Source organism: Micromonospora sp. NPDC049139 (genome assembly GCF_055586845.1).
The window spans coordinates 505,965-562,719 of the sequence record NZ_JBVJHK010000002.1 but is presented as its reverse complement, the minus strand read 5'-3'; the positions used below and the strand labels follow the sequence as shown (position 1 = coordinate 562,719).

The window sequence follows — 56,755 nt, the reverse complement described above, 5'->3', positions numbered from 1 at the left end:
CTGGACGCGCCCCCCGCGCCGCCGGCCACGACGCCGGCTGCGGACCCGCCGCCGGCGGCGCCCGCGACGGACGCGGACGCCTGGCGGACGGCGGCCGACGAGGGCTGGTCCCGGGCCAGCCGGGCCGCGGAGCCGGCCGCCGCCGGCACCACCCGCTCCGGGCTGCCCAAGCGGGTGCCGCAGGCGCAGCTCGTGCCCGGCGGGATCGAGCCCCAGGGCGGCCGCGACCGCAGCCGGCGCACCCCCGACGAAGTACGGGGCCTGTTGTCGGCCTACCACCGCGGCGTGCAGCGCGGCCGGGCGGCCGGAACGGACCAGAACAGCACCTCGACCAAGGAGACGAGTCGATGAACAGGCCAGCGGCCATGCAGGACATGAGTTGGTTGCTCACCAACTTCGCCGACAGCGTGGCGGGCATCGCCCACGTGGTGGCGGTGTCCGCCGACGGGCTGCTGCTCGCCTCCTCGCGGGACCTGCCCGCGGACCGGGCGGACCAGCTCGCGGCGATCACCTCGGGCGTGGTCAGCCTGACCGAGGGCGCCGCCCGGATGTTCAGCGCCGGCGGTGTGCTGCAGACGGTCATCGAGATGGACAGCGGCTACCTCTTCCTGATGTCGATCAGCGACGGTTCGTCGATGGCGGTGCTGGCGGCCCGCAGCTGCGACGTCGGGCAGGTGGGTTACGAGATGGCGCTCCTGGTCGAGCGGGTCGGCGCGGCGCTGGTGCCGCTGCCCCGGGACGCCGTGCGGTCGTAGCCGGGTCGCGACGCGGGCTCCGCGTCGGCGAGGGATGAGGAGACCGGTGCCAGAAGGGCCCGGCCGGGAAGGGGAGGTGATCGCGGATGGACCAACGGCGCGCGGACCCGCGCGGCGCGCTGGTACGGCCGTACGCCGTCACCCGCGGTCGGACCGAGGCGCAGATGGACATCGCCCTGGAGGCGGTCCTGTCGGCCACCCCCACCCAGGTCGCGGAGTCCCGCTTCGCGGGGCACGACAAGCACCGCATCGCCACCGTCTGCGAGGGGCGGGCGCAGTCGCTGGCCGAGATCGCCGCGTACACCCGGATGCCGCTGGGCGTCACCCGGGTGCTGGTCGCCGACATGGTGGCCGAGAGCCTGCTGACGCTACACACTGCCGCTCCCGCCGAGGGGTTCGAGGAGCGGATGGAAATCCTTGGAAGGGTGCTAAGTGGACTTCGCAGGCTATGACCCCGCCGGGGCCCGCCAGAGCCGGGGAATCATCTCCGCGAAGATCGTGGTCGCGGGCGGCTTCGGCGTGGGCAAGACGACCCTGGTCGGCGCGATCTCGGAGATCACCCCACTGAGAACCGAGGCGGTGATGACCGCGGCCGGGGTCGGCATCGACGACCCGTCCAAGGTGCCGGGAAAGCAGACCACCACGGTCGCCATGGACTTCGGCCGGATCACCATGGCCGAGGACCTGATCCTGTACCTCTTCGGCACGCCCGGCCAGACCCGGTTCTGGTTCATGTGGGACGAGATCATCAAGGGCGCGGTGGGCGCGGCCGTCCTCGTGGACACCCGCCGGATCACCGACGCCTTCGCGCCGCTGGACTACTTCGAGAACCGCCGGCTGCCGTACGTGGTGGCGTTGAACCGGTTCGACGGCGCGCCGCAGTACGAGCTGGAGGAGGTCCGGGAGGCGCTGGCCATCTCGCCGGACGTGCCGCTGGTGTTGACCGACGCCCGGCACCGGGAGTCGGTCAAGCAGGTGCTGGTGACCGTCGTGGAGCACGCCATGATCCGCCTCCAGTCCGAGCACGGCCGCGGCTTCCCGGCTCCGGTCGGCTGAGAACGGCCACGGCTGGGCGGTGCCCGTGGCCGCCCCGGTGCGGGCGGCAGGGGCCACCCTGCCGGGTCAGTCGACCCGGAGCCGGTAGCCGCGCTTGACGACGGTCTGCACCACCCGGGGCGCCCGCAGCCCGGCGCGCAGCCGGGCGACCGCCATCTCCACCGCGTGCTCGTCGGCGCCGCGCGGCAGCGTCCGCAGCAGCGCGGTCCGGGACAGCACCCGGCCGGGGGAGTGGGCCAGCGCCCGGAGCACGGCCATCGGCGCCGGGGCCAGCGGACGCAGCTCGCCGTCGACCAGGGCGGCGTGTCCGCGCAGGGTGAGCAGGTGGCCGGCCGCCTTCAGGGTGACCGTGCGGCGCGGCAACTCGTCCACGATGGTCCGGACCAGGGCGCCCAGCCGCGCCCGGGACGGCGCGCTGACCGGCACCCCGCGCCGCAGCAGCGGCTCCGCGGTGACCGCCCCCACGCAACTGGCCAGCACGTCGCGCCGGAACGCGTCCAGCACCGCGTCGCCGCGGTCCCCGGCGGCGCGCAGCAGCGCCTCCGCCGCCGGGGCCGAGGTGAAGGTGACGGCGTCGACCAGCCGGCCGGCGACCAGGTCGATCAGGCGGTGCAGCGGGGCCGGGTCGGTCGGTGCCGCCCACCGGTAGACCGGCACCTCGATCACGGTGGCCCCGGCCGCCTCCAGCGCCATCGTGCACTCCGGCTGCCGCTCGCCGTGCAGCTGCATGGCGATCACCTGCCCGGCGACGCCGCGCCGGCACAGGTGGTCGACCACCTCGTCGCAACTCTCCGATTCCGGTGACCACTGGTCGTGCAGGCCGGCGGCGCGGATCGCCCCGCGCGCCTTGGGGCCCCGGGCCACCACGTAGGCGCCGGCGAGGACGCCGCGCAGCGGCTCGGCCAGCCCCCAGCCCTCGGCGGCCTCCAGCCAGCCGCGCATCCCGATGCCGGTGTTGGCCATCAGGATGTCGGGTGGCCGGTCCAGGCAGGCCCGGGTGGCCTCGCGCAGGTCGGTGTCGTCGGCCAGCGGCACGATCCGCAGGGCCGGGGCGATCACCACCCGGGCGCCCCGCCGCTGGAGCAGCGCGGCGAGTTCGTCCCGCCGGCGGTCGGCGGTCACCCCGATGGTGAAGCCGGCCAGTTCGTCGCGCATTCACCCCTCCTGTCGCAGCCGCACCTCGACCAGCCCGTTCCGGCAGCGCACCTCGTGCCGGGGCACGGCGACCCCGGGCAGGTCCAGACAGACCCCGGTGCGCAGGTCGTACGCCTGCTTGTGCAGCGGCGAGGCGACCGTCGGCACCCCGCCCCGGCTGCCGACGATGCCCCTCGACAGCACGTACGCCCGGCCGACCGGGTCGAGGTTGTCGAGGGCGAACAGCCCGTCGGCGGTGCGGAAGAGGGCCACCTGCACGCCGTCGACCAGCGCCGCGACGCCCCGCTCGGGCTCCAGCCGGTCGAGCGGGCAGACGGGCGTCCAGGCGCGCGTCGCGGCGGCCGGGACCGTGGCGGTCGTCGGCATCGCGGCGGTCGTCGTGGTCATCGCCGTACCTCCGGCAGTCCGGTCGTGGTGGTGGTCATGGCCGCACCTCCGGCATCCCGAGCGCGACCGGCGGCCGGCCCTCGGCCCCGGGCACGCGGTTCGCCGGGACCGGCTGGCCGCGTTCGAGCGCGAAGGTGATCGACGGGTCGGGCACCCCGGGGGCGTTGACGAAGGAGGCGAACCGGCGCAGCCGGGCCGGGTCCTCCAGCACGTCCCGCCACTCGTCGGAGTACGACTCGACGTGCCGGGCCATCGCGGCGTCGAGTTCGGCGCACAGGCCGAGCGAGTCGTCCACGACGACGGCGCGCAGGTGGTCGAGGCCGCCGTCCATCGCCTCGATCCAGACGGCGGTGCGTTGCAGCCGGTCGGCGGTACGGATGTAGTACATCAGGAATCTGTCGATCAGCAGGATCAGCGCTTCCGTGGACAGATCAGTGGCGAAGAGGTCGGCGTGCCGGGGCCGGAAGCCGCCGTTGCCGCCGACGTAGAGATTCCAGCCGGTGTCGGTGGCGATGATGCCGAAGTCCTTGCTGCGGGCCTCGGCGCACTCGCGGGCGCAGCCCGACACCGCCGACTTGATCTTGTGCGGGGCGCGCAGCCCCCGGTAGCGCAGCTCCAGGGCGATGGCCAGCCCGACCGAGTCCTGCACCCCGTACCGGCACCAGGTCTCGCCGACGCAGGACTTCACCGTGCGCAGCGCCTTGCCGTACGCGTGGCCGGACTCGAAGCCGGCGTCGACCAGGCGGCGCCAGATCTGCGGAAGCTGCTCGACCCGAGCCCCGAACAGGTCGATCCGCTGTCCTCCGGTGATCTTCGTGTAGAGCCGGAAGTCGCGGGCCACCTCGCCGATCACGATCAGCTTCTCCGGGGTGATCTCCCCGCCGGGGATCCGGGGCACCACCGAGTAGCTGCCGTCCCGTTGCAGGTTGGCCAGGAAGTGGTCGTTGGTGTCCTGCAACGACGCCCGCTCCCCGTCGAGCACGTGCCCGGTGCCGAGGGAGGCGAGGATGGAGGCCACCACCGGCTTGCAGATGTCGCAGCCGCGCCCCCGACCGTGCTCGGCGATGAGCTGGGAGTACGTCCGGATGCCACGCACCCGGACGATGTCGAACAGCTCCTGCCGGCTGGCGTCGAAGTGCTCGCAGAGCGCGGTGGACTGCCGCACCCCGGCCGCGTCGAGGAGCTGTTTGAGCATCGGCACGCAGGAGCCGCAACTGGTGCCCGCCCGGGTGCACGCCTTCAGCGCCGGCACGTCCGCGCAGCCGCCGGCGATCGCGTCGTCGACGTCGGCGCGGGTCACCGCGTTGCAGGAGCAGACCTGGGCGGCGGCCGGCAGCGCCCCGGCCCCCGCGCCCGCCGCGCCGGAGGGGGCGAGCAGCGCCAGTGGGGGCGCGGGCAGCGGCCCGCCGACGCTGGCCCGCAGCGTCGGGTAGGCGCTCGCATCACCGACCAGCACCCCGCCGAGCAGGGTCTTCGCATCGTCGGAGAGGACCAGTTTGGCGTACACCCGGGTGGCCGGGTCGGTGAACGTGACGTCGAGGCAGCCCTCGGTGACGCCGTGCGCGTCGCCGAACGAGGCCACGTCCACGCCGAGCAGCTTCAGCTTCGTGGCGGTGTCCGCGCCCGGGAAGGTGGCCGCCCCGCCGACCAGCCGGTCGGCGACCACCTCGGCCATCGCGTAGCCGGGGGCGACCAGGCCGTGGCAGGTGCCGTCGACCGCCGCGCACTCGCCGACCGCCCAGACCCGCTCGTCGGCCGTCCGGCACGCGCCGTCGACCAGCACCCCGCCGCGCGGGCCGAGCGCCAGCCCGGCGGCCCGGGCCAGCTCGCCGCGGGGCCGGATGCCGGCCGCCACCACCACCAGTTCGGCGTCGACCACCGTGCCGTCGGCCAGCTCCAGCCCGGCGGCGGTGCCGTCCGGGCCGGGCCGGATCGCGGTGGTGGCGACGCCCAGGTGGGTGGTCACGCCCAGCTCGTCGACGTACCGGCGGAGCATCGCGCCACCGGCCGGGTCCACCTGCACCGGCATCAGCCGCGGCGCGAACTCCACCACGCTGGTGGCCAGCCCCAGCAGCCGCAGCGCGTTCGCCGCCTCCAGCCCGAGCAGCCCGCCGCCGATCACCGCCCCGGTGCGCCGGCCGCGCGCGTGTTCCCGGATGGCCGCCAGGTCGTCCAGCGTGCGGTAGACGAAGACCCCGGGCAGGGTCGCCCCGGCCACCGGCGGTACGAAGGCGGACGAGCCGGTGGCCAGCACCAGGGCGTCGTACGGGTGCTCGCCGGCCGCCGTGCGCACCACCCGCCGCGCCCGGTCGACCGCCGTCGCCGGCTCGCCCAGGCGCAGTTCCACCCCGTCGTCGGGGGTGTGCAGGTTCAGCTCCTCGGCGCCCACACCGTCGAAGAACGCCGAGAGCCGCACCCGGTCGTACGCCGGACGGCTCTCCTCGGCGAGCACGGTGATCCGCCACCGCCGCTCGGGGTCGCGGGCACGCAGCGCGTCGACGAAGCGCTGCCCGACCATGCCGTTGCCGACGACGACCAGCCTGCCGGCATGCGGCACGGTCGCACCGGGCCTGCTGATTCGCCCGCTTCGATCGCTCATGACGGCACTCCGCTTCGCTGCGTGCCGTCATGAGGCACCGTCGCACCGGGCCTGCTGATTCGCTCGCTCATTGCGCCACCTCCACCGAATCCACCTCGGACAGCCAGTCGACGATGCCGGCGACCGCGTCCCGGCAGCCGCCGCATCCGGTGCCGGCCCGGGTCGCGGCGACCACGGCGTCGACCGTCCGGGCCCCGGAACGCCAGCAGTCCACCAGCGCCCCCTTGCTGACGTTGTTGCACTGGCAGACGGTCGCCGCGTCCGGCATCAGGGCCGGGGACGCGGCGGGCGCCGCCGGGGCCGCGCCGAAGGCCCGGCCGAGCAGCAGCGAGCGCCGGTCGGCCGGCACCGGCTGACCGCGGTCGAAGAGCTGGACGACAGTGCCGACCGCCGGGTTGTCGCCGAGCAGGATCGCGGCGGTCAGCCGCTCGTCGCGGATGCGCAGCCGGGCGTACGTGCCCCGGGCCGGGTCGGCGAAGGTCAGCTCCTCGCCGGCCCCGCCGTCGGCCGGGTCGCCCATGGCGGCGAGGTCGATGCCGGCCGCCTTCAGTCGGGTCACCACCGGGCGGGGGCGGTAGCGGACCAGCGGGTCCTCGCCCGTGAGCACCTGCGCCACCACCCTGGCCTGCGCCCAGGCCGGGGCGACCAGCCCGGTGAGGACGCCGTCGTGCTGGGCGCAGTCGCCGATCGCCGAGATCCGCCGGTCGCTCGTGCGCAGCCGGTCGTCGACCAGCACGCCGCGATCCACGGCCAGCCCGGCCGCGGCGGCGAGGGCGATGTCGGGGCGTACCCCGCAGGAGAGGACCAGCAGGTCGGCGGTGAGCGACCGGCCGTCGGCCAGGTCGAGGCGGACCCCGTCGTCGTCCGCGGCCACCCGGGTGGCCGACACGGCCAGGTAGGTGGTCACCCCGAGGCCCGCGAGCGTGCCGGCCAGCACGGCGGCGCCGGCCGGGTCGAGCTGCCGTTCCATCAGGTACGGCACCGGGTGCACCACCCCGACGTCGAGGCCCCGGGCGGCGAGCCCGCGGGCAGCCTCCAGCCCGAGCAGCCCGCCGCCGAGCACCAGGGCGCTGCGCGCGCCCTCGGCGACGGCGAGGATCCGCCGGCAGTCGTCCAGCGTGCGGAACGGGACCACCCGCGCCGGCAGGTCGGGCCCGTCCAGGCCGGACAGCGAGGGCACCACGGCCCGGCTGCCCGTGGCGAGCACCAGATGGTCGTACGCGATGCGGTCGCCGTCGTCGGTGCGGACCGCGCCGGCGGCCGGGTCGATCGCGGTGACGGTCACCCCGGTACGCAGGTCGACGCCCTGCCCGGCGGCCTCGGCCAGTTCCACGTCCGCCTCGCCGATCTTGCCGGCCAGCAGCGTGGAGAGCATGATCCGGTTGTACGCCCGGTGCGGCTCGGCCCCGAGCACGGTGACCTTCCGCTCCCCGCCCCGGGCGTGCAGCTCGGCGGCCAGCCGGGCGCCGGCCATCCCGTTGCCGACGATCACGACCCGCTCGGTCATGGTTCGTCCACCCTTTCCAGCCGGACGGCGCAGATCTTGAACTCCGGCATCCCGGAGACCGGGTCGACGGCGTCGTTGGTGACCGAGTTGGCCCGCGCGGCGCCGCCCCAGTGGAACGGCGCGAAGACCGTGTCCGGCCGGATGGCGGTGCTGAGCCGGGCCGGCGCGCGCAGCTCGCCCCGGCGGGAGATCACGCGCACCGGCGCGCCGTCGCCGATGCCCAGCCGGGCGGCCAGGTCCGGGTGCAGCTCGACGAAGGCGTCCGGGGCGGCCCGGCGCAGCGCGTCGACCCGGCGGGTCTGGGTGCCGGACTGGTACTGCGCGAGTACCCGGCCGGTGGTGAAGTGCAGCGGGTACTCGGCGCAGACCTCCTCGGCCGCCGGCCGGTGCTCCACCGGGTGGAACCGGGCCCGCCCGTCGGGGGTGGCGAAGCGGTCGGCGAAGAGCCGGGGCGTGTCCGGGCCGTCCTCGGCCGGGCAGGGCCAGAACACGCCGTCCCGCTCGTCGATCCGCTCCCAGCTCACCCCGGCGTAGTCGGCGATCCCGCCGGCCGAGGCCCGCCGCAGCTCCTCGAACACGGCCCGCGGGTCGCTGCCGTCCACCGCGCCGACACGACCCGGGCTGGGTGCAAGGAAGGGCCCTTCCTATGCAGAATCCGATAAGAAGGTGCCCTTCCTTGCGCCTGGAGGCGGGCGGTGAGGGCGGCGAGGATCGCCAGGTCGGTGCGGACGCCGGCGGGCGGTGGGCGCAGGGCGCGGCGGCGCAGCACCCGGCCCTCCAGGTTGGTCATCGTGCCGTCCTCCTCGGCCCACTGGGCGGTGGGGAGCACCACGTCGGCCAGCGCGGCGGTCTCGGAGAGCAGGAGGTCGGCGACCACGAGCAGGTCGAGGTCGCGCAGTCGGCCTTCGACGCGGGCGGCCCGGGGCGCGGAGACCACCGGGTTGGAGCCGAAGACCAGCAGCGCTTTCGGCCCGGCCGGCGTGCCCAACGAGTCGAGCAGTTGGTACGCCGGCACACCCGGCCCGGGCAGCTCGTCGGCCGGCACGCCCCAGACCCCGGCGACGTGTTCGCGGGCGGCCGGGTCGTCGATCCTCCGGTAGCCGGGGAGCTGGTCGGCCTTCTGCCCGTGTTCCCGCCCGCCCTGCCCGTTGCCCTGCCCGGTGAGGCAGCCGTAGCCGGAGCCGGGGCGACCGGGCAGCCCCAGGGCGAGCGCCAGGTTGACGAAGCCGGTGACCGTGTCGACGCCCTTGGCGTGCTGTTCGGCGCCCCGCGCGGTCAGGATGATCACGCGCTCGGCGGTGCCGAGGGCCCGGGCGGTCGCCTCAAGGTCGGCCACCGGCACCCCGGAGAGCGCTTCGGCGCGGGCCGGCCACCAGCCCGCCACGCTGCGGCGGACCGCCTCGAAGCCGGTGGTGCGGGCGGACACGTAGTCCCGGTCGACCCAGCCCTCGGTGAGCGCGATGTGCAGCAGCGCGTTCGCCACCGCCAGGTCGGTGCCGGGCAGGGGTTGCAGGTGCAGGTCGGACTGCCGGGCGGTGGCGGTGACCCGGGGGTCGACCACGATCAGCCGGCCGCCGCGCTCGCGCTGCTCGGTCAGCCAGCGCACCAGCGGGGGCATGGTCTCCGCCGGGTTCGCGCCGACCAGCAGCAGGGTGTCGGCCCGGCCCAGGTCGGCCAGCGGGAACGGCAGGCCCCGGTCGACGCCGAAGGCGCGCATCCCGGCCGCCGCCGCGGAGGACATGCAGAACCGGCCGTTGTAGTCGATGTGCCGGGTGCGCAGCGCCACCCGGGCGAACCTGCCGAGCGCGTACGCCTTCTCGTTGGTGAGCCCGCCGCCGCCGAAGACGGCCACCGCGTCCCGGCCGTGTCCGTCCTGGACGGCGCGGATGCCGGCGACGATCCGGTCGAGGGCGGCGTCCCAGCTCGCGGGGCGCAGCCGGCCGGTGTCGGGGTCGCGCAGCAGCGGGGTGGTCAGCCGTTCGGGGTGGTCGAGCAGCTCGGCGGCCGTCCAGCCCTTCTGGCAGAGGCCGCCCCGGTTGGTGGGGAACTGCCGGGGGAGCACCGTCACCCGGCCGGCCTCCTCGCGCAGCGTCATGCCGCACTGGAGGGCGCAGTACGGGCAGTGCGTCGCCACCTCCCGGGGCGTCCGCCCCGGCCGAGTTGTCGCCCGTGCACCGTCCGTCATGTCGGCAAAGCGTGCCGGCGGGCGGTTTCCGGTCCGGGTCCCGTTCGTTTCGGTCCTGTCAAGAGCCCCTCACACCGCAACCGGAGCGGCGGGCCGAATCGTGGCGTTTACAATATGAGACAACTGTCCCGGGATTTGGGAGTTGCGACATGGGTGTGAGTGCGGTCTTCGACGCGGTGGCCGGCAGCTACGACGAGGCCCGCCGGCGGCTGGTGCCCTGCTTCGACGCGTTCTACGGCACGGCCGTGGAGGTGGCCGCGCCGCCGCTGCGGGCCGCGCTGGCGTCGGGGCGTACCCCCGAGGTGCTGGACCTGGGCGCGGGCACCGGGCTGCTGTCGCTGCTGCTCGCGGCGGCGGTGCCGGGGGTGCGGCTGACCCTGGTCGACGCCGCGCCGGCCATGCTCGCGGTCGCCGCCGAACACCTGCGGGCCCGGTCGGTGCCACACCGCACGGTGACGGCCGACCTGGCCGACCCGCTGCCCGCCGGTCGCTACGACGCGGTGGTCAGCGCGCTGGCCATCCACCACCTCGACGACGCCGGCAAGCGCACGCTCTACCGGCGCGCGGCGGCGGCGCTGGCGCCCGGCGGCGTGTTCGTCAACGCCGAGCAGGTGGCCGGTCCGACCCCGGAACTCGACCGGCGCTACCACGAGGTGTGGCTGGCGCAGGTCGCCGCGCTGGGCTCCGACGCCGAGGAGATCACCGCCGCCGAGGGCCGGATGGCGTACGACCGACCGGCGCCGGTCGCCGCGCAGTGCCGCTGGCTCACCGAGGCGGGACTGGCCGACGTCGACTGCTTCTTCAAGCAGTGGCGGTTTGCCGTGTTCGGCGGCCGGCGCGAATAGCGGGTCTCGACGGGATGACTGCCGGTCATACCGCTGGGTAGTCTGCCCGGCATGACTGCCAAGGTGACCCTGTCGTTCTCCGACGAGACGATCGAGGAGGCCCGGCGGTTCGCCAAGCGCGAAGGGCTCTCCCTGTCGGCGTGGATGGACCAGGCGGCCCGGGAGAAGGCGCTGCGCGAGGTCTTCACCGCGCACGCCGCCGCCGTCGGCCGGGCCGGGCTCGACCTCGAATCCGCCGCCCTCGCCGACGCCCGCGAGGTCGGCATGGTCGACGACGTGCTCTTCGGCGGGCGCCCGCGTGCTGCGTAGGGGCGAGGTCTGGCGCATCGACGGCGCCCGGGAACGGCTCGGTCTGGTGATCAGCTCCGATGTCTACAACTCCACCGACGTGCCGATCGTCATCGTGGCCGAGGTGGTCGAGGAGGCGCTGCTGCGCGACTCGCCCCTGGCGGTGCCGATGGGCGCGTACGTGGTGATGCCCGACCGGCTCTCCTCGCCGATGAAGAAGTGGTTCACGGAGTGCGTGGACGTCGCCGACACCGAGACCATGCTCCGGGTCGGCCGGGCGTTGCGCATCCTGCAACAGCTCTGACATCTCACCGGCGTGGCCCGGCCGAGGTGCGCTCCTCGTTTCCGGCCCGACCCGCGACGGGCACCGCGGGGTAATCCCCGGTTCCTAGCGTCCCTCCAGGTCACACCGACGAGGAGGAGTCGCCGTGAGCGCACTGGCCCCCACCACACCCCTGGCCGAGGCCGCCCCGGCCGCCGCCGGGCGCCGGCACCGCATCGACGACTGGCGCCCCGAGGACCCGGAGTTCTGGCGTACGACGGGGGCGCCGATCGCGCGGCGTAACCTCTGGGTCTCGATCTTCGCCGAGCACGTGGGCTTCTCGGTGTGGAGCCTCTGGTCGGTGACGGTGCTCTTCCTCGGCCCGCAGTACGGCATCGACCCGGCGGGGAAGTTCCTGCTCACCGCCGTGCCGGCCGCCCTGGGGGCGGTGCTGCGGCTGCCCTACACGCTGGCGGTGGCCCGCTTCGGCGGGCGGAACTGGACCATCGTCAGCGCGTCGCTGCTGCTCGTCCCGGCGGTGCCGATGGCCGTGCTGCTGGAGCCGGGCGTCTCCTACACCACGCTGATGGTGCTGGCCTGCCTGACCGGCGTCGGCGGCGGCAACTTCGCCTCCTCGATGGCGAACATCAACCTCTTCTACCCGCAGCGGCTCAAGGGACGGGCGCTCGGGCTCAACGCCGGCGGCGGCAACCTCGGCGTGCCGGCGGTGCAGCTCGTCGGGCTGGCGGTGCTGGCGACGGCGGGGGCCGCGTACCCCCGACTGGTGCCGGCGGTCTACCTGCCGCTGATCGTGCTGGCCGCGCTGGCTGCGGCGCGTGGGCTGGACAACATCCCCGGGGCGCGCAACGAGCCCGGCGCGCTGCGCGAGGCCGCCCGCGACCCGCACACCTGGACGATGTCGCTGCTCTACATCGGCACCTTCGGCTCCTTCATCGGCTTCGGCTTCGCCTTCGGGCAGGTGCTCCAGCTCCAGTTCGCCGACCGCTTCCCGACCCCGGTCGACGCGGCCTGGCTGACCTTCCTCGGCCCGCTGATCGGCTCGCTGGTCCGGCCCGTGGGCGGCCATCTCGCCGACCGGCTCGGCGGGGCCCGGGTGACCTTCTGGAACTTCGTGGCGATGGCGGCCGGCGCGTCGCTGGTGCTCTTCGCCGCCCGGGAGCGGTCGTTCGGGCTCTACCTGCTCGGCTTCCTGTCGCTGTTCGTGTTCTCCGGCGTCGGCAACGGCTCGACGTACAAGATGATCCCGGCGATCTTCCGGGCCCGGGCGGCCTCCGCGGTGGACGCCGGCCGGCGGGACGCGGCGGCCGCCCAGCGCTGGGCCGGGCGGATGACCGGGGCGCTGATCGGCATCGCCGGGGCGGTCGGGGCCGCCGGCGGGGTGCTGGTGAACATCGCCTTCCGGCAGTCGTTCCTCACCCTGGGCAGCGCGGACGCGGCGTACGTCGCCTTCGTCGTGGCGTACGCCGTGTGTTTCGGGGTGACCTGGTCGGTCTACCTGCGGCCGGGCCCGCGCCGGCTGGTCGGGGTGTGACCCCGGCCATGCCCTGTGGCGGGTCAGGCGGGGCGGTACCCCGTTTTGACCTGCCGACGGGGCGGCGGGTATCGTTGCCTGCTGTTGTACGACATCCAGAGGCGTGCCGCCTGAGGTACGCTTGGTCGTTCGTGCGCGCCCGGTAACCTCGGCGCGCGACCCCAGACCGACGACGAGACAAGGTATACCTGTGCGTACGTACAGCCCGAAGCCGGGTGAGATCGAGCGTCAGTGGCACGTCATCGACGCCTCTGATGTCGTGCTGGGCCGCCTGGCCACCCACGCCGCCACGCTGCTGCGCGGCAAGCACAAGCCGACTTTCGCGCCGCACGTCGACACGGGCGACTTCGTCGTCATCGTGAACGCGGGCAAGGTGGCGCTGACCGGCAACAAGCGGCAGCAGAAGATCGCCTACCGCCACTCCGGTTACCCGGGTGGTCTGAAGCAGGTCGGCTACGACGAGCTGCTGACCAAGCGTCCCGAGCGGGCCATCGAGCTCGCCGTCAAGGGGATGCTCCCGCACAACAAGCTCGGCCGTAAGCTCATCAAGAAGCTGAAGGTCTACGCCGGTGCCGAGCACCCGCACGGCGCGCAGCAGCCGGTGCCGTTCGAGATCAAGCAGATCGCGCAGTGAGCGCGGGCGAAGGAATCAGCATGACCGACATCACCGCCACCGAGGTTGCCCCCGAGGAGGCCACCGAGGCGCCGGCGCCCGTCGCCCGCGCGCCTCGTGGTGACCGGCCGATCCAGACCGTGGGTCGCCGCAAGGAGGCCATCGTCCGGGTCCGCATCGTGCCGGGCACCGGCAAGATCACCTGCAACGGTCGGGACCTCGAGGCCTACTTCCCGAGCAAGGTGCACCAGCAGCTGATCAAGGATCCGCTGGTCACCGCCGAGAAGCCGGAGGCGTTCGACGTCATCGCCAACCTGCGTGGCGGCGGCACCACCGGTCAGGCCGGCGCGCTCCGGCTGGCCATCGCCCGGGCCCTGATCGTCAGCGAGCCGGACGACCGCCCGGCGCTGAAGAAGGCCGGCTTCCTCACCCGGGACGCCCGGGTCAAGGAAAGCAAGAAGTACGGCCTCAAGAAGGCCCGTAAGGCTCCCCAGTACTCGAAGCGCTGACCTTCAGCGGCACGTTGTACTTCTGACGAACGGCCGGGTCGCCTCCCCTCGACGGGAGGCGGCCCGGCCGTTCGCCTTTCCCTGGACCGTTTCATCGGAGGTTGGCGGGTATGGGTCGGTTGTTCGGCACGGACGGCGTACGCGGGCGGGCGAATGCGGATCTCACGCCCGAGTTGGCGCTCGCGGTGGCGGTAGCCGCCGCGCACACGCTCGCCGAGTCGGACAAGAGCCATCCCCCGCTCGCCGTGGTCGGCCGGGACACCCGGGCCAGCGGCGAGATGCTGGAGGCCGCCGTCGTGGCCGGGCTCACCAGCGCCGGCGCCAACGTGGTGCGGGTGGGCGTGCTGCCGACGCCGGCCGTGGCGTTCCTCACCGCCGAGGCCAAGGCCGACCTGGGCGTCATGCTCTCCGCCTCGCACAACCCGATGCCCGACAACGGGATCAAGCTCTTCGCCGCCGGCGGGCACAAGCTGCCCGACGAGATCGAGATGCGGATCGAGTCGGCCGTCGCGGCGAACGCCACCACCGCCTGGGAGCGGCCGATCGGCGCCGGCGTCGGCCGGGTGCACGACCTGCTCGACGGCGCCGACCACTACGTGCAGCACCTGGTCGGCACCGTGCCGCACCGTCTCGACGGGATCAAGGTCGTGGTCGACTGCGCCAACGGCGCCGCCGCCGAGGTGGCGCCGGTGGCGTACCGGGAGGCCGGGGCCGAGGTCGTCGCCATCCACGCCGAGCCCGACGGCCTGAACATCAACGACGAGTGCGGCTCCAACCACATCGAGGCCCTGCGGGCCGCCGTGGTCGAGCACGGCGCGCACCTGGGCATCGCGCACGACGGCGACGCCGACCGGTGCGTCGCGGTGACCGCCGACGGCGACGAGGTCGACGGCGACCAGGTGATGGCGATCCTCGCCCTCGCCATGCGGGAGGCCGGCACGCTGACGCAGGACACGCTGGTCGCGACCGTGATGAGCAACCTGGGCCTGCGCCTGGCGATGTCCCGCGAGGGCATCCGGCTGGTCGAGACCAAGGTCGGCGACCGGTACGTGCTGGAGGAGCTGCGGGCGTCCGGGCTGGCGCTGGGCGGCGAGCAGAGCGGCCACATCGTGATGCCCGCGTACGCCACCACCGGCGACGGCGTGCTGACCGGGCTGCACCTGATGTCGCGGATGGCGGCGACCGGCAAGTCCCTGGCCGAGCTGGCCGGCGTGCTCACCCGGCTACCGCAGGTGCTGGTCAACGTTCCCGTCGCCGACCGTACGGTCGGCGCGGCCGCGCCCGCCGTCCGGGCCGAGGTCGAGCGGGCCGAGGCGGAGCTGGGCGAGACCGGCCGGGTGCTGCTCCGCCCGTCCGGCACCGAGCCCCTGGTCCGGGTCATGGTCGAGGCCGCCACGGAGCACGTCGCCCGCGAGACGGCCGAGCGCATCGCCGGCGCGGTGCGCGTCGCCAGCCCGACCGCCTGACATCCCGCTTCGGCCCGGGCCCGCCATCGGCGGGCCCGGGCCGTCGCCTTTCCCGGGCGATCGGGAACCGGCCCTGAGTCCTCCGCCAGGGGCGGCTGCCGGCGGCCGGTCTACAGGCGCAGGCCCGCGGCGCGCTGGAAGGTGGCCGCCGGGTCCTCGCCGTCCGTGAGGTCCACGTCCTCGACGATCCGCCCGTCGCCGAGGCGGACCAGCCGGTCGCACCGGGCGGCTATCGCCCGCTCGTGGGTGGCGAGCAGGATCGTCATGCCGTGCCGGTCCCGCAGGTCCAGCAGCAGGTCGAGGATCTGCCCGCCCGTGGCCGAGTCGAGGTTGCCGGTCGGCTCGTCGGCGAGCAGCAGCCCGGGGGAGCCCATCAGCGCCCGGGCGATCGCCACCCGCTGCTGCTGACCGCCGGAGAGCTGGGACGGCAGGGCCCGCTCCCGCCCGGCCAGGCCCACCGCGTCGAGCAGCTCCCGGGCCCGGGCGGCGTGGTCGGCTCGCCCCCGGCGCGGCAGCATCGGCGCGATCACGTTGTCCAGCACGGTCAGCGCGGGCAGCAGGTGGTAGCGCTGGAAGACGAAGCCCACCCGCTGCCGGTACCGGGTCAGGGCGGACCGGCCGAGCCCGGTGATCTCCAGGTCGTCCACCGTGACGGTGCCGGCGTCGACCTGTTCGATCGCGCCGATCATGTGCAGCAGCGTCGACTTGCCGGAGCCGCTGGCCCCGGTCAGCGCCACCACCGCCCCGGGCGGAATCTCCAGGGACACGTCGTCGATCGCGGTCACCTGCTGCGGGCCGGCCCCGAACCGTCGGACCAGCCCGGCGACCCGGACCGTGCTGCCCACCGTCGTCGTCTTCATCGTCACTCCTCCGCGAGCAGTCGTGCGGTCGGCAGCCGGCGCAGCAGCGCGGCCGGGACCAGGGCGGCCATCGAGGTGACCAGGACACCGGCCACCGCCACCAGCGCGGCGACCGTGACCAACGTGCCGGGCAGGGCGCCGACCAGCCAGGCGGCCCCGGCCAGCCCGAGGCCGGCGCCGGTGACCGCGCCGAGCAGTCCGAGGGCCAGCCCCTCGTACCCGATCAGGCGACCCAGCGCGCCGTCGCTCCAGCCGACCGCGCGCAGGGTGGCCAGCTCGGCGGCCCGGTCCCGGATGTTCAGGTAGAGCACGTCGGCGACCGCGGCGGCCCCGAGCAGCACGGTCGCGACGGCGGCCATGGTGTCGGCGCCGCGCACGCTCAGCGACACCGTGTCGCCGAGCAGGCTGCCGACGATGGCACCGCGGAACGCGTACCCGGCGGCGGCGACCAGGGTCAGCGCGGCCACCCCGATGGCCAGGGCGCCGGCCCCGAGCAGGGTGCGGCCGGGCGTGCGGGCCAGGTTGGCCAGGGCCAGGCCGGCCAGGGTGCGCGGCCGGCGTACCCAGTGGGCCGTCGCCACCGCCGGGCGCAGCGCGGCGGCCGGGTGGGCCCGCGCGGCCCGCAGGGCCGGCGTCAGGCCCGCGACCAGCGCCAGCAGCAGCGCCACCGGTACGGCCAACAGCGCCTGCCGCCACCCCACGTCGATGCCGAGTGCGGCCCCGAGCGGGATCGCCAGCACCAGCGCGAGCAACCCGGCGGCCAGCCCGAGGACGGCGACCTCGCCGAGGATCAGCGCGCCGAGCCGCCGGGCCGGCCAGCCCAGGCAGGCGAGCACCGCCAGTTCGGACCGGCGGTCCCGGACGGCCGCGGCGACCGCGTTGCCGAGGAAGAGCGCGCAGACCACCAGCACCAGCACGAAGAGCACGACGCTCTTGCGGTCCACCGCCTTCGTGATCACCGAGGCGACCCCGAGCGCCGACCAGTTCTCGGTCAGCCGCAGCGCCGGCCGGCCGAACGCCCCGGCGGGCAGCTCCACGGCCTGCGGGGCGGGGGACGAGCCGAGCGTGATGTCGACGTCGAGCCCGGTGACCTGGGCGATCCGCTCGGCGACCAGCCGGACCTGTTCGGCGGCGCGTTCGCTGTAACCGTCCACGTCGGCGACCCGCACCCGGATGGCGCTGATCGGGGCCTTCGCCTGTGGACTGCCACCGCCCGCCAGCAGCGTCGGCACGCTGTCCAGGCTGGTCAGCAGCAGCGGCGGGGCGGAGAAATGACCGGCGGGGTTGCCGCCCGGCTCCAGCGGACGACCGCCCAGGGCATCCCGGCTGCGGGCGTCCGCGCCCTGCGCCGACGGCGGCTCGTACGTCTCCAGCGGCACCCGCCCGAGGTCGCTGAAGCCGGTCAGCTTCTCCGGGTCGAAGACCCCCACGGCCCGCCAGCCCCGGTACAGCTCGCCCGGCGCGCCCTTCTTCAGCGGGAGCTTGCGCAGCGACCGCGCCCCCGTGTCCTCGGCGAGCCAGGGGCGCGGGAAGGGGTTGAACGTGAACTGATCGCCGTACACCTCCGGGTCGGCCGCCGGGAGCGCACCGACCCGCAGTGTGCCGTCGGGCAGCCGGTCGTACCGCGTCGGCCCCGCCTGGACCATCGCCTGGAGTTGGCCGAAGCAGCAGCCGGCCGGGGAGAGGCCCGCGTCGAGCCGGGTGCGCCACCCGGCGGCCACGTCGTGCCGGGCTTCGCCGGCGGGCAGCTCGGGGCCGCGCCGGAGGGCGCGCTCCAGCTCGTCGAGTCCGACGCCGGCCGGTCGGGCCGCGGGCAGCCGCGTGAAGCTGGCACGCAGCTCCTCGTCGACGAAGGGGGTGCTGGTCGCGAGCACCGGCACGTTGAGCATTTCCGCCGAGCCGGTCCGCTTGACGGTCGTGGTGTCGTCCGGGCCCAGCGCCCGCCCGTCGACCACCGCCCCGCCTAGGCCGATGAGACGGTCCTCAGCGGTCGGGTCCACGGCGGCGAGCAGGAGCGGCACCGTCAGGCTGACCGCGATCCGCAGCCGGTCCGAGGTGGACGAGGGGCCCGTACCGCCGTCGGGGAAGACGCCCCGGCCGGCCTCGAACCGGCCGTCGGGGAGCAGCCGCACGGCCACCAGCGACCACTCCTCGCGTTCCGAGTACGCGCCGGGGCTGCCCAGGGCGTATCGCGGGTCGCAGACGGGCCGGGTGCGGCCGTCGGGCAGCACCTCGCGCGGCGAGGGACCGCACATGTCGGCCCACGGATAGCTGCGCCCGTCGGTGTACGGCGTGGAGTCGCTGGAGTGGGACACGTCCGTGCGGGGGTAGATCAACGGGTGGGTGGTGACGTACACGTAGCGGGGCCGGCCTGGCGCGCCGGAGAGGCCGCGTTCGGCGACGAACCGGGGATCGACGCGGATGACCTGCCGGTCGAGCGACCGGTCCACCGCCCCGGTCAGGTCCAGCGGGGTCGGCACGGGGGCGGTGGAGTAGCCGAGCATGGCGATGGGGGCGGCGACGTCCACCCCGGTGACCGCCTTCACCTGCTCGTACTGCGCCATCGTGATGCCGCCGAAGAGGCCGGAGAGGTAGTTGGGCTGGACCAGCCGGCGTTCGGCCTCCAGCGGGGTGCGCGCGCCCTTCGGACGGACCAGGATGTCGTAGGCGGCGCGGGTCTCCCGCTCGACGGTGCCGGTGACGTCGAGTCGGGAGGTGGTGGTGGCGCCGGTCAGGACGACGAAGCCGGTGGTCGCCACCAGCACGCCGACCAGCAGCGCCACCGACCGTCCCGCACGGCCACGAAGCTGCTTCCAGATGATGTTGAGCATGTCGCGCCTCCCCGTGTGCTGAACACACTGTGCGCGATACATTGTGACAATGCAAGGCCCGTCGGGGCGGGCCAGTCCGGATCGGATCGGAGGAGACGGTGGCGATACAGCACGCGGTCCTGGCCCTGCTCGCTGGCGGCGCCAGCTACGGCTACGAGCTGAAGGGCGCCTTCGAGGAGGCGGTCGGCCCGCAGTGGGGGCCGCTCAACATCGGGCACCTCTACCAGATCCTCGACCGGCTCTCCCGGGACGGCCTGGTGGTGGCCGAACGGCATCCGCAGCCGGTCAAGCCCGACCGGGTGGTCTACGAGATCACCCCGGACGGCCGGGCCGAGCTGGACCGTTGGCTCGCCGAGCCCAGCCCGCGCAGCGGCGGGTTCCGGGACGACTTCTTCCTCAAGGTGACCGCCGCGGCCCGGTCCGGCGACCCGGCCACCGTGCGGACGGTGCTCGGCAACCAACGCGGCCACCTGATGCGGGAGCTGCGCAACCTCGACGGACTGCGCCGCCGGGCCGACGATCCGGTGGTCGGCCTGCTGCTCGCGGCGGCGAGTCGACACGTCGAGGCCGACCTGGCCTTCGTCGACGACGCCGAGGGGGTGCTGCTCGCCGACGGCGGCGCGGTGCTCGCCAGGCTTCGTACGGCCCGCTCCGAGGGGACGCCCACGGAGCGGGGGAGCAAGCAGACCCGCGCGGCCGGCTGACGGTCAGGCGTACGTGCCGGTCACCGCGTGTCGGTGAGCCGGCGCAGCCGGGCGACGGCCTCGGTCAGGACCTCCGGGCGCTTGCAGAAGGCGAAGCGGACCAGCCGGCGACCGGCCTCGGCGTCGTCGTAGAAGACCTGGGTCGGGACGGCGACCACCCCGCACCGCTCGGGCAGCGACCGGCAGAACTCCACGCCGTCGCGCCCGCCTAGCGCGGTGACGTCGGCGGTGACGAAGTACGTGCCCTCCGGCGCCAGCACCTCGAACCCGGCGTCGGTCAGCCCGCCGACGAGCTGGTCCCGGCGGGCCTGCATGCCGGCCCGGAAGCCGGTGAAGTAGTCGTCCGGCAGGGCCAGCGCCACCGCGACCGCCGGCTGCAACGGCGCGGCGTTGACGAAGGTGAGGAACTGCTTCACCCGCAGCACCGCCGAGACCAGCGCCGCCGGCCCGCTCACCCAGCCGACCTTCCAGCCCGTGCAGGAGAACGTCTTGCCGGCCGAGGAGATGCGCAGCGTCCGCTCGCGCATGCCGGGCAGGGTCGCCAGCGGCACGTGGCCGGCGGCGGCATCGGTGAAGACGAGGTGCTCGTACACCTCGTCGGTCACCGCGTACGCGCCGTGCTCCCGGCACAGCTCGGCGACCAGGGCCAGCTCGTCGGGGGTGAACACCTTGCCGGTCGGGTTGTGCGGCGAGTTCAACAGCACCAGCCGGGTGCGCGGGCCGAACGCGGCGCGCAGGGCCGCCGGGTCGAAGGCGTACCGGCCGTCGGCGGCGGGACGCAGCGTGACCGGGCGCCGGACCGCCCCGGCCAGCGCGATCGAGGCGGCGTACGAGTCGTAGTACGGCTCGAAGCAGATCACCTCGTCGCCCGGCTCGCAGAGCCCGAGGATCGCCGCCGCGATCGCCTCGGTGGCGCCCGCCGTCACCACGATCTCGCCGTCCGGGTCGTACTCCAGCCCCCAGAACCGGCGCTGGTGCGCGGCCACCGCCGCGCGCAACGCCGGGACGCCCGGCCCCGGCGGGTACTGGTTCTGCCCGGTGCGCAGCGCCTCGGCCGCCGCGGCGAGCATCTCCGCCGGCCCGTCGGTGTCCGGGAAGCCCTGGCCGAGGTTGACCGCGCCGGTGCGCACGGCCAGGGCGGACATCTCGGCGAAGACGGTCGTCCCGAACGCGCGCATCCGCGCCACCAGCGGGTCGGCATCGGCGGTGGTCGTCACGCCCGCCAGCCTACGGACTCCCGGCCCGGGTTCAACCCGTCGTCCCCTTGTTGCAGGTGACCTGCCACCGGTCGCCGTCCTCGGCTACGGCCCGGCCGTCGACGGTGATGCGGCAGCCGATCGTGCGGTTCCGGTCGGGGCCGGTGGCCAGCACCATCACCCGCTCGGCGTCGTGTGCGCGCAACCGCATCCGCCAGGGCAGGGTGACTCCTTCGGTCTGGACGAAGTCACCGTTGGCGTCGTAGTACTCCACGTCGGCTGGCCCGCGGCCGGTCACCTCGTAGACGACGGTGACCGTGCCCGGCCCGTCGGAGGGCGTCCGTGCCGGTGCGACAGTCCGTGCCGGCACGGCTGGCGGAGTCGTCGGGGCCGGCTCCGCCGTCGGCCACCCGCCGCCTGCCGGTTGCTGGTACGGGTGGGGCAGGTGGGCGAGCGGACGTTCCGGGTTGCGCTCGTCGGCGGGGCTGACGAGGCGGTCGGCGAGGCCGAGGCAGGCGCAGATGCCGAAGACGACGACGGCGCCGGCGGCGACGCCGAGGTCCACAGCGGGAGGGCGCTTGCCCGACGCACGCGGGCCGGAGGGGGCCGCTTCGGGTGCGGACGGGCCTGCCGGCGGGGTCGGCTCGGGCGGCGGCGTGGCGTGGGACATGGCTGTGCTCCGGGAAGGCGGGCGGGGCGGCCGCGAAAGGGGCCCAGGTTGGTCGTCGGGGAAACGGGCGCGCGGCCGTCAGGGTGCCGTACGCGGCCGACGCGGGCAAGCCACTCCCCGTGCCGGTTTCGCCCTCCGGCGTACGGGGGTGGCTGTTTGTCCTCCCGGATCCCGCCCGTTACCTGATCGCTCAAATTCGGTGATCGTTTACCCGGCTTTCGCGCACATGCGATGAGCGAAACTGGGTTAGGCTGCGGGACATGTGTGGAATCGTGGGTTACGCCGGCGCGCGCCCGGCGCTCGGAATCGTGCTCGACGGACTGCGGCGGCTGGAGTATCGCGGCTACGACTCGGCCGGCGTCGCCATCGTCTGCGACGGCGAGCTGCTGACCGAGAAGAAGGCCGGCAAGCTGGCCAACCTGGAGAAGGTGCTCTCCGAGCGGGCCGCCGAGGACCCGACGTCCTGCGCGGCCAGCCCCATCGGCATCGGGGACGGCACCACCGGCATCGGGCACACCCGGTGGGCCACCCACGGCGGCCCGACCGACCGCAACGCCCACCCGCACCTCGCCCCCGACGGCCGCGTCGCCGTGATCCACAACGGCATCATCGAGAACTTCGCGAAGCTCCGCGCCGAGCTGGAGGCCGACGGCGTCCAGTTCGCCAGCGACACCGACACCGAGTGCGCGGCGCACCTGCTCTCCGCCGCACTGGCCGACCTGCGCGCCGCCGGCCACCCCGAGGGCCCGCAGCTGCTCGCCGCCGGCATGCGGGTGGTCTGCCAGCGCCTGGAGGGCGCGTTCACCCTGCTCGCCGTCGACGCCGCGGTGCCCGGCGCCGTCGTCGGCGCCCGCCGCAACTCGCCGCTGGTCGTCGGCCGGGGCGACGGGGAGAACTACCTCGCCAGCGACGTGGCCGCGTTCATCGAGCACACCCGGGACGCGGTGGAGCTGGGCCAGGACCAGATCGTCCTCATCACCGGCGACACCATCGAGATCACCGACTTCTCGGGCCAGCCCGCCAGCGGCAAGGACTTCCACATCGACTGGGACTCCTCGGCCGCCGAGAAGGGCGGCTACGACTGGTTCATGCTCAAGGAGATCGAGGAGCAGCCACAGGCCATCGCCGACACCCTGCTCGGCCGGCTCACCGAGACCGGCGAGATCATGCTCGACGAGGTCCGCCTCAGCGACCAGGACCTGCGCGACGTCGACAAGATCTTCATCGTCGCCTGCGGCACCGCCTACCACTCCGGCCTGGTCGCCAAGTACGCCATCGAGCACTGGACCCGGATCCCCTGCGAGGTGGAGCTGGCCAGCGAGTTCCGCTACCGCGACCCGGTTCTCGACCGGTCCACGCTGATCGTCGTGATCTCGCAGTCCGGCGAGACGATGGACACGCTGATGGCGCTGCGGCACGCCAAGGAACAGAAGGCCCGCGTCCTGGCCATCTGCAACACCAACGGCTCCACCATCCCCCGCGAGTCCGACGCCGTCCTCTACACCCACGGCGGCCCCGAGATCGCCGTCGCCTCGACCAAGGCGTTCCTGACCCAGCTCGTCGCGTGCTACCTGATCGGCCTGCACCTGGCCCAGGTGCGGGGGATCAAGTTCGCCGACGAGGTGGCCGCCGTGGTCGAGCAGCTCCACCGGATGCCGGGCAAGCTGCGCGAGCTGCTGGACCGCATCGAGCCGGTCCGCGAGCTGGCCCGCGACCTCAAGACCGAGCCGACCGTGCTGTTCATCGGCCGGCACGTCGGCTACCCGGTGGCCCTGGAGGGCGCGCTCAAGCTCAAGGAGTTGGCGTACATGCACGCCGAGGGCTTCGCCGCCGGCGAGCTGAAGCACGGCCCCATCGCCCTGATCGACAAGGGCACCCCGGTGATCTGCATCGTGCCGTCGCCCGTCGGCCGGGGCATGCTGCACGACAAGGTGGTCTCCAACATCCAGGAGGTGCGGGCGCGCGGCGCCCGGACCATCGTGATCGCGGAGGAGGGCGACGAGGCGGTCGTCCGCTACGCCGACCACCTGATCTACGTGCCGCGTACGCCGACGCTGCTCGCGCCGCTGGTCACCACCGTGCCGTTGCAGGTCCTCGCCGCCGAGATCGCCGCCGCCCGGGGGCACGACGTGGACCAGCCCCGCAACCTGGCCAAGTCGGTGACGGTCGAGTGACGCCGGCCGGCGGCGGGGCGCCCGCCGCGCCGCCGGCCGATCCCGGGATCCTGGGGACCCGCTGCGCGCCCGGGGGCCGTTCGTCGCCGAGGTCTCGCGTGGCGTCGCCACGTCAACGGCCGAGCACCACGCGGGCCATGCCGTCCAGCGCCGGGTTGTCGGCCGCCCAGTAGCCGGTGTGCCCGTGCCGGCCGCTGGGGAAGGTGCGCCCGCCGAAGCCCGGGTGGGCCGGGTCCTGGCCGAACCACAGCTCGCGTTCCGGCCAGCCGGCCAGCCGGGCGGCCCCACCGAGCGGCGACGCGGCGAGCAGGGCCTGCCGGGCCAGCTCGTCCGGCGGCCGGGCGAGCCGGATCACGTCGTCCGGCGCGGTGCTCGCCCAGACCTGCCCGGGTGGCAGGCCCAGCTCGGCGGCGTGCGCGACGCCCACCCCGGGCGAGCCGACGAAGACCAGCGCGTCGGCGGCCAGCCCGTGGTCGCGGGCGGCCGTGCCGACCACCAGCGAGCCGTAGCTGTGTCCCAGCACGGTCTGCCGGCCCGGCGGCCCGTCGTGGGTCGCCCGCAGCCCATCCTGGAACCGGTGCAGCGCCGGGCCCGCGTCCCGGGCCTGCCCCGGCCAGGCCGCCTCGTGCAGGAAGTCGGGGGCGTCGTAGTCCAGCCAGAGCACCGCGGCGGTCTCCTCCTCCGGCGCGAGGTCGGCGCAGCGGGACAGCACCCTCGCCGCCCGGCCCAGCTCGCCGGGCGCGTCGTCCAGGCCGGCGGTCATCCCCGGCACGTACGTCAGCGTCCGCGCCGCCCGGTCCGGGTTGCCCAGCGCCACGACCGCGCGGCCCTCGCCGGCGGTGTCCAGCCCCAGCAGGTACGCCCGGGGCGCCTCGCCGGCGGCCAGGCGCCCGGTCAGCGCGTCCAGCCCCGCCAGTGCCCGTTCGACCCGCAGCAGCCCGGCCAGCTCGACCGGCCCGCGCGGCACCCGCTCCAGCAGCCGGCGCCGCGCGGCGAGCAACTCCTCCCGCCGTGCTCCGAGCAGCAGGCGGTTGGCCTGGTCGCGGGCGGCCACCGGCACCCCGTCGAGGCGCCCGACGAGCGCCGCCTCGTGCGCCACCAGCCACCGCCGCTGCGCGGGGGTGAGCCCCGCCCACCACGCCCGCACCGCGGCCGGGGTGGCGCCGGGCGGGGGCCGGCCGGGTGGCGGCGGGGCGACCCACGTCGACTGGGCGGCGGCGGACAGGGCGTCCAGCCGGTCGGCCGCCTCCCGGTCGGCCGCCCCGGCCAGCGCCAGCGCCTCCCGGATCGCCGCGCCCACCCCGGCCGCGACCTGCCCCGACCGTGGGGAGGTCGGCGCGCGGGCGGGATCGGCGGCGACCCGCCCCTGCCGGTCGACCAGCAGTCCGGCGCCGTCCGCGCGCGTCACCGCGGCGGAGAGCCGGGCCTTCGCCGCCGCCAGCCGACCCGCGAACTCGGCCAGCACCTGGTCGGCCTCGATCAGGGCGGGGGAGACCGTGGTCAGCTCGGTGCGCAGCGCCACGAGCCGGGCGTCGGCGGCCCCGCCAGCGCCGCCCGACCAGTCGGCGCGCAGCGCCGCCGCCCCGGCGGACAACTCGTCGGCCCGGCGCCCGACCCGGTCGGTCACCCCCCGCCAGGCCGACCCGGCGGCCCGCCAGGCACCCGGGTCGGCCGCCCAGAGCTGCCGGTATCCCACGGCCGGCGCCCGCTCGGCGGGGTACGCCGGCCGCCCGGACGGCCCGGCTCGGCCCGTTGCCCGCTCGGCGGGGTGCGCCGGCCGCCCGGTCGGGCCCGTTCGGCCCACCGCGGGTGGTGCCGGCGCGGCTCCGGCCACCGGTGGTGCCGACCCGGCTCCGGCCGCCGCCGGTCGTGCCGGCGCGGTCACCGGGGGAGGGCGGCGAGCCGCCCGGCCGCCCGGTCGTCCACCGACTCGTACGCCTCGGCCGCCGCCCGCACCGCACCGGCCGTCTCGGCCACCCGGGCGCCGAGCCCGCCGAACCAGGCGTGCACGGCCGACTCCAGCCCGGTCAGGGCCGCCCCGGCCGCCCACTCCGGGGCCGGCACCACCAGCCCGGCCACCCCGGCCAGCCCGTGCCCCAGCCGGTACGCGTCGTCGCCGAGCGCGCTCGCCGCCCGGCGCAGCGCGTCGGGTCGTACGGTGATCGGCTCCTCGGTCATCCTCGCCCCCGTGCCTCGCGGAACATCGACGACCGGAACGCTAGGCGGCGTCCACACCCGCGCAGGCACCCTGTGGACGACGGCCCCGGCGGACGGACAGCCGTCGTCCACAGGCGTTGCCCGGCCCCGAGCCGGCGGCTAATGTGCGGCCGCCCGCGCCGGTAGGGTGAGCCCGTGATCGTCGCTGTCGGCATCGACGTCGTCCTGGTCGAGCGGTTCGCCCGGGCCCTGGCGCGGACGCCGCTGCTCGCCGACCGGCTCTTCACGGAGGCCGAGCGCTACACCAGCTCCGGCAACCCGCGTTCGCCGGAGTCGCTGGCCGCCCGGTTCGCGGCCAAGGAGGCGGTCGCCAAGGCGCTCGGCGCGCCGGCCGGGCTGAGCTGGCACGACTGCGAGATCGTGCCGGACCCGGACGGCCGCCCCTGGCTGACCGTCTCGGGCACGGTCGCGGCGGCGGCCACCGAGCGCGGGGTCAACCGCTGGCATCTCTCGTTGTCCCACGACGGCGGGATCGCCTCGGCGATGGTGGTCGCGGAACGGTGATCGGTGCGCGCCGACCTGGCGCGCCGGGAAGCTCGGACGGGGGCGGTGGCGTGAGACCGGTGTGGCGGGTCGCGGACGTACGCGCGGCGGAGGCGGCGCTGATGGCCACCCTTCCGCCCGGGACGCTGATGAAGCGGGCCGCCGCCGGGCTGGCCCGCCGCTGCGCGCTGCTGCTCGCCGACCGGGGCGGGGTCTACGCCGCCCGGGTGCTGCTGCTCGTCGGCTCCGGCGACAACGGCGGCGACACGCTCCTGGCCGGCGCGCACCTGGCCCGTCGCGGTGCGGCCGTGTCGGCGCTGCTGCTCAGTCCCGGCCGGGCGCACGCCGAGGGGCTGGGCGCGCTGCGGGCCGCCGGCGGGCGGATCGTGGACCGGCCGCCGGCGACGGTCGACATGGTGCTGGACGGCATCGTCGGGATCGGCGGGCGGGGCGGGCTCCGGGACACCGCCGACCAGCTCGCCGCCAGCCTGGTGCGGCACTGCGGGCGCGACGGAGCCCCCGCCACCGTGGTCGCGGTGGACGTGCCCAGCGGCGTCGCCGTCGACACCGGGGACGTGCCGCTGACCGCCACCGGGCGGCCGAGCGCCGTCCGCGCCGACGTGACGGTCGCGTTCGGCGCGCTGAAGCCCGCGTTGGTGGTGGGCCCGGCCGCCGCGCTCGCCGGTCAGGTGGAACTGGTCGACATCGGGCTGGAGCCGTGGCTGCGCGGCAGCCCCGCGCTGCGCGTGACCGAGTGGTCGGACGTTGTGGACTGGTGGCCCCGGCTCGGCCCGGCGTCGGAGAAGTACACCCGGGGCGTGGTGGGCCTGGCCACCGGCTCGGCCACCTACCCCGGCGCGGCGGTGCTCTCGGTCGCCGGGGCGCTGGCCGGCCCGACCGGCATGGTCCGCTACGCCGGCTCCGCCCGGGCCGACGTGCTGCACCGGCACCCCTCGGTGATCGCGGCCGGCCGGGTCGCCGACGCGGGGCGGGTGCAGGCCTGGGTCTGCGGCTCCGGGCTGGGCACCGGCGAGGAGGCGGCCCGGGAACTGCGCGCGGTGCTCTCCGCCCCGGTGCCCGTGGTGCTCGACGCCGACGCGCTGACCCTGCTGGTGGACGGCTCGCTCGCCGACCGGCTGCGCAAGCGGGACGCCCCGATCGTGGTCACCCCGCACGACCGCGAGTTCACCCGGCTCTGCGGGGAGACGCCGGGCGCCGACCGGGTGGCGGCCACGCTGCGGCTGGCCGCCTGGATGAACGCCGTGGTGCTGCTCAAGGGCGACCGCACGGTGATCGGCACGCCGGACGGCCGGGTGTACGTCAACCCGACCGGCACCCCGGCGCTGGCCACCGGGGGCACCGGCGACGTGCTGGCCGGGCTGCTCGGCTCGCTGCTCGCGGCCGGGCTGGCGCCGGAGCGCGCGGCGGCCTCGGCCGCGTACCTGCACGGGCTGGCCGGTCGGGAGGCGGCCCGGGGCGGGCCGGTGACCGCGCCCGACGTGGCCGACGCCCTCCGCCCGGTCCTCGCCCGTCTCGGCTGATCGCAGCGGCTCCGCTCTCGGCCGACCGCAGCGGCTCCGCCGGCCTGGGCCGGGGAGATCAGCGCGGAAAGTAGGCTGGGGGCATGTGGCAGGCCGAGGTGCGGGTGGATCTGGACGCGATCCGCGAGAACGTGAGCCGGCTGCGGGCCGGCACCGCCGCCGAGCTGATGGCGGTGGTCAAGGGCGACGGCTACGGCCACGGCATGGTTCCGGCGGCCCGCGCCGCGCTGGACGCCGGGGCGGACTGGCTGGGCGTCTGCACGCTGGACGAGGCGCTGACGCTGCGCCGGGCCGGGATCACCGTGCCGGTGCTGGCCTGGCTCCTCGCGCCCGGGCTGCCGCTGCACGAGGGGGTCGCCGCCGGGGTCGACCTCGGCGCCGCCAGCCTGCCCCAGCTCGACGAGATGGTCGAGGCGGGCCGCGCGGCCGGGCGACCGGCCCGGCTGCACCTCAAGATCGACACCGGGCTGTCCCGGGGCGGCGCGACCGTCGCCGACTGGCCGGCCCTGCTCGACGCCGCCGCCAAGGCGCAGGCCGACGGCCTGGTCGAGGTGGTCGGGGTGTGGAGCCACTTCGTCTACGCGGACTCGCCCGGGCACCCGACCATCGACCGCCAGCTCGCCGTCTTCCACGAGGGCATCGGCATGGCCGAGCAGGCCGGCCTGCGGCCCCGCTACCGGCACCTGGCCAACTCCGCCGCCACGCTGACCCGACCGGACGCGCACTTCGACCTGGTCCGGCCCGGGCTCGCCGTCTACGGGCTCTCCCCGGTGGCCGGCGAGAGCTACGGGCTGCGCCCGGCGATGACCGCGCGGGCCCGGGTGATGCTCGCCAAGCGCGTCCCCGCCGGCTCCGGCGTCTCGTACGGGCACACCTACACCACCGAGCGGGAGGCGAACCTGGCCGTGGTGCCGCTCGGCTACGCCGACGGGGTGCCCCGGCACACCTCCAACAGCGGACCGGTGCAGCTCGGCGGCCGGCGGCGGCAGATCTCGGGCCGGGTCTGCATGGACCAGTTCGTGCTCGACTGCGGCGACGACCCGGTGGCCGCCGGCGACGTGGCCACGCTCTTCGGCAGCGGCGCCGACGGCGAGCCCACGGCCGACGACTGGGCCGAGGCGGCCGGCACCATCAACTACGAGATCGTCACCCGGTTCGGCAGCAGCCGGGTGCCCCGCGTCTACGACGGCGAGCGCCCGTGACGTCCCGTTCCCGGATTCCGCTGCCCCGCTCCGGGCACGCCCGGGCCGCCGTGGGCGCGCTGGCCGCCGTCGGCGTCGCCGCCGCCGGGCTCGCGGCCGGCGTCGCCACCGAACGCGCCCTGGTCCGCAAGCTCAAGTCCGACCCCACCGACCGGTACGCCGACGAGGTCTTCGGCGAGCAGCGGTACGACGAGGCGTTCCGGCTGGAGATGCCCGACGGCACCGACATCCACGTCGAGGTGGTCGAGCCGACCCGGCCGACGCCCGGCAACCCGACCGTGGTGCTGGTGCACGGCTTCTGCCTGGACATGGGCACCTTCCACTTCCAGCGCAAGCTGCTCGCCGAGCGGGGCGAGCACCGGATCGTCGCGTACGACCAGCCGGGGCACGGCCGGTCCGGGCGGCTGGAGACGGGCGAGTACGACCTCACCGCGCTCGGCCGGACGCTGCGCGAGGTGATCGACCGCGTCGCCCCGGAGGGGCCGCTGGTGCTCGTCGGCCACTCGATGGGCGGCATGACGATCATGGCCTTCGCCGAGCTGTTCCCGGAGCTGTTCGGCGACCGGGTCGTCGGCACCGTGCTGATGGCCACCTCGGGTGGCCTGCTCGCCGAGACCAAGCTGGTGGCGCCGGCCCTGCTCGGCCGGGTCGGCGCGCCCGTGCTCTACATGGTCGGCAACGTCACCCGCTACGGCGGCACGGTGATCGACCGCGCCCGCAGGTCCACCACCAACGTGGCCTGGCTGCTCACCCGCAGGTACGGCTTCGGCACCCGCCACCCCAGCCCGGCCCTGGTGTCGTACGTCGAGACGATGAACTCGCGCACGTCCGCCGACACGGTGACGCGCTACCTGCGGACGCTGGCGACGCACTCCCGGTATCCGGCGCTCGCCGCGTTGGCGGGCACCCCCGTGCTGGTGGTCGTCGGCGACAAGGACATGATCACCCCGGTGACCCACTCGGAGGAGATCGTCCGGCGGCTGCCGCACGCCGAGTTCGTCAAGATCTCCGACAGCGGGCACGTGGTGATGCTGGAGCACGCCGACGAGGTCAACGCGGCACTGACGCGCTTCCTGGAGGAGCTGTGACGCAGGTCGTCGAGCTGCCGACGGTCGACGACACCCACGGGTTCGGGCGGCGGCTGGCCGGGCTGCTGCGCGCCGGCGACCTGCTGCTGCTCACCGGGCCGCTGGGCGCCGGCAAGACCGCGTTGACCCAGGGCATCGGGGCCGGGCTCGGGGTGCTCGGCGACATCACCTCGCCCACCTTCGTGATCGCCAGGGTGCACCGGCCGGACCCGGCCCGGGGCGGCACGGTGGCGCTGGTGCACGCCGACGCGTACCGGCTGGGCGACGCGGCCGATCCGCGCGCCGAGATCGACGACCTCGACCTGGACGCCTCGGTGGACGAGTCGGTGACCGTGGTCGAGTGGGGCGAGGGCCTGGTCGAGCAGCTGGTGGAGGCGCACCTGCGGGTGCGCGTCGACCGGCGCGACGACGACACCCGGGTGGTCGAGCTGGAGCCGGTCGGCGGCGACTGGGCGCAGCGGCTCGCCGCCCTCGGGTGAGCGCTGTCGTACCGTCTGCCTAGAGTGCGCGGGACGGATTCGACAGGCGAAAGGTTGCCGATGCCCGACGACGCCCCCACCCTGGACCTGCTGGCGCTGCTGCCGGAGGACTGGCGTGCCGTGCTCACCCCGCACCTCGACCCGGCCCGCACCGCCGAGCTGGCCGCGTTCGTCGCCGGGGAATACGCGACCCGCACCGTCTTCCCGCCGGTCGACGACCTCTTCTCGGCCTACCGGCTCTGCGCGCCGGCCGACTGCCGGGTGCTGATCCTCGGGCAGGATCCCTACCACAAGGCGGGGCAGGCGCACGGGCTCAGCTTCAGCGTCCGCGAGGGCGTGAGCGTGCCGCCGTCGCTGCGCAACGTCTTCAAGGAGCTCGGCGAGGACGTCGGCGTGCCGAAGCCGCGCAGCGGCAACCTGAGCGGCTGGGCCGCGCAGGGCGTCCTGCTGCTCAACTCGGTGCTCACCGTCCGCGAGGCCACGCCCGGCTCGCACGCGAACCGCGGCTGGGAGGAGTTCACCGACGCCACCATCCGGGCGCTCGACGCGCTGGACTCCCGGGTGGTCTTCCTGCTCTGGGGCGGCTACGCGCGCAAGAAGGCCGCGCTGGTCACCAACCCGCAGCACGTGGTGCTGGAGGCCGGGCACCCCAGCCCGATGAACCCGCGCGGCTTCCTGGGCAGCCGGCCGTTCAGCGCGGCCAACAAGGCCCTCGCCGACGCGGGCCTGCCCACGGTCGACTGGGAACGTTCGGCCGGCTGACGAAGTCCGCAAGCTGCGCGTCACCGGGCGGTGACCGTGCGCTGTAGCCTGTTGCCTCCAGCGGTCGGCGAGCCGGGAGGCGGCGGATGACGGCGACGGTCAGCGACGAACGGTGGCGGGTGGCGCGGACGGCCCTGGCGGACCAGACCGACCGCTTCGTCGATCTGGTCCGCGCCGCCCCGCCGCAGGCCATGGCCACGGCCCACTGGTCGGTGGCGGACACGCTCGCCCACGTCGGCACCATCGCCTGGTTGTACGTCTGTCTGGTGGATCCGGAGCGCCCGCTCCCGCCGGTGCCGGGCTTCGACGGGCTGCTCCCCGAGACCAGCGTCGACACGGTGGCGGGCTTCAACGACGTGCTGCTCGGCCACCTCACCGAGCGCGACCCGCAGTTCCTGCTCGACCGGTTCCAGGCCGACGTGAAGCAGTTCCTGGCCGCCTGCGAGGAGCGGCGCCCCGACGAGACGGTGTCGTGGCTCGGCGGGGCGCAGGTCCCCCTCGCCGGGCTCTGCGCACACCTGGTCAACGAGGTGCTCATCCACGGCCACGACATCGCCCGCGCCACCGGACTGCCGTGGGAGGTGCCCAGCCCGCACGCCGCGCTCTTCCTGGAGCTGTTCCTGGCCGGCGTGGTCCGGCACGGCTACGGGCGGCTGATCGACGGCGGCCCGCCGCCGAGCGAGCGCCGGATCGTGGTCGAGTTCCGCTCGGCGTACGCGGCCCCGGTCCGGCTGCTGCTGCACCGGGGCCGGGTGTCGTTCGCCGAGCCGGACGCCCGGCCCGACGCCGTGGTCGACCACGACCCCGCCACGCTCAACCTGATGATGTTCGGCCGGATCAGCCGGGCCCGGGCGGTGCTCACCGGCAAGGTGCGCGTGAGCGGGCGGCGCCCCTGGCTCCTGCCCGCCTTCCTGCGCAAGTTCCGTACCCCGAGCTGACCCGCGTCGCCGGGGCCGACGAGGGGGCCGGCTAGGCTGGCATACCGTGCTCGTACTGGTGGTGGACAGCTCGACGCCCGCGGTGACGGCGGCGCTGGTGGAGGTCACGGCGGACGGCGTCGCGACCCGGGCGCACCGCTGCACGGTCGACGCCCGCGCCCACGGCGAACTGCTCGCCCTGCAGGTCGACGCGGTGCTCGCCGACGTCGACGCCCGCCCGGCCGACCTGGGCGCGATCGTCGCCGGGCTCGGCCCCGGCCCGTTCACCGGGCTCCGGGTGGGGCTGGTCACCGCCGCCACCATGGGCCAGGTGCTGGGCGTGCCGACGTACGGCGTCTGCTCGCTGGACGCCGTCGGCCACCCGGCGGCCGCCGGCGAGCCGGTGCTGGCGGCGAGCGACGCGCGGCGCCGGGAGATCTACTGGGCGGTCTACGACGGCGCGGGCCAGCGGATCGTCGGGCCGGAGGTGTCGGCCCCGGCGGTCGCCGCCGAGCGCGCCCGCGGCCTGGCCGTCACGGTCGCGGTCGGCGACGGCGCGCACCGGTACGCGGACACCCTCGGCCTGCCCGTGCGGGCCGAGCCGCGCTACCCGGACGCCGGCGTCCTGGCGACCCTGGCCGCCGAGCGGATCCGGGCCGGCGCCCCCAGCGAGGCGCTCACCCCGCTCTACCTGCGCCGGCCGGACGCCGTGGCGGCGACGGCCCGCAAGCCGGTCCTGCCATGACCGGCGTGCGCCTGCAACGGTTCCGGTGGTGGCACATCGACGAGGTGCTGCCGATCGAGGCGGACCTGTTCGGCGCCGAGCAGTGGTCGGCGGCGATGTTCTGGAACGAGCTGGCCAACGGGCACTTCTACCTGGTCGCCACCGACGACGACGGCGCCGTGCTGGGCTACGCCGGGCTCACCGCGGCCCCGCCCGACGAGGCGTGGGTGCAGAACATCGCGGTGCGCCGGGACGCCCAGCGGCGCGGGGTCGGCCGGCTGCTGCTGGAGGCGCTGCTCGCCGAGGCGGCCCGGCTCGGGTCCCGCAGCACCCTGCTGGAGGTCGCGGCGGACAACGCCCCGGCCCAACTGCTCTACGCGGCGTACGGCTTCGAGCCGATCGGCGTGCGGCGCGGCTACTACCAACCGAGCAACACCGACGCGCTGGTCATGCGGCGCACCCGGGAGGTGGGCGATGACTGACGAACCCCTGGTCCTCGGCATCGAGACGTCCTGCGACGAGACCGGCGTCGGCATCGTGCGGGGGCACACGCTGCTGGCCGACGCGCTCGCCTCCAGCGTCGAGCAGCACGCCCGGTTCGGCGGGGTGGTGCCCGAGGTGGCCAGCCGGGCGCACCTGGAGGCCATCGTGCCGACCATGGACCGGGCGCTGAAGGAGGCGGGGGTGACCCTCGCCGACATCGACGCGATCGCGGTCACCTCCGGCCCGGGGCTGGCCGGCGCGCTGCTGGTCGGGGTGGCCGCCGCCAAGGGCTACGCGCTCGCCGCCGAGAAGCCGGTCTACGGCGTCAACCACCTGGCCGCGCACGTCGCCGTGGACACCCTGGAGCACGGCCCGCTGCCCGAGCCGGCGATCGCCCTGCTGGTCTCCGGCGGGCACTCCTCCCTGCTCCTCGTCGACGACCTGGCGCGGGGCGTCACCCCGCTCGGCGCCACCATCGACGACGCGGCCGGCGAGGCGTTCGACAAGGTGGCCCGGCTGCTGGGCCTGCCGTTCCCCGGCGGGCCGTACATCGACCGGGAGGCCCGGGCCGGCGACCCGGCGGCCATCGGCTTCCCGCGCGGCCTGACCGCCGCCAAGGACCTCGCCGCCCACCGCTACGACTTCTCCTTCTCGGGACTGAAGACGGCGGTGGCCCGCTGGGTCGAGGCGCGGCAGCGGGCGGGCGAGCCGGTGCCGGTCGCCGACGTGGCCGCGTCCTTCCAAGAGGCGGTCTGCGACGTGCTGGTGCGCAAGGCGCTGGACGCCTGCCGGGCCAACGGCGTCGAGACGCTGGTGATCGGCGGCGGCGTGGCGGCCAACTCGCGGCTGCGGGCGATGGCCGAGCACCGCGCCGCCAAGGACGGCATCCGGGTCCGGGTGCCCCGACCGAAGCTCTGCACGGACAACGGCGCGATGGTCGCCGCCCTCGGCTCGCACCTGGTCGCCTCGGGTGTCGCGCCGAGCCGGCTGGACCTGCCCGCCGACTCGGCCATGCCGCTGACCACCGTCAGCGTCTGAAACTCGGGGACGGATGACGTGATCGTGCGGATGTGGGAGGCGCGGGCCGAGCCGTACGGCGTCGCCGACCTGATCACCTGGGTGTGCGACACGGCGCTGCCGGAGTTCGAGCACGACCCGATGCACCTGTCCAGCGAGGTGTTCTCCTCCACGGACCACCGGGTGGTGGTCATCTCCAAGTGGCGCAGCAATCCCCGCCCGCTGCCGGAGCCGCCGGCGATGCTGCTCGCCCGCCCGGCACACTCGTGGGACTTCACCCAGGTCGACCGCTGACCGGCGGGCGCCGCCGTCCGACGTGGATCGGGGCGCGCCGCCGCCCTTCGACGTGAGCCGAAGCACGTCGCAGCGGTAATTGGTTGGCGGCGCTGCCCGTGGCCCGCCTAGCGTCGGTGGGTCATGCGTTTCTCACCGGCCGGTGACCCCGGCGTACCCGACACCCGCTCGGCGACCCGCTACCTGGTTTGGCTGGCCGGGCGGCACAAGTTGCTGTTCACCGTCGGCATCCTGCTCGGCGTCGTCTGGATGGTCGCCCAGGCGCTGGTGCCGGCGGCCGTCGGCCGGGCCGTCGACGGGCTCACCCGCGGGGACGAGGACGCGCTGCTCACCTGGGGGCTGGTGCTGCTGGGCCTGGGCGTGCTCCAGGCGGTCGCGGGGATCCTGCGGCACCGCTGCGCGGTGCACAACTTCCTCGCCGGGGCGTACCGGACGGTGCAGTTGACCGTGGGCGCGGCGAACCGGCTCGGCGCCGCGCTGCCGCGCCGGGTGGCCGCCGGCGAGGTGGTGAGCATCGGCACGGCCGACATCAACCAGATCGGCTCGGCGATCGACATCACCGCCCGGGGCACCGGCGCCGTCGTCGCGATCGTGACCGTCGGGGTGATCCTGCTCGGCGCCTCCCTGCCGCTCGGGCTGGTCGTGGTGCTCGGCGTGCCGCTGCTGATGGCGGTGGTCGGGCTGCTCATCCGGCCCCTGCACCGGCAGCAGCAGGCCTACCGGGACTCCGAGGGGGCGCTGACCACCCGGGCCGGCGACATCGTCTCCGGGCTGCGGGTGCTGCGTGGCGTCGGCGGCGAGCCGATGCTTTCCGCCCGCTACCGCGCGCGGTCCCAGGCGCTGCGCGCCGACGGCCTCCGGGTGGCCCGGGTCGAGTCGCTGCTGGAGGCGGCGCAGGTGCTGCTTCCCGGCGCGTTTCTGGTGCTGGTCACCTGGCTCGGCGCCCGGTTCGCGCTGCGTGGCGAGATCAGCGCCGGCCAGCTCGTGGCGTTCTACGGCTACACCGCGTTCCTGGTCAGCCCGCTGCGGCAGCTCACCGAGGCGGTGGACAAGCTGACCCGGGGGCACGTCGCCGCCCGGCGCGTGGTGCGGCTGCTGCGGCTCGACCCGGAGCTGGTGGACCCGCCCCGCCCGGCGGCGCTGCCCGACGGCCCCGGTGAGTTGGTCGACGTGGAGTCGGGCGTGACCCTGCGGGCCGGCCGGTTCACCGCGCTCGCCGCGACCGCGCCCGAGGACGCGGCGGCGATCGTGGACCGCCTCGGCAGGTACGTCGACTCGGACGCGATGCTGCACGGCGTACCGCTGCGGGCGCTGCCGCTGGCGACGGTGCGGGAGCGGATCCTGGTGGCCGACAACAACGCGCACCTGTTCACCGGCCCGCTGCGCGCGGAGCTGGACCCGCACGACCGGGCCGACGAGGCGGCGATCGCGGCGGCGCTGGCGGCGGCGAGCGCGACGGACATCGTGGAGGCCCTGCCCGACGGGCTGGCCAGCGCCGTGGCCGAGCGGGGGCGGGAGTTCTCCGGCGGCCAGCAGCAGCGGCTGCGGCTGGCCCGGGCGCTCGTCGCCGACCCGGAGACCCTGCTGCTGGTCGAGCCGACCAGCGCCGTGGACGCGCACACCGAGGCCCGCATAGCCGAGCGGCTCGGCGCGGCCCGGGCCGGCCGGACCACCCTGGTCTGCACCACCAGCCCGCTCGTGCTGAGCCGCGCCGACCATGTGATCTTCGTGGAGGACGGCAAGGTGGTAGCCGAGGGGGCGCACACCGCACTGCTCGACGGCGAACCGCGCTACCGGGCGACGGTCAGCCGGGGGGAGGACTGATGGCCGCCGCACTGCCGGTCGCCGACGCGCGCCAGGTGCGCCGCTACGCCCGGAGGCTGGTGCGCCGGCACCCGCGCGCGCTCGGTGTGGCGCTCGGCCTGCACGCCCTGGCCGCGGCGGCCGGCCTGGTCGCGCCGTGGCTGCTCGGCGACCTGGTCGAGGGGATCTCCCGGGGCACGACGGGCGTCACCGTCGACCGGATCGCGCTGCTGATCGCCGGCTTCGTGCTGGCGCAGTCGGTGCTGGTGCGGTTCGCCCACCTGGCGTCGGCGCGGCTCGGCGAGCGGGTGCTGGCCGAGCTGCGCGAGGAGTTCGTCGACCGGATCCTGGCGCTGCCGCTGGCCACCGTGGAGCGGGCCGGGACGGGCGACCTGCTCACCCGGACGTCCCGGGACGTCTCCGCGCTGTCCCGGACGGTCCGGTTCGCGGTGCCCGAGACGCTGATCGCGGTCGTCACCGGCTGCTTCATCGTCGGCGCGCTGCTCCTGGTCAACCCGCTGCTCGCGGTGCCCTGCCTGGTCGCGGTGCCGCTGCTGTGGGCCGGCACCCGGTGGTACCTGCGCCGCGCCCCGGACGGCTACCTGCGGGAGAACGCCGCCTACTCCGACATCACCGACGGGATCAGCGAGACCGTCGAGGGCTCGCGCACCACCGAGGCGTTGCGGCAGGAGGCGCGCCGCCGGGCCCGCACCGACGCCGACATCCGCCGGTCGTACGCGGCCGAGCGCTACACCCTGCGGCTGCGCACGGTGTTCTTCCCGGTCACCGAGATCGGCTACGTGGTGCCGGTGGTCGCCACGCTGATCATCGGCGGCTGGTTCCACCTGAAGGGTTGGGTGAGCCTCGGCGAGGTCACCGCCGCCACGCTCTACGTTCAACAACTGATCGACCCGGTCGACCGGCTGCTCTCCTGGCTGGACGAGCTGCAGGTCGGCGGCGCCTCGCTGGCGCGCCTGCTCGGGGTGGCCGACGCCGACGCCCCGACCACGTCCCCGGCCCCGGCCGGGTCGTCGACGCGAGCCGGCGTCAACGTGCCGACGGGCGACCGGCGGCTCGCCGCCCGGGACGTCCGGTACGCGTACCGGACGGGGCGGGACGTGCTGCACGGGGTGACCCTGGTGCCGGAGCCGGGGGAGAAGCTGGCGATGGTCGGCCCCTCGGGTGCCGGAAAGTCCACCCTCGGCCGGCTGCTCGCCGGGGTGCACGCGCCCCGTTCCGGCTCGGTCACCGTGGCGGGACGGCGGCTCGACGAGCTGCCCCTGGCCGAACTGCGGACGCACGTCGCGCTGGTCACCCAGGAGCACCACGTCTTCATCGGCACGCTGCGGGACAACGTGGCGATGGTCCGGCCGGGCGCCGACGAGGCGGCCGTCCGGTCGGCGCTGGCCGCCGTCGACGCGCTGGACTGGGCCGACGCGCTGCCGGACGGGCTCGACACGGTGGTCGGGGCCGGTGGGCACCCGCTGTCGCCCGCGCAGGCGCAGCAGTTGGCGCTGGCCCGGCTGGTGCTGGCCGACCCGCACACGCTGGTGCTGGACGAGGCCACCTCGCTGATCGACCCCCGGGCCGCCCGGCATCTGGAGCGCTCCCTCGCGGCCGTGCTCCAGGGCCGGACGGTGATCGCCATCGCGCACCGCCTCTTCTCGGCGCACGACGCCGACCGGGTCGCGGTGGTCGAGGACGGCCGGATCATCGAGATCGGCCCGCACGACGAGCTGGTCGCCGCAGGCGGTTCCTACGCGGCCCTCTGGCGCTCCTGGCACGGCACCCGCTCCTGACGCCGACCGGCCGCCACCGGCCCTGACGTCGCGCCGTCCGGCACGCGCTCCTGACGTCGCGCCGTCCGTCACCCGTTCGACGGTTCGGCGGTGCCGCGTCCGCGTGCCGTACCACGATGTTGCCAGTGGCAGGCGACCGCGCGCCCGCCACTGCGGCGCGGCCGGCGGGTGACGGGGGAGCGACGTGGGCGGTCTCGAACTCATCGTGGTGCTGGGCGTCACGGTGCTGGTCGGCACCACCCTCGGCGGGCGGTACAGCGTGGCGCCCCCGGTCCTGCTCATCACGGCGGGCGCGCTGTTGGCGCTCCTGCCGCCGCTGTCGCACGTGGTGCTGGAGCCCGAGGTGGTGCTGCTGCTGTTCCTGCCGGCGATCCTCTACCGGGAGAGCATCACCACCAGCCTGCGCGAGATCCGCACCAACCTGCTGGCGATCACGCTGCTGGCGGTGGGGCTGGTGGTGGCGACGATGGTCGCCGTGTCGCTCGTCGCGCAGCGGCTCGGCATCGACCCGGCCGCGGCCTGGGTGCTCGGCGCGGTGCTCGCGCCTACCGACGCCGCGGCGGTCTCCGGCCTGGCCAAGCGGATGCCGCGCCGCATCCTCACCACCCTGCACGCGGAGAGCCTGATCAACGACGGCACCGCGCTGGTGCTCTTCACCGTCGCGGTGGGCCTGATCGTCGGGGGCACCGAGCCGAGCGCGCTCGGGCTGGCCGAGCGGTTCGTCGGCGCGTCGGCCGGGGGCGTCCTCGCCGGCCTGCTGGTCGGCTGGGCGGTGATCGTCGTCCGGCGACGCCTCGACGATCCGCTGCGCGAGGGCGCGCTGAGCGTCCTCACGCCGTTCGTCGCGTTCCTCCTCGCCGAACTCGTCCACGCCAGCGGGGTGCTGGCCGTGGTGGTCGCCGGCCTCGTGCTCTCCTACGCGGCACCCCGGGTCGTCCGGGCCCGGTCCCGGGTGCTGGCGTACGCCTTCTGGGACCTCGCCACGTTCCTGGTCAACGGGGGGCTCTTCGTGCTCCTCGGGATGCAGATCCCGCGCGCGCTGCGCGGCCTCACCAGCCTGTCGACGGCGCGGGCGCTGGCCATCGCGGTCGTGGTGACCTGCGTCGTCGTGGCGACGCGGATGCTCTGGATCCACCTGGCGGCGTTCGGTTTCCGGGCCGCCAACCGCCGCCCGTCGCTGGCGGGCGAGCAGGTCGACTGGCGGGTGCGTACGGCGGCCGGGTGGGCGGGGTTCCGGGGCGCGGTGTCCCTCGCGGCGGCCCTCGCGGTGCCGGTGACGACCCCCACCGGCACGCCCGTCCACGGGCGTGACCTGATCATCTTCACGACCGCCGTCGTCATCCTGACGACGATGCTGATCCAGGGCACCACGCTGCCGGCCGTCGTCGGGTGGGCGGGCCTGGTCGGCGACACCCGGCGCGTCGACGAACGGCGCCTGGCCCGGACGCGGGCCACCGAGGCCGCCCTGGCGGCGCTGCCCGAGGTCGCCGACCGGCTCGGCGCCGGGCCGGACGCGGTCGACCGGATCAGGGCCGACTACGAGCAGCACCTCGACGACGTCCGCTCCGCCGACCGGGGCCGGTCGGCGGAGCAGGCCCGGGACCTCGACCGGCGGCTGCGGCTCGCCGTACTGGAACACAAGCGCCGCGAGATCACCAGGTTGCGGGACACGAACCAGATCGACGACATCGTGCTCCGGGACGTGCAGGCCGTCCTCGACATCGAGGAGATCCGGCTGCTGGGACCGGAGCCGAACGAGTAGCGGGCAGTGGTACGGACCGGGCATCCCATCAGTTCACGGAACCGGTCCTCGGCCTTCCTGGTGACGCTGCGTCTTCCCGGCCTGGCGTGACCCTGGGCGTGCCGGCGGCCGGCCGACCGGTCAGCCGACGTCGAGCGGGTCGGCGAGCAGCCGTTCGAAGGCCAGCTCGGCGGCGCCGATTAGCGCCGCGTCGTCGCCCAGCTTCGGGGTGCGCAGCCGGACGTGCTCCAGGCAGGCCGGCAGGGCGATCGAGTTGAGCCGGCTGCGCACCTGGGCGGCGGCGGCGAGGTAGAGGTCCCGCATCGTGCCGCCGAAGATGACCATCTCCGGGTTGAAGATGTTGACCAGGTTGGCCACCCCGAAACCGAGCCAGTCGCCGGCCTGGCGGACCGCCGTCTGCGCCCGGGCGTCACCGCGGTCGGCGGCGTCGAAGACGGCCAGCAGCGCGTCCCGGCCCCGCGCGTCGGTGCGTCCGGCCGCGCGGAGCAGCCCGTGCTCGCCGATCTGGGTCTCCCAGCAGCCTCGCGAGCCGCACTCGCAGGGCGGGCCGTCGCGGACGACCACCATGTGTCCGACCTCGCCGCTGTAGCCGCCGTGCCCGGTCAGCCGCCGCCCGCCGGCGATGATGCCGGCGCCCACGCCCACGTCCCCGTACAGGTAGATGACGTTGTCGCAGCCGGCCGCCACGCCGCGCGCGTGCTCGGCGAACGCCGCCACGTCGGCCACGTTGCCGACCGTGACCGGCACCTCGCAGCCCAGCTCGGCGGCGAGCGCCGCGCCGATCGGCTCGTCCACCCAGCCGGTGGTCGGTCCCAGCCGGACCAGGCCGTCGTCGCGGCGGACCATGCCGCAGACCGCGACGCCCGCGCCGACGCAGACCGAGTCCGCCGGCACCGTCTGCTGCATCTCCTTGACCGCGCCGGCCAGCAGCGGGGCGGCCTCCGCGGCGGTCAGACCCCGGGGGCGGGCCAGCTCCCGGCGGTCGAGCACCGCGCCGCCGAGGCCGACCCGCGCGGCCCGCAGCCGGTCCACCTCGATGCTGTACGCGTACGCGTGCACCCGCTCCGACTCGGGCCGGACGACCAGCGACGGTCGCCCGGCCCGGCCGGTCTCCTTCGGCGCCCCCTCGCTGACCAGCCCGGCACCGGCCAGGTCGGCGGTCAGCGCACCGATGGTGCTGCGGTTGAGCCCGAGCGTGGTGGTGAGTTCCGCACGGGTGGTCGCCCCGTGCACGTGCACGTACCGCAGCAACGCGCCCAGGTTCTGCCGGCGGATCTCGTCCTGGCTGGGGCCTGCGCGCATCGCTGTCGTCACTTCCGGTGCCGCGCGTCAGCGGTTGCCGGTGGCGGCGGAGCGCCGGCGGGAGAACGCGTCCACGCTCGCGGCGAGCAGCAGCACCACGCCGGTGACCACGTACTTCACCCCCGAGCTGTATCCCATCAGGCCCATCCCGTTGTCGATGACCGCGACGACCGCGCCACCCAGGACGGCGTCGAGCACCCGGCCCTTGCCGCCGAAGAGGCTGGTGCCTCCGATGACCGCCGCGCCGACCGCGTAGAGCAGTACGTTACTGCCACCCGTGTTCGGGTCCACCGAGTTGGCCCGGCTGGCGGCGACGATGCCCCCGACGGCCGCCATCGAGGAGCAGATCACGAAGACCGAGATGCGGATCCGGTCCACGTCGATGCCCGCCCGGCGCGCCGCCTCCTTGTTGCCGCCCACCGCGTAGACGTGCCGGCCGTAGCTGGTGCGCTGGAGCACGAACGTCCAGAAGACCAGCAGCACCGCGATGATCGGCACCACGATCGGCACGCCCTTGAGCGAGCTGATCACGACGTTGCGGCTGCGCTCCAGGTTGAGGATGAAGACCGCCGCCCCGAGGACGAGCGCCAGCCCGCCGATCCGGGCGAACACCACCGCGATCGGGTCGGTGACCAGCCGCCGGGAGGCCCGCGTACGGTGCCGGAGCAGCTGCACGGCCGCGTAGCCGGCGACCGCCACGGCGGCCAGCAGCCAGCCGAGGACGGGGGAGAGGTTGCGGTTGGCGATGGCCACCAGCACCTCGTCGCGGACGGAGATGTTGGTGCCCTCCTCCATCAGCATCAGCACGATGCCCTGGAAGGCGAGGAACCCGGCGAGGGTCACCACGAAGGACGGGATGCCGATCTTCGCGACCAGGAAGCCGAGGACGGTGCCGATCACCACGCCGGTGACGATCGCGGCGAGCACGGCCACGTACCACGGGTGGCCGAGCACGGTGACGACGTTGGCGAGGATGGCGGCGCAGACCCCGCTGGCGAAGCCGGCGGAGAGGTCGATCTCGCCGAGCAGCAGGACGAAGACCAGGCCCATCGCGATCAGCGTGACCGCGGCGCCCTGGGTGAACAGGTTGGCGAAGTTGCCGGCGGTGAGGAACGACGGCCGCATGATCGAGAAGACCGTGCAGAGCACGACCAGGCCGAGCACGGCGGGCAGTGCGCCGATGTCGCCGCCGCGGACCCGGCTGACGTAGCTGCGGACGTGGCTGCGGAGGGTGGGCGGTGCGGTGACGGCCGCCCGGCCGTCCTTCCGCACGACGGTCGTGATCATCGGAGGCCTCCTGCGTTGCTGCCGGCCGGCCCCGCGCCGTGGCCGTTGCCGCCGTTGGCCGGGTCGGCGGCGAGCCCGTGCCCGCCGGAGCGGCCGGCGGTGATCAGCTCGACCACCTGCGCGTGGGTGATGTCGGTGGTCTTCACCTGGGCGACCATCTGGCCGAGGTAGAGCGCGGCGATCCGGTCGGAGACGGCGAAGACGTCGTTCATGTTGTGCGAGATGAGCACCACGGCCAGGCCGTTGTCGGCGAGCCGGCGGACCAGTTCGAGCACCTGGGCGGTCTGCGCGACGCCGAGCGCGGCGGTCGGCTCGTCGAGGATGACGAGCCTGCTGTTCCAGAGCACGGCCTTGGCGATCGCGACGGTCTGGCGCTGGCCTCCCGAGAGGCTGGAGACGTGCTGCCGCAGCGACTTGACGGTCCGTACGCTCAGCCCGGCGAGGGTGTCGGCGGCCATCTGCTCCATGGTCGGCTCGTCGAGCACGATGCCGTTGCGCTTCTCCCGGCCGAGGAACATGTTCTGCACGATGTCGAGGTTGTCGCAGAGCGCGAGGTCCTGGTAGACGACCTCGATGCCGAGCGCGGCGGCGTCGCGGGGGCTGTTGATGGTCACCGGCCGGCCGTCGAAGAGGAACTGGCCGGCGTCGGTGGGATGGATGCCGCTGATGCACTTGACGAGGGTCGACTTGCCGGCGCCGTTGTCGCCGACCAGCGCGGTCACCTCGCCGGGGTGGGCGGCGAAGGCGACGTCGCGCAGGACCTGGACGGGACCGAATCTCTTGTCGATCCCGCGTAGTTCCAGCAGGGGGGGTGCGGACACGGGGGTCTCCTTCAGACGGAGGGGAGGTCTCGGGTCCCGTCGGCGCGAGCCGCCGCCCGGCACAGGGGGTCCGTGCCGGGCGGCGTGCGCGTGGATCGGGTACGGGTCAGCTGATGCCGGCGTCGGCGCAGAGCTTGGCGTACGTCCCGGCGCAGACCTCGTCCTTGGTGACGTAGCCGTCGGCGATGACGTCCTTGACGTTCTCCTTGTAGATCGCCTTCGGGGTCAGCAGCACCGCCGGGACGTCCCGGCCGCCCTCCGGGTCCTTGACCGTCTGCGGGGTGTCCTTCTTCACACCCTTGGCCACCGCGATGGCCAGCTCCGCGGCGGCGTCGGCCTCCTGCTTGACCGCCTTGTACACGGTCATGCACTGGTCGCCGGCGAGGACGTGTTGCAGGCCCTGCGGGGTGGCGTCCTGGCCGGTCACCGGGACCTTGCCGTTGAGCTTGTTCTTCTTCAGCACCGAGATGGCCGCGTTGCCGAGGCCGTCGTTGGCCGCGAGCACGCCGTCGATCTTGCCGCCGGTCTGGGTGAGCATCTGCTCGAAGATGGTGGCGGCCTGGGCGTTGTCCCACTCCGGGACGTTCTGGTCCGGGCCCTTGGTGTATTCCTTCGAGTCGAACTTCGGCTTGAGCACCGAGTCGTACCCGTTCTTGAACAGGGTCGCGTTGTTGTCGGTCGGGGCGCCGTTGAGGTAGGCCACGACCGGGTTCTTGGCGCCCTTGTCGGTGAGGCACTTGCTGAGGCCCTCGCCCTGGAGCTTGCCGACGGCCTCGTTGTCGAAGCTGACGTAGTAGGTGGCCGAGCCGCCCAGGGTGAGCCGGTCGTAGTCGATCGTCGCCACGCCCTGGGACTTGGCCTTGTCGAGCACGGCCTTGCCGGTGCCGGAGTCCAGGTTGACGATCATCAGGGCGGTCACGCCGTTGGTGATCATCTGGTCGGCGATGGTCTGGAACGCGTTCTTGTCGCCCTGGGCGTTCTGGATGTCGTACTCGACGCCGGCGGCCTTGAACGCCTCCTCCAGGAACTTGCGGTCCGCGCCCTCCCACCGGGCGGAGGACTTGCTGTCCGGCAGGATCACGCCGATCTTCGGGGCCTTGTCGCTGCCGCCAGCCTGGTCACCGCTGCCGGAGTCGTCGCCGCAGGCGGTCATGCCGCCGGTGGCGAGCAGGCCCACGGCGGCGAGGGTGAGGAAGCCCTTGCGCATGTGCAGGGTCCTTTCGGGGGTGGGGGATGATGCTGGTTTGTTGTGTCCGGCAACGTATTCCGCGTCACACTGTGGGCACAAGAGTGCCGAGGTGGCGAGTTTGTTGTTGGCAGTAACAATTCAGCAACGTCCCTGTCACCCGGCCGTCGCCCCACGCGGGAGCGCTCTCCCGCCGGCTCGGGGAGCGGCGCAGCTCAGCGGGCGGACAGCGGGGCCGTGGCCGCCCCGGTGAGGGCGACCAGATCCTGCGGGGCGAGTTGGAGCTGGAGGCCGCGCCGGCCCGCCGAGACGTAGACGGTGGGGTGGTCGAGCGCCGACGAGTCGAGCACCGTGGGCAGCCGCCGGCGCTGGCCGAGCGGGCTGATCCCGCCGCGCACGTAGCCGGTGACCCGTTCGGCCACCGCCCGGTCGGCCATGGCGGCCCGCTTGCCGCCGACCGCCGCGGCGAGCGCCTTGAGGTCCAGCTCGCCGGTGACCGGCACGACCGCCACGGTCAGCGCGCCGTCGACCTCGGCGACCAGCGACTTGAACACCCGCTCCGGCGGCACCCCCAGCGCCGCCGCGACCAGCGCGCCGTAGTTCGGCGCGTCGGGGGAGACGTCGTACGGATGCGTGCTGTGGGCGATCTTCCGCTTCGTCAGCAGCGCGGTCGCCGGAGTGCCCTGTCCCGCCATGACCGTCAAGTTAACCCGGGCCCGGGTGGCCGCGAGCCGATAAGGCCGGCTACCCGACCGGCCGGCAGACCAGCGCCGTCGGCGCCCCGGCGACCCGGGTCAGCACCAGGCTGGCCGCCTCGTCGCCGGCCAGCCGCAGGTCCCGCCGCAGCTTCTCCGGCTCCAGCGCGGAGCCGCGCTTGAGGATCTCCACCCGCCCGACCCGGCGGTCCCGCAGCAGCGCCCGCAGCCGCTTGAGCGAGAACGGCAGCACGTCGGTGACCTCCAGGCAGCGGGCGAACGGGGTCGCCGCCGGGGCGTCCGCGTAGAGGTAGGCGATGCTCGGGTCGGCCAGCGTCGCGTCGAGGGCACCCGCCAGCTCCGCGACCAGGTGCGCGCGGACCACCGCCGGGTCCGGGTCGTACAGGAAGCGGCGGACCGGCCCGACCGGCGCCTCGGCGTCGCCGGAGCCGGTCACCTGATAGCAGGGGACCCTTCCTCTACCGGAGGCGTTAACAGGGGACCCTTCCTTACCGCGCAGCAGGGTGGCCCGGCGGGGGACCTCGGCGAGCCGGCCGCACCACAGCGCCGCCTCGACCAGGTCGCCGTCCGCGCTCACCCACTCCGCCTCGGCGCCCGCGGGGATCAGCGCGTGGTCGATCCCGGGCGCCACCTTCACCACCGTGTACGGCACCCGCGCGGCCAGGCCGACGACGAAGTCCCAGGGCGGGGAGTAGGCGTTCGGGTCGAAGACCCGCCGCCCGGTGCCCGCCTTCCGCCGCGCCGGGTCGCAGAACACCCCGTCGACCCGGCTGACGTCGAACGCCGTGGCGTCGCCGCACTCCACCGTGAACAGTTCGGCCAGCCCGGCCGCCTCCGCGTTGGCGGCGGCCATCGCGGCGGTCACCGGGTCGGCCTCCACCCCGTACACCCGGATGCCGGCCCGGGCGGCGGCGAGCGCGTCCGCGCCGAGGCCGCACCCGAGGTCGGCCAGGGTGCGCACGCCGGCGGCGCGCAGCCGGCGTGCGCGCCGCGCCGCGACGGTGCCGCGGGTGGCCTGCTCCAGCCCGGCCCGGGTCAGGAACATCCCCGCCGCCGCCGGCCCGAACTTGCCGACCGCCCGGCGGCGCAGCTCGGCCTGGGTGAGTGCGGCCGCCGCCAGCGCGGGCGGCATTCCGGCCGAGCGGAGCGCGGCCGCCGCGGCCAGCGGGTCGCTGCCGGCCACCCGCGCGGCCGCGTCGAGCGCGACCGACCCCTCGGGCGTACGCAGGGCGGCGAACTGGTCGAGGTCCACGCGGTCATTCTGGCCGCCCGGCCCGACGCGCCGGCCGGCGGGTTGGCACTCTCCTTGACGGAGTGCTAGCCGAGGAATAACCTGCGATTAGCACTCTCACCCCGAGGGTGCCAGCTTCCGGGCTGTCAGGCCCGGGCGCTGAACGCCAGGCGGACCGGCACCCGCGACGACGGCCCCGCCCGGTGGCATGTGGCAGATTGACGCCGGTCGGCATGCCGACCGGTAACGAAACCAGTACCCCAGGAGGGTATGCCCGTGACTACCGCGACCAAGGTTGCGATCAAGCCGCTCGAGGACCGGATCGTGGTCCAGGCGAACGAGGCTGAGACCACCACGGCGTCGGGCATCGTGATCCCCGACACCGCCAAGGAGAAGCCGCAGGAGGGCACCGTCCTCGCTGTCGGCCCGGGCCGGATCGACGACAAGGGTAACCGCGTGCCGGTCGACGTCAAGGTCGGCGACACCGTCCTCTACTCGAAGTACGGCGGCACCGAGGTCAAGTACGCCGGCGAGGAGTACCTGGTGCTCTCCGCCCGCGACGTCCTCGCGGTCATCGAGAAGTAAGCAACCGATCAGTGTCGTTGCCCCGGTCCGGCTCGCCGGGCCGGGGCAACGTCGCTTCGAAGGGACATTCATGGCGAAGATCCTGAGCTTCTCGGACGACGCCCGGCACCTGCTCGAGCACGGTGTCAACGCCCTCGCGGACGCGGTCAAGGTGACCCTCGGCCCGCGCGGGCGCAACGTCGTCCTGGACAAGAAATTCGGTGCGCCCACGATCACCAACGACGGCGTGACCATCGCCAAGGAGATCGAGCTCACCAACCCGTACGAGAACCTCGGCGCGCAGCTGGTCAAGGAGGTGGCGACCAAGACCAACGACGTCGCCGGCGACGGGACCACCACCGCCACCGTGCTGGCCCAGGCGATGGTCCGCGAGGGCCTGCGCAACGTCACGGCCGGCGCCAACCCGGCCGGCCTCAAGCGGGGCATCGACGCGGCGGCCGCCAAGGTCTCCGAGGCGCTGCTCGGCCGCGCGGTCGAGGTCGCCGACAAGAAGTCGATCGCGCACGTCGCGACCATCTCCGCGCAGGACGCCACCATCGGCGAGCTGATCGCCGAGGCGATGGAGAGGGTCGGCCGCGACGGTGTCATCACCGTCGAGGAGGGCTCCGCGCTCACCACCGAGCTGGACGTCACCGAGGGCCTCCAGTTCGACAAGGGCTTCATCTCGCCGAACTTCGTCACCGACGTGGAGGGGCAGGAGTCGGTCCTGGAGGACCCGTACATCCTGATCACCACCCAGAAGATCTCGGCGATCGAGGAGCTGCTGCCGCTGCTGGAGAAGGTCCTCCAGAACAGCAAGCCGCTGCTGATCATCGCCGAGGACGTCGAGGGCCAGGCGCTGTCCACCCTGGTGGTCAACTCGATCCGCAAGACCCTCAAGGTCTGCGCGGTCAAGGCCCCGGGCTTCGGCGACCGCCGCAAGGCGATGCTCCAGGACATGGCGATCCTCACCGGCGCCGAGCTGGTCGCCCCGGAGCTGGGCTACAAGCTCGATCAGGTGGGCCTGGAGGTGCTCGGCAGCGCCCGCCGCGTGGTGGTCGACAAGGAGAACACCACGATCGTCGACGGCGGCGGCCAGGCGGGCGAGGTCGCGGACCGGGTGGCCCAGATCCGCAAGGAGATCGAGGCCTCCGACTCCGACTGGGACCGGGAGAAGCTCGCCGAGCGGCTGGCCAAGCTGTCCGGCGGCATCGCGGTCATCAAGGTCGGTGCCGCGACCGAGGTCGAGATGAAGGAGCGCAAGCACCGCATCGAGGACGCGATCGCCGCGACCAAGGCCGCGGTCGAGGAGGGCACCGTCCCGGGCGGCGGCGCCGCACTGGCGCAGATCCTGCCGGCGCTGGACGACGACCTCGGCTTCACCGGTGACGAGAAGGTCGGCGTCTCGATCGTGCGCAAGGCGCTGGTCGAGCCGCTGCGCTGGATCGCCCAGAACGCCGGCCACGACGGCTACGTCGTGGTGCAGAAGGTCGTCGGCAAGGAGTGGGGCCACGGCCTCGACGCCGCCAGCGGCGAGTACGTCGACCTGGCGAAGTCCGGCATCCTCGACCCGGTGAAGGTGACCCGCAACGCGGTCAGCAACGCCGCGTCGATCGCCGGCCTGCTGCTCACCACGGAGAGCCTCGTGGTGGAGAAGCCGGAGAAGGCCGAGCCGGCCGCCGCCGGTGGGCACGGCCACGGCCACGGTCACGGCCACCAGCACGGCCCGGGCTTCTGACCCTCGCCGTACGCCTAGTCGGGGCGCACCGTCCGCGTGACGGTGCGCCCCGACGCCTTTCGGGGGCGGCGCGCCTTCGTGGACCGGGGACGGCGCGACGCCGCGCCCCGGGCGGGGGCGCGGCGTCGGTGTGGTCCTCGGGTGGCCGGGCTCAGGCGATCTTGCGCTGGGCCGGGACGGTCGACTTGTGCGGCCGGCCCAGGCGGGCCTCCAGGCGGGCGATGTCGACCCGGCTCTGCCGGCGGTCGGCCAGGTCCTCCCAGCCGACGGCGAGCAGCCGCAGCCGCTCCGACTCGCTGAAGCCGCCCCACACGCCGTACGGCTCCCGGACGGCGAGGGCGTGCGCGGCGCACTCGGCCCGGACGGGGCAGGTGCGGCAGACGGCCTTGGCGCCGGACTCGCGGCGCAGGCGCGACGAGCCGCGCTCGCCGTCGGGGTGGAAGAACTGTGCGCTGTCCCGGCCCCGGCAGGCACCGAGCCGCTGCCAGTCCCAGAGATCGACGATGGGTCCGGGCAGTCTACGTACGTTCGACATCAGCACCCCTCCTCCCGCGCGGCACCGCGGAGATCCATGTGAACCGGCGTCCGGGCGGCGGTCCGCGCAGGCGCGCCGTTTCCGGCCTGGATGCTCCCTACCCGAGCCTTCCCCGGCTCACACTTCTGTGATCGAAAACCTTGGGCAACTAGCGGCATATGCCCTACTTGTCGGAAAAGTTCGGAGGATTGCCGGGAACCTCCTCGCGACCGGACTCGGTCATGGTCTGCTCGTGGGCGGAGAGGAGACCACTGTGCGTACGGTTCTCGTGTGCGTTCGGACACCGCTTGCGGCGCAGCATCTGACGTCCGCGGCGGCCCGGCTCGGGCTGTCCGCCGTCGTGCGGACCGCTGTCTCCGATCCCGAGGTGATGTTGCGTCTGGCCGAGCGTCCGGCCGACGTGGTGCTGGCGGACACGGCCCTCACCCGGCCGGACAGCGCGGGCTTCGTGCGCCGGGTGCTCGCCCGCGCGCCGCAGGCCTCGGTGCTGCTGCTCGGCACCGAGGAGTCGGAGGCGGCCGCCGCCACCATCAGCGCCGGCGCCCGGGGCCTGATCCAGGGCGCGGACCACGACCTGACCAGCGCGGTCGCCAAGGCCCTGCTGCTGCTCGTCGCCCCCGGCCGGGCGACCCGGAGCCGGGTCACCGACCCGGCGCGGGACGCCGCGGCGGTCGGCGGGCCCGCCCGCGCCACCCCGGCCGGCCGGCCGCCGGCCGACCCCGGCCCCGCCTGGTCGGCCCCGTCCGCAGACGGCGCGGGCGGGGCGCCGACCGTGGTGCCGGCGCAACGCGGCGACGACCCCGCCGACCCGGCCGACCCGGCCGGTGAGCCGGCGGAGGCGGTGCCCGCGGGGCAGCGGGGCGCGTCCGGCGCGCGCGGCGGCCGGTCCCAGATCGGGCTGACCGAGCGCGAGCTCCAGGTGCTGCTCGGCATGGCGGAGGGCAAGAGCAACGCGGAGATCGGCCGCGAGCTGTTCGTCTCGGAGGACACGGTGAAGACCCACGCCCGCCGGCTGTTCCGCAAGCTCGGCGCCCGGGACCGCGCGCACGCCGTGGCCGCCGGTTTCCGCGCCGGGCTGGTGGCCTGAGCCCGGGCTGCCGGGCTGGTGGGCTGAGCCCGGCGCGCCTGGCCGATGGGCTGGCGAGCGCGGCCGCCGGCTGCCGCTCGGTGCCGAGCGCGCGGCGCCGGGCCGGTGAACTGCCGGGGGTGGCCGACGGCCGGTGCCCCCACGGCGGCGGCCGTGCCTCAGCTCTCCGTGCCGTGCTCCTCGTCCGAGCCCTCGGTCAGGGTGTCGTGCACGCCGTCCGCGTAGCCCCGGGCGTAGTCCCAGGTGACGTAGTGGTCCGGATCGGGGTCGTAGGCCGGCTCGTGCACCCGGGGCCGCCCGGAGCTGAGCAGGTGACGCAGGTTGCCCCGGAGCAGGTCCCAGTCGAAGTAGTGCGGCTCCCGGCAGTCCTCGCACTCGATCACCAGCCCGCGCACCCCGATCGGTGCCAGCAGCGCCTGGTAGATCTCCAGGTCGGCGAGGTCCTCCAGCACGTCCTGCCGCTCGACGTCGGTCAGCGGGTCGAGCGGGGCGTCGTCGCCCGGATCGTGCAGACCGGCGGCCGGGTCGGCCGGGTCGCCGTTGAAGGGGTCGATGGGCTCGTCGTGCACCCCCTCACCGTAGACCCAACGCCGGGGCCGCGTCCGCCCCCGGGCCGTCGGTGACCTGCGCCGCCACCGGCGGGGGCGGCCCAGGTCAGTGGGTACGATGGGACGACGCGCAGTCACCCGGCGTGCGCCGGCGCCCGCCCGCGCCACCTCGCTGAAGCCCGTCCGAGCAGCTCAGGGGAGCAATAGTGGAAATTTCGCCCAGCACCGATCTGCCGACCGCCGCCGACAGCGGCGAGCTGGGCGGCCACCTGCCGGAGTTGCCCGCCGGCTCGGCCCGGGTGGTCCCGCTCGGCCTGACCTTCGACGACGTGCTGCTCCAGCCGGGCGAGTCGGACGTGGTGCCCAGCCGGGTCAACACGGTGACGAAGCTGACCCGCAACATCAACCTGAGCGTCCCGCTGCTCTCCAGCGCGATGGACACGGTGACCGAGGCGCGGATGGCGATCGCGATGGCCCGCCAGGGCGGCATCGGCGTGCTGCACCGCAACCTCTCCCTGGAGGACCAGGCCCTCCAGGTCGACCTGGTCAAGCGCTCCGAGTCCGGCATGATCACCAACCCGGTGACCGCCAGCCCCAACGACACCCTGCGGGACGTCGACGCGCTCTGCGGGCGCTACCGCATCTCCGGCGTGCCCGTGGTGGACGGCGAGGGCCAGCTGGTCGGCATCGTCACCAACCGCGACATGCGCTTCGTCTCCGACCCGGCCACCCCGGTCCGCGAGATCATGACCCGCACCCCGCTGGTCACCGCCCCGGTCGGGGTGAGCAAGGACGACGCCCTGGGCCTGCTGCGCCAGCACAAGGTCGAGAAGCTGCCGATCGTCGACGAGTCGGGCCGGCTGCGCGGGCTGATCACGGTCAAGGACTTCACCAAGAGCGAGCAGTACCCGAACGCCACCAAGGACGACGCCGGCCGGCTGCGGGTCGCCGCCGCCGTCGGGGTGGGCGACGACGCGTACAAGCGGGCGCGGGCGCTGGTCGACGCGGGCGTCGACGTGCTGATCGTGGACACCGCGCACGGCCACCAGCGGGCGGTGCTGGACATGGTCCGCCAGCTCAAGAAGGACGTCACGATCGACATCGTGGGCGGCAACGTGGCCACGTACGCCGGCGCGAAGGCGCTGGTCGACGCGGGCGCCGACGGCGTGAAGGTCGGGGTCGGCCCGGGTGCCATCTGCACCACCCGGATCGTCGCCGGGGTCGGCGTACCGCAGATCACCGCGATCATGGAGGCCGCCCGCGCCGCGCGGCCGGCCGGCGTCCCCGTCATCGGCGACGGCGGCATCCAGTACTCGGGCGACATCGCCAAGGCGCTGGTCGCGGGCGCCGACACGGTGATGCTCGGCAGCCTGCTGGCCGGCTGCGAGGAGAGCCCCGGCGAGCTGATCTTCATCAACGGCAAGCAGTACAAGGCGTACCGGGGCATGGGCTCGCTCGGCGCGATGCAGTCCCGCGGGCAGGCCAAGTCCTACTCGAAGGACCGCTACTTCCAGCAGGACGTGCTCGCCGAGGACAAGCTGGTCCCCGAGGGCGTCGAGGGCCAGGTGCCCTACCGCGGCCCGCTGTCCGCCGTCGCCCACCAGCTCATCGGCGGGCTGCGCGCCGCGATGGGGTACGTCGGCGCGGAGAGCATCCCCGAGCTGCACCGCCGCGGTCAGCTCATCCGGATCACGGCGGCCGGGCTCAAGGAGAGCCACCCGCACGACATCCAGATGACGGTCGAGGCGCCCAACTACCACTCCCGCTGACCATCCCCCTGTGACAACTGGAGTCCCCCATGCGTGACGTGGTCGAGATCGGGCTGGGCAAGACCGCGCAGCGCGGCTACCACCTGGACGACATCGCCATCGTGCCGAGCCGCCGGACGCGGGACGTCGACGACGTCTCCACCGCCTGGCAGCTCGACGCGTACCAGTTCGGCATCCCCTGCGTCGGGCACCCCTCCGACGCGACGATGAGCCCGGCGTCCGCCGTCCGGCTCGGCCAGCTCGGCGGTCTCGGCGTGCTCAACGTCGAGGGCCTGTGGACCCGCTACGAGAACCCGACGAAGGTCCTGGAGGAGCTGTCCGCGCTGGGCGAGGACGCCCGTGCCACCAAGCGGCTCCAGGAGGTGTACGCGGAGCCGATCCGCCCCGACCTGATCGCCGAGCGGGTCCGTGAGCTGCGCGCCGGCGGCGGGACGGTGGCCGTCCGGGTCAGCCCGCAGCACACCCTGGCGCTGGCCCCGGTGATCCTCGACGCCGGCGTGGACATCCTGGTCATCCAGGGCACCATCGTCTCGGCCGAGCACGTCTCCACCACCGAGGAGCCGCTGAACCTCAAGGAGTTCATCGCCGACCTGGACCTCCCGGTCATCGTCGGCGGCTGCACGGACTACAAGACGGCGCTGCACCTGATGCGCACCGGCGCGGCCGGTGTGATCGTCGGCATTGGCGGCGACGACTGGTCGACCACGGACTCCGTGCTCGGCATCCGGGTGCCGATGGCGACCGCGATCGCCGACGCCGCCGCGGCCCGCCGGGACTACCTCGACGAGACCGGCGGCCGGTACGTGCACCTGATCGCCGACGGCGACATCCAGACCTCGGGCGACATCGCGAAGGCCCTCGGCTGCGGCGCGGACGCGGTGATGCTCGGCGAGCCGCTGTCGCTCTGCGCGGAGGCGCCGGCCGGCGGCGCCTGGTGGCACTCCGCCGCCAGCCACCCGTCGCTGCCCCGGGGCGCGTTCGAGGTGGCCGGCGAGCCGCTGGGGTCGATGGAGCAGCTGCTCTTCGGCCCGGCGGACGAGCCGGACGGCCAGCTCAACCTCTTCGGCGGGCTGCGCCGGGCGATGGCCAAGTGCGGCTACCGCGACCTCAAGGAGTTCCAGAAGGTCGGCCTGGTCCTCGACCGCTGACCGCACGAAGAAGCACCGCACGCACCGGTCGCGCCGATAGGCTCGGCCGGTGCGTCGTACTCCTGACCGGATCCGCCCGACGCTCGTCGCCGTGGCGGCGGCGCTCGCGCTGCTGGTCGCCTGCACCACCGATGCCGCCGACCGGCGGGGCGGGCGCGACGGCCTGCGCCCGGGCAGCGTCGACCTCGCCGACCCGTACGCGCCGGGCGCCGGCAACGGCGGGTACGACGTCTCGCACTACCGCCTGGCGGTCCGGTACGACCCGGCGACCGACCGGTTGACCGGGCGGGCGAAGGTCGTGGCGACGGCGGTGCACGGGCTGTCCCGGTTCACCCTCGACCTCGCCGGCCTCGACGTCGCCGCGGTCACGATGGGCGGCGCCCGCGCCGAGCATCGGCGCGACGGCGACGAGCTGGTGGTGACCCCGCGCCACGGGCTTCCGCAGGGCCGGCAGTTCGCGGTCGAGGTGGACTACTCGGGCGTGCCGACCGCGAAGGCCGACGGGCAGCTCGGCACCGGTGGCTTCCTGCACACCGCCGACGGCGCCATCGCGCTCGGGCAGCCCTGGTCGGCGGCCACCTGGTTCCCGGTCAACGACCACCCGTCGGACAAGGCCACGTACGACATCGAGGTGACCGTCCCGGACGGGCTGGCCGCGCTGAGCAACGGGGTGCCGGGGGAAAGGACCAGCGCCGACGGCTGGACCACCTGGCGGTGGGCCGAGCGGGCCCCGATGGCCAGCTATCTCACCACGCTGGTGATCGGCGCCTACCGGGTGCAGACCGGCACGCACGCCGGCAAGCCGATGGTCACCGCCGTGCCGGCGCGTCTGCCGGCCACCGGCCCCGAGGCCGCCTCGCTCGCCCGTACCGGCGAGATCGTCGACTTCCTGGCCAGCCGGTTCGGGCCGTACCCGTTCGACGCCTACGGTGGGGTCGTGGTCACCGACGACCGGGTCGGCTACGCGCTGGAGACCCAGTCCCGGCCGGTCTACGGGCCCGGCTTCTTCCGCAACGGCCGCCCCAACCCGGGGGTGGTCGCGCACGAGGTGGCCCACCAGTGGTTCGGCAACAGCGTGACGCTGACCCGGTGGAGCGACATCTGGCTCAACGAGGGCTTCGCCAGCTACGCGGAGTGGCTGTGGGAGGAGCACGACGGCGGTCGCACCGCGCAGCGCACCTTCGAACTGGAGTACGCCGCCACCGACTGGTCCCGCCCGGTCGTCGACCCCGGACGGTCGGGGCTGTTCGGCACGGCCGTCTACAAGCGCGGGGCGCTCACCGTGCACGCGCTGCGCCGCACGGTCGGCGACGACGCGTTCTTCCGCATCCTGCGCACCTGGACGGCCGAGCGGCGGGGCGGCAACGCCACCACCGAGGACCTGGTCACCCTGGCCGAACGGGTCTCCGGGAAGTCCCTGCGCCAGCTCTTCGACGCCTGGCTCGTCGGCGACTCCGCCCCCGCCCTGCCCTGACGCGGCTCTCAGGGCCGCTCGGTAGGCTGCCGCCGGACCGGCCGGGCGCGGGTCCGGCACGGGGTCGCCGGCGGGGCAGCCGGCGGCACAGGGGAAGGGACGAGGCGATGACGCTGTCGCGGAGGCTTCTGCGCGCGGGCACCGGCCTGCTGCTGACCGGGGCGCTCGGGTTGGCCGGGTGCGGGTCGGCCGACGAACCGGCCCCGGCCCCGGCCCCGGCCACGGACGCCGCGTCGCCGAGCGCGGCCCGCCAGTTCAAGCCCGGGGCGGCCGGTGTCGGCGACGAATATTTCCCGACCTACGGCAACGGCGGGTACGACGTCAGCCGCTACACGGTCAAGGTCCGCTACCACCCGGAGCAGGACCGGCTCACCGGCACCACCACGCTCCAGGCGGCGGCGACGAAGGACCTGTCGGCGTTCAACCTGGACCTGGCCGGGCTGACGGTGCGGTCGGTGACGGTGGACGGCGCCCCGGCGAAGCACAGCCGCAGGGACGACGAGCTGGTGGTCACGCCGGCCAGCGGCCTGATCGCGGGCAACGGCTTCGTCGCCGAGATCGCGTACGAGGGCGAGCCGGAGCCGCTGCGCAACGAGACCCTCGGTGTCGGGGGCTTCCTGCACACCGACGACGGCGCCATCGCGCTCGGCCAGCCCGAGTCGGCGAGCACCTGGTTCCCGGTCAACGACCACCCCTCGGACAAGGCCACCTACGACTTCGAGATCACCGTCCCGAAGGGACTGACGGCGGTCAGCAACGGCGTGCCGGCGGGGAGGAGCACGGCCGGCGACTGGACCACCTGGAAGTGGGCGGAGCGCAGCCCGATGGCGAGCTACCTCAGCACCGTCGTGATCGGAAAGTTCCGGATCACGGAGGGCGAGCACAAGGGACGGCCGGTGTTCCACGCGGTCACCACCGACCTGCCGGAGGGCGCGGCGGACCGGTCGATCGCCGACACGGTCGAGGTGGCCGACTATCTGGAGAGCGTCTTCGGGCCGTACCCGTTCGGGGCGTACGGCGGCGTGGTGATCTCCGACGCCCGGATCAGGTACGCCCTGGAGACGCAGAGCCGCCCGGTCTACTCGGCGGGCTTCTTCCGGGGCGGCGAGAACACCGGGGTGGTCGCGCACGAGCTGGCCCACCAGTGGTTCGGCAACAGCGTGT

The 56,755-nt window shown here is 74.6% G+C and carries 52 protein-coding genes and 1 pseudogene (2 of these 53 only partly in view); 34 read left to right on the top strand and 19 right to left on the bottom strand.

Annotated features, from left to right (window positions below):
• From ACZ6Q9_RS06125 to ACZ6Q9_RS06110, 4 genes are all read left to right on the top strand, one after another.
• A protein-coding gene (locus ACZ6Q9_RS06125; protein WP_393261620.1) for a sensor histidine kinase crosses the window boundary here: on the top strand, positions 1-351 show its 3' portion. The gene continues 2,793 nt to the left of window position 1, outside the view; the window shows 351 of its 3,144 coding nt (coding positions 2,794-3,144); its start codon lies off the left edge, out of view; it ends in the stop codon at positions 349-351.
• Positions 348-755 (top strand): roadblock/LC7 domain-containing protein, encoded by a 408-nt coding sequence (locus ACZ6Q9_RS06120; RefSeq protein ID WP_067359650.1) that lies wholly within the window; start codon positions 348-350, stop codon positions 753-755. Before ACZ6Q9_RS06125 ends, ACZ6Q9_RS06120 begins: the two co-directional genes overlap by 4 nt.
• An 86-nt stretch (positions 756-841) precedes the next feature.
• Positions 842-1,207 carry a DUF742 domain-containing protein gene (locus ACZ6Q9_RS06115; protein WP_350704113.1) on the top strand — a complete coding sequence of 122 codons (366 nt, stop codon included), beginning with the start codon at positions 842-844 and terminating at the stop codon, positions 1,205-1,207.
• Entirely contained in the window at positions 1,188-1,811 is a 624-nt protein-coding gene (locus tag ACZ6Q9_RS06110) for a GTP-binding protein (protein WP_357455296.1), read from the top strand. The genes ACZ6Q9_RS06115 and ACZ6Q9_RS06110 overlap by 20 nt, the downstream gene beginning before the upstream one ends.
• 66 nt (positions 1,812-1,877) lie before the next feature.
• Here the strand turns inward: ACZ6Q9_RS06110 and ACZ6Q9_RS06105 are convergent, their stop codons facing one another.
• The 5 genes and pseudogenes from ACZ6Q9_RS06105 to ACZ6Q9_RS06085 all read right to left on the bottom strand — a co-directional run.
• Positions 1,878-2,966 (bottom strand): uroporphyrinogen-III synthase, encoded by a 1,089-nt coding sequence (locus tag ACZ6Q9_RS06105; protein WP_396828001.1) that lies wholly within the window; start codon positions 2,964-2,966, stop codon positions 1,878-1,880.
• Entirely contained in the window at positions 2,967-3,332 is a 366-nt protein-coding gene (nirD, locus tag ACZ6Q9_RS06100) for a nitrite reductase small subunit NirD (RefSeq protein ID WP_357703346.1), read from the bottom strand.
• Positions 3,333-3,387: 55 nt separating this feature from the next.
• Entirely contained in the window at positions 3,388-5,952 is a 2,565-nt protein-coding gene (gene nirB / locus ACZ6Q9_RS06095) for a nitrite reductase large subunit NirB (RefSeq protein WP_396827999.1), read from the bottom strand.
• Between the two features lie 67 nt (positions 5,953-6,019).
• Positions 6,020-7,459 carry an FAD-dependent oxidoreductase gene (locus tag ACZ6Q9_RS06090; RefSeq protein ID WP_396827997.1) on the bottom strand — a complete coding sequence of 480 codons (1,440 nt, stop codon included), beginning with the start codon at positions 7,457-7,459 and terminating at the stop codon, positions 6,020-6,022.
• Between the two features lie 11 nt (positions 7,460-7,470).
• Positions 7,471-9,644, bottom strand: a pseudogene (locus ACZ6Q9_RS06085) (molybdopterin oxidoreductase family protein); the annotation flags it as partial.
• A gap of 149 nt (positions 9,645-9,793) precedes the next feature.
• Here ACZ6Q9_RS06085 and ACZ6Q9_RS06080 point away from each other — a divergent pair.
• The 7 genes from ACZ6Q9_RS06080 (at position 9,794) to glmM (ending at position 15,179) form a co-directional block, all read left to right on the top strand.
• Complete coding sequence (locus ACZ6Q9_RS06080; RefSeq protein ID WP_393450528.1) at positions 9,794-10,489, top strand: class I SAM-dependent methyltransferase; 696 nt, start codon at positions 9,794-9,796, stop codon at positions 10,487-10,489.
• Between the two features lie 51 nt (positions 10,490-10,540).
• On the top strand, positions 10,541-10,798 hold the full coding sequence (locus tag ACZ6Q9_RS06075) for a DUF6364 family protein (protein ID WP_208417965.1): 258 nt from the start codon (positions 10,541-10,543) through the stop codon (positions 10,796-10,798).
• Positions 10,788-11,081 (top strand): type II toxin-antitoxin system PemK/MazF family toxin, encoded by a 294-nt coding sequence (locus tag ACZ6Q9_RS06070; RefSeq protein WP_350680954.1) that lies wholly within the window; start codon positions 10,788-10,790, stop codon positions 11,079-11,081. The genes ACZ6Q9_RS06075 and ACZ6Q9_RS06070 overlap by 11 nt, the downstream gene beginning before the upstream one ends.
• A gap of 133 nt (positions 11,082-11,214) precedes the next feature.
• Positions 11,215-12,591: an MFS transporter gene (locus ACZ6Q9_RS06065; RefSeq protein ID WP_393451438.1), complete on the top strand. Its 1,377-nt coding sequence runs from the start codon at positions 11,215-11,217 to the stop codon at positions 12,589-12,591.
• A gap of 190 nt (positions 12,592-12,781) precedes the next feature.
• Positions 12,782-13,225 carry a 50S ribosomal protein L13 gene (gene rplM, locus ACZ6Q9_RS06060; RefSeq protein ID WP_018720634.1) on the top strand — a complete coding sequence of 148 codons (444 nt, stop codon included), beginning with the start codon at positions 12,782-12,784 and terminating at the stop codon, positions 13,223-13,225.
• 20 nt (positions 13,226-13,245) lie between these two features.
• Positions 13,246-13,713, top strand: coding sequence for a 30S ribosomal protein S9 (rpsI, locus tag ACZ6Q9_RS06055; RefSeq protein ID WP_350680952.1), 468 nt, complete (start codon positions 13,246-13,248; stop codon positions 13,711-13,713).
• A 110-nt stretch (positions 13,714-13,823) separates the two neighbouring features.
• Positions 13,824-15,179, top strand: coding sequence for a phosphoglucosamine mutase (glmM, locus tag ACZ6Q9_RS06050; protein ID WP_393261603.1), 1,356 nt, complete (start codon positions 13,824-13,826; stop codon positions 15,177-15,179).
• A gap of 110 nt (positions 15,180-15,289) precedes the next feature.
• Here the strand turns inward: glmM and ACZ6Q9_RS06045 are convergent, their stop codons facing one another.
• A complete protein-coding gene (locus tag ACZ6Q9_RS06045; RefSeq protein WP_393261600.1) occupies positions 15,290-16,039 on the bottom strand; it encodes an ABC transporter ATP-binding protein in 750 nt (249 codons plus the stop codon).
• A 2-nt stretch (positions 16,040-16,041) separates the two neighbouring features.
• A complete protein-coding gene (locus tag ACZ6Q9_RS06040; RefSeq protein WP_396827993.1) occupies positions 16,042-18,870 on the bottom strand; it encodes an FtsX-like permease family protein in 2,829 nt (942 codons plus the stop codon).
• A 98-nt stretch (positions 18,871-18,968) separates the two neighbouring features.
• On the opposite strand from ACZ6Q9_RS06040, the gene ACZ6Q9_RS06035 reads away from it, so the two are divergent.
• A complete protein-coding gene (locus ACZ6Q9_RS06035; RefSeq protein WP_393261594.1) occupies positions 18,969-19,574 on the top strand; it encodes a PadR family transcriptional regulator in 606 nt (201 codons plus the stop codon).
• Between the two features lie 20 nt (positions 19,575-19,594).
• Here the strand turns inward: ACZ6Q9_RS06035 and ACZ6Q9_RS06030 are convergent, their stop codons facing one another.
• Together ACZ6Q9_RS06030 and ACZ6Q9_RS06025 are read right to left on the bottom strand one after the other, a co-directional pair.
• Complete coding sequence (locus ACZ6Q9_RS06030) at positions 19,595-20,791, bottom strand: pyridoxal phosphate-dependent aminotransferase (RefSeq protein ID WP_393261591.1); 1,197 nt, start codon at positions 20,789-20,791, stop codon at positions 19,595-19,597.
• Positions 20,792-20,822: 31 nt separating this feature from the next.
• Complete coding sequence (locus ACZ6Q9_RS06025; RefSeq protein ID WP_393261588.1) at positions 20,823-21,335, bottom strand: MmpS family transport accessory protein; 513 nt, start codon at positions 21,333-21,335, stop codon at positions 20,823-20,825.
• 365 nt (positions 21,336-21,700) lie between these two features.
• On the opposite strand from ACZ6Q9_RS06025, the gene glmS reads away from it, so the two are divergent.
• The gene (gene glmS, locus ACZ6Q9_RS06020) at positions 21,701-23,614 is read left to right on the top strand and encodes a glutamine--fructose-6-phosphate transaminase (isomerizing) (protein ID WP_393261585.1); all 1,914 of its coding nucleotides are present in this window, start codon (positions 21,701-21,703) and stop codon (positions 23,612-23,614) included.
• Between the two features lie 112 nt (positions 23,615-23,726).
• Here the strand turns inward: glmS and ACZ6Q9_RS06015 are convergent, their stop codons facing one another.
• A complete protein-coding gene (locus ACZ6Q9_RS06015) occupies positions 23,727-25,310 on the bottom strand; it encodes an alpha/beta hydrolase (protein ID WP_396827990.1) in 1,584 nt (527 codons plus the stop codon).
• A gap of 185 nt (positions 25,311-25,495) precedes the next feature.
• Positions 25,496-25,792, bottom strand: a complete 297-nt coding sequence (locus ACZ6Q9_RS06010) for a hypothetical protein (protein WP_393261580.1) — start codon at positions 25,790-25,792, stop codon at positions 25,496-25,498.
• Between the two features lie 174 nt (positions 25,793-25,966).
• Here ACZ6Q9_RS06010 and ACZ6Q9_RS06005 point away from each other — a divergent pair, with 174 nt between their 5' ends.
• The 14 genes from ACZ6Q9_RS06005 to ACZ6Q9_RS05940 all read left to right on the top strand — a co-directional run bounded on the left by ACZ6Q9_RS06005 (position 25,967) and on the right by ACZ6Q9_RS05940 (position 40,185).
• Entirely contained in the window at positions 25,967-26,335 is a 369-nt protein-coding gene (locus tag ACZ6Q9_RS06005) for a holo-ACP synthase (protein WP_350704088.1), read from the top strand.
• A gap of 50 nt (positions 26,336-26,385) precedes the next feature.
• Positions 26,386-27,855 (top strand): NAD(P)H-hydrate dehydratase, encoded by a 1,470-nt coding sequence (locus ACZ6Q9_RS06000; protein WP_396827987.1) that lies wholly within the window; start codon positions 26,386-26,388, stop codon positions 27,853-27,855.
• 83 nt (positions 27,856-27,938) lie between these two features.
• A complete protein-coding gene (alr, locus tag ACZ6Q9_RS05995) occupies positions 27,939-29,057 on the top strand; it encodes an alanine racemase (RefSeq protein WP_393450552.1) in 1,119 nt (372 codons plus the stop codon).
• On the top strand, positions 29,054-30,145 hold the full coding sequence (locus ACZ6Q9_RS05990) for an alpha/beta fold hydrolase (protein ID WP_393450555.1): 1,092 nt from the start codon (positions 29,054-29,056) through the stop codon (positions 30,143-30,145). Before alr ends, ACZ6Q9_RS05990 begins: the two co-directional genes overlap by 4 nt.
• Positions 30,142-30,624 carry a tRNA (adenosine(37)-N6)-threonylcarbamoyltransferase complex ATPase subunit type 1 TsaE gene (gene tsaE, locus ACZ6Q9_RS05985; protein ID WP_393261568.1) on the top strand — a complete coding sequence of 161 codons (483 nt, stop codon included), beginning with the start codon at positions 30,142-30,144 and terminating at the stop codon, positions 30,622-30,624. Before ACZ6Q9_RS05990 ends, tsaE begins: the two co-directional genes overlap by 4 nt.
• Positions 30,625-30,684: 60 nt before the next feature.
• Positions 30,685-31,386, top strand: coding sequence for a uracil-DNA glycosylase (gene ung, locus ACZ6Q9_RS05980; protein WP_350704078.1), 702 nt, complete (start codon positions 30,685-30,687; stop codon positions 31,384-31,386).
• Between the two features lie 86 nt (positions 31,387-31,472).
• Positions 31,473-32,324: a maleylpyruvate isomerase family mycothiol-dependent enzyme gene (locus ACZ6Q9_RS05975; RefSeq protein ID WP_396827984.1), complete on the top strand. Its 852-nt coding sequence runs from the start codon at positions 31,473-31,475 to the stop codon at positions 32,322-32,324.
• 46 nt (positions 32,325-32,370) lie between these two features.
• Positions 32,371-33,048 (top strand): tRNA (adenosine(37)-N6)-threonylcarbamoyltransferase complex dimerization subunit type 1 TsaB, encoded by a 678-nt coding sequence (gene tsaB, locus ACZ6Q9_RS05970; protein ID WP_393450563.1) that lies wholly within the window; start codon positions 32,371-32,373, stop codon positions 33,046-33,048.
• Positions 33,045-33,509, top strand: coding sequence for a ribosomal protein S18-alanine N-acetyltransferase (gene rimI, locus ACZ6Q9_RS05965; protein WP_393450566.1), 465 nt, complete (start codon positions 33,045-33,047; stop codon positions 33,507-33,509). Before tsaB ends, rimI begins: the two co-directional genes overlap by 4 nt.
• Positions 33,502-34,548: a tRNA (adenosine(37)-N6)-threonylcarbamoyltransferase complex transferase subunit TsaD gene (gene tsaD, locus ACZ6Q9_RS05960; protein WP_393296278.1), complete on the top strand. Its 1,047-nt coding sequence runs from the start codon at positions 33,502-33,504 to the stop codon at positions 34,546-34,548. The genes rimI and tsaD overlap by 8 nt, the downstream gene beginning before the upstream one ends.
• 18 nt (positions 34,549-34,566) lie before the next feature.
• The gene (locus tag ACZ6Q9_RS05955; protein WP_393261555.1) at positions 34,567-34,821 is read left to right on the top strand and encodes a hypothetical protein; all 255 of its coding nucleotides are present in this window, start codon (positions 34,567-34,569) and stop codon (positions 34,819-34,821) included.
• Positions 34,822-34,944: 123 nt separating this feature from the next.
• Entirely contained in the window at positions 34,945-36,645 is a 1,701-nt protein-coding gene (locus ACZ6Q9_RS05950; protein WP_396827980.1) for an ABC transporter transmembrane domain-containing protein, read from the top strand.
• Positions 36,645-38,423, top strand: coding sequence for an ABC transporter ATP-binding protein (locus tag ACZ6Q9_RS05945; RefSeq protein WP_396827978.1), 1,779 nt, complete (start codon positions 36,645-36,647; stop codon positions 38,421-38,423). Before ACZ6Q9_RS05950 ends, ACZ6Q9_RS05945 begins: the two co-directional genes overlap by 1 nt.
• A 184-nt stretch (positions 38,424-38,607) precedes the next feature.
• The gene (locus ACZ6Q9_RS05940) at positions 38,608-40,185 is read left to right on the top strand and encodes a Na+/H+ antiporter (protein WP_396827976.1); all 1,578 of its coding nucleotides are present in this window, start codon (positions 38,608-38,610) and stop codon (positions 40,183-40,185) included.
• Positions 40,186-40,305: 120 nt separating this feature from the next.
• Here the strand turns inward: ACZ6Q9_RS05940 and ACZ6Q9_RS05935 are convergent, their stop codons facing one another.
• The 6 genes from ACZ6Q9_RS05935 to ACZ6Q9_RS05910 all read right to left on the bottom strand — a co-directional run bounded on the left by ACZ6Q9_RS05935 (position 40,306) and on the right by ACZ6Q9_RS05910 (position 46,749).
• Entirely contained in the window at positions 40,306-41,487 is a 1,182-nt protein-coding gene (locus ACZ6Q9_RS05935) for an ROK family protein (RefSeq protein ID WP_393261544.1), read from the bottom strand.
• Positions 41,488-41,514: 27 nt separating this feature from the next.
• The gene (locus ACZ6Q9_RS05930; protein WP_393450578.1) at positions 41,515-42,774 is read right to left on the bottom strand and encodes a sugar ABC transporter permease; all 1,260 of its coding nucleotides are present in this window, start codon (positions 42,772-42,774) and stop codon (positions 41,515-41,517) included.
• Positions 42,771-43,595, bottom strand: a complete 825-nt coding sequence (locus tag ACZ6Q9_RS05925; RefSeq protein ID WP_393261539.1) for an ATP-binding cassette domain-containing protein — start codon at positions 43,593-43,595, stop codon at positions 42,771-42,773. Before ACZ6Q9_RS05925 ends, ACZ6Q9_RS05930 begins: the two co-directional genes overlap by 4 nt.
• A gap of 106 nt (positions 43,596-43,701) precedes the next feature.
• Positions 43,702-44,802, bottom strand: coding sequence for a sugar ABC transporter substrate-binding protein (locus ACZ6Q9_RS05920; RefSeq protein WP_396827973.1), 1,101 nt, complete (start codon positions 44,800-44,802; stop codon positions 43,702-43,704).
• Positions 44,803-44,996: 194 nt separating this feature from the next.
• Entirely contained in the window at positions 44,997-45,476 is a 480-nt protein-coding gene (ybaK, locus tag ACZ6Q9_RS05915) for a Cys-tRNA(Pro) deacylase (protein ID WP_350704052.1), read from the bottom strand.
• 49 nt (positions 45,477-45,525) lie between these two features.
• A complete protein-coding gene (locus ACZ6Q9_RS05910) occupies positions 45,526-46,749 on the bottom strand; it encodes a THUMP-like domain-containing protein (RefSeq protein WP_396827971.1) in 1,224 nt (407 codons plus the stop codon).
• 249 nt (positions 46,750-46,998) lie between these two features.
• On the opposite strand from ACZ6Q9_RS05910, the gene groES reads away from it, so the two are divergent.
• Together groES and groL are read left to right on the top strand one after the other, a co-directional pair.
• Positions 46,999-47,313, top strand: a complete 315-nt coding sequence (gene groES, locus ACZ6Q9_RS05905) for a co-chaperone GroES (RefSeq protein WP_088998427.1) — start codon at positions 46,999-47,001, stop codon at positions 47,311-47,313.
• 70 nt (positions 47,314-47,383) lie between these two features.
• A complete protein-coding gene (gene groL / locus ACZ6Q9_RS05900) occupies positions 47,384-49,030 on the top strand; it encodes a chaperonin GroEL (protein ID WP_396827969.1) in 1,647 nt (548 codons plus the stop codon).
• 151 nt (positions 49,031-49,181) lie between these two features.
• On the opposite strand, the gene ACZ6Q9_RS05895 is transcribed toward groL, so the two are convergent.
• Positions 49,182-49,565, bottom strand: coding sequence for a WhiB family transcriptional regulator (locus ACZ6Q9_RS05895; RefSeq protein WP_396827967.1), 384 nt, complete (start codon positions 49,563-49,565; stop codon positions 49,182-49,184).
• Between the two features lie 253 nt (positions 49,566-49,818).
• Here ACZ6Q9_RS05895 and ACZ6Q9_RS05890 point away from each other — a divergent pair, with 253 nt between their 5' ends.
• On the top strand, positions 49,819-50,652 hold the full coding sequence (locus ACZ6Q9_RS05890) for a response regulator transcription factor (protein WP_396827965.1): 834 nt from the start codon (positions 49,819-49,821) through the stop codon (positions 50,650-50,652).
• Between the two features lie 158 nt (positions 50,653-50,810).
• On the opposite strand, the gene ACZ6Q9_RS05885 is transcribed toward ACZ6Q9_RS05890, so the two are convergent.
• A complete protein-coding gene (locus tag ACZ6Q9_RS05885) occupies positions 50,811-51,221 on the bottom strand; it encodes a DUF5319 domain-containing protein (protein WP_393450593.1) in 411 nt (136 codons plus the stop codon).
• Between the two features lie 185 nt (positions 51,222-51,406).
• Between ACZ6Q9_RS05885 and guaB the strand changes: the two genes are divergently transcribed.
• From guaB to ACZ6Q9_RS05865, 4 genes are all read left to right on the top strand, one after another.
• Positions 51,407-52,969: an IMP dehydrogenase gene (guaB, locus tag ACZ6Q9_RS05880; RefSeq protein ID WP_350704041.1), complete on the top strand. Its 1,563-nt coding sequence runs from the start codon at positions 51,407-51,409 to the stop codon at positions 52,967-52,969.
• A gap of 29 nt (positions 52,970-52,998) precedes the next feature.
• Positions 52,999-54,117: a GuaB3 family IMP dehydrogenase-related protein gene (locus ACZ6Q9_RS05875; RefSeq protein WP_350704039.1), complete on the top strand. Its 1,119-nt coding sequence runs from the start codon at positions 52,999-53,001 to the stop codon at positions 54,115-54,117.
• Between the two features lie 49 nt (positions 54,118-54,166).
• Positions 54,167-55,591: a M1 family metallopeptidase gene (locus ACZ6Q9_RS05870; protein ID WP_396827962.1), complete on the top strand. Its 1,425-nt coding sequence runs from the start codon at positions 54,167-54,169 to the stop codon at positions 55,589-55,591.
• Positions 55,592-55,698: 107 nt separating this feature from the next.
• Positions 55,699-56,755, top strand: partial view of a M1 family metallopeptidase gene (locus tag ACZ6Q9_RS05865; RefSeq protein WP_396827960.1) — the 5' portion only. The gene runs 413 nt beyond the window's last position; the window shows 1,057 of its 1,470 coding nt (coding positions 1-1,057); its start codon is at positions 55,699-55,701; its stop codon lies beyond the right edge, outside the window.

What these genes read in the sequence shown, in the direction of transcription:
- groL (WP_396827969.1), top strand. Translation starts at nt 47,384, where the DNA reads ATGGCGAAGATCCTGAGCTTCTCGGACGACGCCCGGCACCTGCTCGAG.
- tsaD (WP_393296278.1), top strand. Translation starts at nt 33,502, where the DNA reads ATGACTGACGAACCCCTGGTCCTCGGCATCGAGACGTCCTGCGACGAG.
- rimI (WP_393450566.1), top strand. Translation starts at nt 33,045, where the DNA reads ATGACCGGCGTGCGCCTGCAACGGTTCCGGTGGTGGCACATCGACGAG.
- ACZ6Q9_RS06090 (WP_396827997.1), bottom strand. Translation starts at nt 7,459, where the DNA reads ATGACCGAGCGGGTCGTGATCGTCGGCAACGGGATGGCCGGCGCCCGG.
- ybaK (WP_350704052.1), bottom strand. Translation starts at nt 45,476, where the DNA reads ATGGCGGGACAGGGCACTCCGGCGACCGCGCTGCTGACGAAGCGGAAG.
- ACZ6Q9_RS05920 (WP_396827973.1), bottom strand. Translation starts at nt 44,802, where the DNA reads ATGCGCAAGGGCTTCCTCACCCTCGCCGCCGTGGGCCTGCTCGCCACC.
- ACZ6Q9_RS06115 (WP_350704113.1), top strand. Translation starts at nt 842, where the DNA reads ATGGACCAACGGCGCGCGGACCCGCGCGGCGCGCTGGTACGGCCGTAC.
- ACZ6Q9_RS06010 (WP_393261580.1), bottom strand. Translation starts at nt 25,792, where the DNA reads ATGACCGAGGAGCCGATCACCGTACGACCCGACGCGCTGCGCCGGGCG.
- nirD (WP_357703346.1), bottom strand. Translation starts at nt 3,332, where the DNA reads ATGCCGACGACCGCCACGGTCCCGGCCGCCGCGACGCGCGCCTGGACG.
- ACZ6Q9_RS05975 (WP_396827984.1), top strand. Translation starts at nt 31,473, where the DNA reads ATGACGGCGACGGTCAGCGACGAACGGTGGCGGGTGGCGCGGACGGCC.
- ACZ6Q9_RS05895 (WP_396827967.1), bottom strand. Translation starts at nt 49,565, where the DNA reads ATGTCGAACGTACGTAGACTGCCCGGACCCATCGTCGATCTCTGGGAC.
- alr (WP_393450552.1), top strand. Translation starts at nt 27,939, where the DNA reads ATGTGGCAGGCCGAGGTGCGGGTGGATCTGGACGCGATCCGCGAGAAC.
- ACZ6Q9_RS06075 (WP_208417965.1), top strand. Translation starts at nt 10,541, where the DNA reads ATGACTGCCAAGGTGACCCTGTCGTTCTCCGACGAGACGATCGAGGAG.
- ACZ6Q9_RS06120 (WP_067359650.1), top strand. Translation starts at nt 348, where the DNA reads ATGAACAGGCCAGCGGCCATGCAGGACATGAGTTGGTTGCTCACCAAC.
- ACZ6Q9_RS06105 (WP_396828001.1), bottom strand. Translation starts at nt 2,966, where the DNA reads ATGCGCGACGAACTGGCCGGCTTCACCATCGGGGTGACCGCCGACCGC.
- glmM (WP_393261603.1), top strand. Translation starts at nt 13,824, where the DNA reads ATGGGTCGGTTGTTCGGCACGGACGGCGTACGCGGGCGGGCGAATGCG.
- ACZ6Q9_RS05935 (WP_393261544.1), bottom strand. Translation starts at nt 41,487, where the DNA reads ATGCGCGCAGGCCCCAGCCAGGACGAGATCCGCCGGCAGAACCTGGGC.
- ACZ6Q9_RS06045 (WP_393261600.1), bottom strand. Translation starts at nt 16,039, where the DNA reads ATGAAGACGACGACGGTGGGCAGCACGGTCCGGGTCGCCGGGCTGGTC.
- rpsI (WP_350680952.1), top strand. Translation starts at nt 13,246, where the DNA reads ATGACCGACATCACCGCCACCGAGGTTGCCCCCGAGGAGGCCACCGAG.
- ACZ6Q9_RS05875 (WP_350704039.1), top strand. Translation starts at nt 52,999, where the DNA reads ATGCGTGACGTGGTCGAGATCGGGCTGGGCAAGACCGCGCAGCGCGGC.
- glmS (WP_393261585.1), top strand. Translation starts at nt 21,701, where the DNA reads ATGTGTGGAATCGTGGGTTACGCCGGCGCGCGCCCGGCGCTCGGAATC.
- groES (WP_088998427.1), top strand. Translation starts at nt 46,999, where the DNA reads ATGCCCGTGACTACCGCGACCAAGGTTGCGATCAAGCCGCTCGAGGAC.
- ACZ6Q9_RS05950 (WP_396827980.1), top strand. Translation starts at nt 34,945, where the DNA reads ATGCGTTTCTCACCGGCCGGTGACCCCGGCGTACCCGACACCCGCTCG.
- nirB (WP_396827999.1), bottom strand. Translation starts at nt 5,952, where the DNA reads ATGAGCGATCGAAGCGGGCGAATCAGCAGGCCCGGTGCGACCGTGCCG.
- ACZ6Q9_RS05930 (WP_393450578.1), bottom strand. Translation starts at nt 42,774, where the DNA reads ATGATCACGACCGTCGTGCGGAAGGACGGCCGGGCGGCCGTCACCGCA.
- ACZ6Q9_RS06040 (WP_396827993.1), bottom strand. Translation starts at nt 18,870, where the DNA reads ATGCTCAACATCATCTGGAAGCAGCTTCGTGGCCGTGCGGGACGGTCG.
- ung (WP_350704078.1), top strand. Translation starts at nt 30,685, where the DNA reads ATGCCCGACGACGCCCCCACCCTGGACCTGCTGGCGCTGCTGCCGGAG.
- ACZ6Q9_RS06080 (WP_393450528.1), top strand. Translation starts at nt 9,794, where the DNA reads ATGGGTGTGAGTGCGGTCTTCGACGCGGTGGCCGGCAGCTACGACGAG.
- ACZ6Q9_RS05945 (WP_396827978.1), top strand. Translation starts at nt 36,645, where the DNA reads ATGGCCGCCGCACTGCCGGTCGCCGACGCGCGCCAGGTGCGCCGCTAC.